This window comes from Plantactinospora alkalitolerans (assembly GCF_015690345.1).
GTDB lineage: Bacteria > Actinomycetota > Actinomycetes > Mycobacteriales > Micromonosporaceae > Plantactinospora > Plantactinospora alkalitolerans.
Genome location: NZ_JADPUN010000168.1, coordinates 1 through 42,610, shown reverse-complemented (window position 1 = coordinate 42,610; position 42,610 = coordinate 1). Strand labels below are relative to the sequence as shown.

Sequence of the window (42,610 nt, the reverse complement as noted above, 5' to 3'; positions counted from 1 at the left end):
GCCCGAGCCCGCCCCGGGCCTCCGGCGCAAATGTCCGGCCACAGGTTTGTGGCCGGACATTTCGGGTACTGCACCCAGCAGCGTCCAAGCGCCTATCGGGAGGCGACCATGATGGAGAGCCGGATCAAGCTACTGGGACACCCGGTGCATCCGATGCTGGTGATGTTCCCGATCGCCCTCTTCGTGGCGGCGGTGATCTTCGACGTCATCGACGTCGCCGGCGGGCCGGGCTTCCTGGGCGAGCTGGCGTACTGGAACATCCTGGTCGGCCTGATCGGCGGCGTACTGGCGGTGGTGGCCGGCGCGGTGGACCTGCTGGCCGTTCCGGCCGGGACCCGGGCGAAGCGGGTCGGCGTCGCGCACGCCGCGACGAACCTCGGCGTCCTGTTGCTCTTCGCCGCGATCTGGGCGGTCCGGATGGCCGCGGACAACCGCGCCGCCGGCGGCGCGCTCGTCGCGATCGAGGTGGTCGCGATCGCCGGCGCCGGGCTCGGTGCCTGGCTGGGCGGGGAACTGGTGGACCGGCTGGGCGTGGGAGTGGATCCGGACGCCGACCTGAACGCCTCCAGTTCGCTGCGCCCCCGGCCCGCCGACCGCCGGTTGGGCGACATCCGTTGACGGGGTCGACGGGACCACAGAACGGTACGAGGTTGACCGCGCCGACGGCACGGTACGAGCAGGAGGGGACACGGAGCCATGGGTGAGCCGGGACGTGGCGGGGGAGACCGTGGCTGGGACCCGATCGGCGAGTTGCAGGCCCTGCGTACGGAGTTGCGCCGGCTGGTCGGCTCCGCGCTGGTGGGCGGTCGGAGCAGTTCGCCCGACGTCGAACTGCACCAGGCCGACGACGGCTGGACCGTGATCGCGCGGCTGCCCGGGGTAGCCCCCGAGGAGGTGGCGCTCGAACTCGACGACCGCGAGCTGTGTGTCCGAGCCCGGTCCGAGGCCGAGGTGAACGCGGACCACGGGATGGCTGGCAGCGGAACGCAGACCCGCGCCTTCGAGCACCGGGTGCACCTGCCGGCGCCGGTCGACCCGGAACGGATCGACGCCGTGATGGACCACGGCCTGCTCACCGTCACGCTGCGGAAGGCGGCCCGGCCCGGCCGCCGCACCATCACCATCGGCACCCGGCGCTACGACCCGGGCCAGCGTTCCAGGAGTACGAGCGGAGCCGGCCTCCGGCCCACCGTCGACCCGGCCGCCGACCGGGAAATGCACCGTCCGGACACCGCCGTGGGCACCCCGGCGCCCCGGTTCACCGGCTGACCGGCCCCGGACACCCGCTTCATGATCGGCAAGGTGCGCGACCTGGTCGGTGATGTCGAGCGGATCGCCGTACTCCGGGCCAACGCGCTCGGCGACTTCATTTTCGCGCTGCCGGCCCTGGACGCGCTACGGGCCAGCTATCCGGATGCCGAACTGGTGCTGCTCGGTGCCCCCTGGCACGAGCGCCTGCTCCGGGACCGGTCCGGACCGGTCGACCGGGTCCTGGTGGTGCCGCCCGCGCACGGCATCCGGGAAGCCGGACCCGACGAGCCGGCGCCGTCGGCGGAGTCGATGAGCCGGTTTCTCGACGCGGCCCGCCGGGAGCGGTTCGACATCGCACTACAGATGCACGGCGGTGGGGCGAACTCCAATCCACTGGTCGCCGGCCTCGGCGCGCGGGTCACCGCCGGGCTGCGCGCCGACGACGCCCCGCCGCTGGACCGCTGGCTCCGGTACGTCTACTACCAGCCGGAGATCGTCCGTTACCTGGAGGTCGCCGGCCTGGTGGGCGCCAGCCCGACCAGTCTGGTGCCCCGGCTGGCCGCGACCGACGCCGACCTGGCCGAGGCGCGGGCGGTGCTCGGCGAGCCGGACCGGCCGAGGGTCGCGCTGCATCCCGGCGCGAGCGACCCGCGCCGTCGCTGGCCGGCGGAACGGTTCGCCGAGGTCGCGGACCAGTTGGTCGCCGACGGGTACGAGGTGCTGGTCACCGGTACGCCGGACGAGCGTGAACTCGCCGAGCGGGTGGTCGCGGCGGCCCAGCTTCCGGTGCGCTCGCTGGCCGGGCAGTTGACGCTGGGCGGTCTGATCGGCTGTTATGCCGGCTGCCAGGTGGTGGTGTCCAACGACACCGGCCCGGTGCACGTCGCCGCCGCGCTGGACATCCCGACGGTGGGCATCTTCTGGGTCGGCAACCTGATCAACTGCGCCGTGCCGTTGCGGGCCCGGCACCGGCCGATCGGCTCGTGGACCCTGCACTGCCCGGTCTGCGGTGCCGACTGCAGTCGGGAACTGTATCCCGCCCGGGGCGGCGGTGCGGCCTGTCCGCACCGGGTCTCGTTCGTCACCGACGTGCCGGTGGTGGAGGTGCTGGAGGCGGTGGCGGATCTGACCCGGCCACCGAGTTAGGTGGAGCGGCTTCAGCCGACCGCGTCCCGACCGGTACGGCGGGGGCGAAGACCGGCGGCGACAGCATTCCGAGCGCGACCGCCAGCGCGAGCTGACGGTGCTGGCCGCTCACGTCCGGCCTCCCGGCTCAGGCGGAGAGTCTGCGGCTGGACGCGGCGAAGTCGGCGACGCCGTGCTCGATGGCGTACCGGGTGAGCGCGGACCGCCGACGCAGTCCGGTCTTGTCCCTGATCCGGTCCAGATAGGACCGCACCGTCCGTACGCTGATCTTCAGGGTCCGGGCGATGTCCTCGTCCCGCTCCCCGGCGGCCAGCCACGACAGCACGTCGATCTCCCGGTCGGACAGTTCGGGCCCGGCGCCGCGCCCCGCGCGGTCGTCGGTCAGCACCGGCGCCAGCGTCGCGGAGGCGTAGCGGTGCCCGGCGGCGACCTGTCGTAGCCCCCGGAGGATCTCGTCGGCGTCGGCACTCTTGGCGAGGTAGCCCGCCGCGCCGGCGGCCATCGCCCCGCGCACCTCGGATCGGCCGGTCTCGGCCGACAGCACCAGCACCCGGTGGCCGAGCCCGGTCACGGCGCGTACCGCCGCCGCGCCCTGTACCCCCGGCAACCTCATGTCCAGCAGCACCAGGCAGTGCGGGCACCGTCGGGTGGTGGCGAACTCGGCGACGGAACCGGCGACCGTGCACACGACGAAATCCGGTGCCGCGTCGAGCAGCCCGGCCAGGGCGACCCGGTAGAGCGGATGATCCTCGACGACTCCGACCGTGATGACTCCTGCTGCCACCCCGCACCCCCTGCCACCTCACGCCCGGGACAGCGCGCCCGTGTGGTCCGAACCTCGGCGGTTCGACCGTATCGGCGGGACGGAAGCGGCGGTGATGGTTGTTCGTCCACCACGTCGGCGGCAGATGTCCGCCCGACCCGTCGCCTCAGAACGCGTCGCCTCAGAACGCGTTGCCTCGGAACGCGTCGCATCGGAACGCGTCGCATCGGAACGCGTTGCCTCGGAACGCGTCGGCTCGGAGTTCGGCGGCTCAGAGCTCGTCGGCCTGGACCAGGCCGTCCTGGATGGCCCGGGCGACCAGCGCGGCCTTCGTCGGCGCCGGACGGCCGACGTTCGCGTACTTGATCCGGGCCCGCTCCAGACAGGCGTTGACCCGGCGTACGGTCAGGTGCAGCCGCTTGGCGACCATCTCCTTCGACTCGCTGCGGAACCATTCGAGCAGCACCTCGGTCTCCCGGGGAGACAGCCTCGGCCGGTCCGGCCGGTTGTCGGTGCCGAACGCGCCGGAGAGCATCGGCGGCAGGTACGGCACGTTCTGCGCGGCGGCCAGGGTGGCGGCGACCAGGTGGTCCTCGCCCTCCGCCTTCGTCAGGTAGGTGAACGCCCCGATGTCCAGGCAGTTCAGTACGGTCTCGCGGTCCGCCCGCATGCTGTAGACGACCACCTGGCGGCCGGCGTCAACCAACCGCTTCAGGTCGCCGTACGCCGGGCCGGTGAGATCGAGCTGCAGGTCGAACACCACCACGTCGGCGCCGTTGCCCGGCGGCAACCAGGCGGTGGCTACCGTCGGGCCGGCATCGAGCACCTGGATCGGCGGGTCGGCGAGCGAACACCAGGCCCGCACCCCCGCGATCACCACGGGATGATCGTCAACGACCACGACCGAGATCATGACTTCCCCTGCCAACTCGACTGGATCCACAGGCGGTCCCCGTCCACTGTGGCGGACGTGTGCACGCCGTCGCCGTCGGGGAACGGGTCGATCTCCGTCGGGCGGCCGGTGACGGCACTGACCGTCACGGTCCCGTCCGAGCCGACCACGGTCAGCCGTACCTTTCCCCGGGCGGTCGCCAGCGCCCAGAGCGGGGCCTCGGTCAGCCTGCGCCGTACTCCGGTGGGAATCGTCGGGCGCTCGCCGAACTCCGCGAACGTCACCGAGACCCCGTTCCGCTCGGCCAGCTCGATGCAGGCCCGCAACTCGTGCAGCAGCGGATCGGGCACGGTGGCGTCCTCGGCGAACAGCCGGCGCATCTTGGCCGCCTCGACCGCGCAGGACCGGCGTACCGACTCGGCTCCGGGATCCAACTCGCCGCTGGCCAGGCCGGACAGCAGCGGCACGGTCGTCTCCGCGAGATCCGCGTAGCGTTCCCGGCGGTCCCGGGCCAGCTGGGCGGCGACCGCCTCGGTGGTCCGCACCTCCTCCTCCGCCCGCGCGACCCGGGCCGAGGAGACGGCGAGCTGGCGCAACACGATCGCGATCATGCCGACCCCGAGCTGGAAGGCCAGGACGATCACGGTCGCGTTCACCGACGCGGCGAACGTGATCGCGGCGTCCGCACCGAGCACCGTCTGGGCGAAGGTCATCAGGTAGTGGCCGGCGAGCACTCCCACGAAGATCAGCGGCCGGGTGTCGAGCAGCAGGAGTACGACCGTCCAGCCCGCGTTCCCCTCCGACCAGTGCGCGTACCCGAGCCGCTGGTCCGGCGGCACCGATTCGGTGGCGACCGCGGACAGCACGAACACCAGGGCCAACAGGGGCCAGCGCCACCTGCCGAGCCCGCGCCGCCGCAGCAGACCGGCGGCGACGACAAGCGTCAGCACCACGAACCCGCCCATCGCCACGTACTGCGCGGCGACCGACCGGTACGCGTCGTGGCTGGCCAGCAGCTTCGGCAGGTCGAGCAGGAGCAGGATGACCAGGTTGATGGCCACGGTCGCCCAGAGCAGGCCGCGCTGGAACCGGGTGGCGATGATCTCGACGTTCCCGTCGTCGGACTCCGGTGCGGTACGGGGGCACTCCATCCGTACCGTGGTGCCCCGGCCGGGGCTGCTGTCGACCGTCGCACGCCCGCCGATCCGGGTCATTCGCTCCACGATGGAACGGGCGACGCCGTACCGGTGCTCGGAGACCTGGTCGGAGGCGAAGCCGCGACCGGAGTCGACGACCTCCACCACCACCGTTTCCGCTTCGCCGCCGACCACCGAGACGGCGACCTCGGCCGAGTCGGTCTCCGCGTGCCGGACCACGTTGGTGAGCGCCTCGCGGGTGCCGTGGGACAACATCACCGCGTCCACCGCGCGCATCGGCACCGCCGCCGGGCCCCGCCAGCGCACCCGCAGCGGCGTGTGCCGGACCACCTCCCGCAACATGCCGACCAGGTCGACCTCGCGTTGGGACACCACCGCCGGGCCACTGATCACCTCGAGGTCCCGGGACGCCTGCTCGGCGAGCCACCGCTCGCCTCCGGCGGCCACCCCGGCCCCGACCATCAGCAGGGTGGCCGAGGACGTGTCGTGCAGCGCGGCCAGGTACTCGCGTTCGTCATCCCGCCGGGCCGCGGCGACCGCGGTGTCCCGCCGGATCCGCTCCCCGCGCGCCACCAGCCGGTCGGCGGCCTGTGCACTGCGCCGTACCAGGCGGTAGAGGCTCCAGGAGAGCGCGACCTCCGCCACCATCCACAACCGGATCGGAATGGACGCCAGCCCCAGGCCCGCGAGCCAGCCGTCCGGATCGGCGATCGCCGCGCCGCCGATGTCCGCCGTCATGACCGCGATCGTCGCGACGGCGAGCGCGCGGGTGCCGAGTTGCCACGGATAGGTCACCAGGGCGATCGCCGCGGCGGCCGACACCCAGTTCGTGCTCCCGGAACCTCCGTCGGTGGGCGCCGGCCAGACCTGGAGCAGGCAGACCGCAGACAGCACCGTCACGTCGGCGGGAACCAGCCAGCGGGGGGCGCCGCGCAGCGTGCGGACGGCGTAGTAGACGTTCCAGGCGTTGATCAGCAGCACCATCGCGGTGGCCGGGACCGGCTCCCGAGCGGTGCCCAGCAGCAGTGCCGCGAGACTCGCGGTGGCGACCACGACGAGCCGGAGCCCGAGCGCGTAGCGCAGCCCCTGCCGCAGCAGCCCCCGCTCGACCGACCCCATCAACGCGGGGTCGTTCTGTTCGCCTCGGCCGGATCGAGCGTCGCTCCGGTCGGGAACATCGCGAGCACCGGGGCCGGCACGCCGTACGGACGCACCCGGCCGTATCCGAGCGACGGGATCACGTCACCGCCCGCGACCGGATACTTCGGCCCGAGCGCGGTGCCGAGCAGTAGTCGCCCGGACGGCGAGACCGGATGGTCCGCGTCGGCCGAAGCCAGGGCGGACACCAGCCGTCGGCGAAGGAACTGGTACGCCTGGATCAGATCCCTCTGCGTCCACACTCGACGACTCCCGTGCGCTGTTGGCGAACGTCAGGCAACGGCGATAATACCGAGTGTTCATCGCTTTCCGTCCTGTCCGGCGAAGTCGTGTGCTTGGCGGGATCCATCGATGTCAGTCACAGCGACTCCGATCCGGCCGGGCGTCGACCAGACCCACCGGGCAACCCGGCGCCTACCAATGGGCGGCGATATTCGTCCGCTACCGCTACCACTACCGCTACCGCTACCGCTACCGCGCCGCCGCCAGCCAGCCGGCCCCGACCGCCGTGCACAGCCTCGCGCTCCGGCTGCTCATGCAGACCCAGACCGATCGGTGGGTGGTCCAGCGCTCGGGCCGTCCGCGAGCACGGCCTCCCAGGCCTCCACGGTCCGCTCGGTGACCGTGGTCGGTGCCTCCAGGTGGTACGCGCCGCTGGGCAGCACCCCGGCTCCGGCGTACCGGCTCATCACCGCGAGTTGGGCGGCCACGTCCTCGCCCTGGTGGCCCGGGTCGAGTCGGTGCCAGAAGTCGAACCCTCCGGAGTCGCGCAGCCGGGACCGGTCGTAGAGCACACATCCGCCGATCCAGGAGACCTTGTACGCCCGCCACTGGCCCGGCGGCAGGCGACGGGACGCGGTGACGTGCAGCAGGTTGGCGGCCGAGTGGATCTGCGCCCGCTCCCACTCGGGCGTGCCGGGGCGGGGTAGTTCCGGTCTCGGCGGGCCCGGCCATTCGGCGTAGTGGCGGTGGGTCTCCGGCCGGACGTCGTCGAGATAGGACAGTCCGTGCACCGCGTTGCCGACGAAGCCGCAGTCCAGCTCCTGGATGGCGGTGAGCAGCCGGTCGACGGTGCCCGGTTCGAGCCAGACGTCGTCGTCGAGGTAGAGCACGTACCGGGCGGCGGAGGCGTCGAGCAGGTACGCGCGGTGTTCGGCCAGGCCGCGCCGGGGAAGCCGCCGAGTGAGCAGGACCGGATGACCCCGGTGCCGGAGTACCCGGACCATCGCCGCCGCCGCCGGTTCGGCCCAGCCGGGGTCGTCGTCGGACTGGTCGCTGACCACCACCCCGAACCCGGTGGTGCCGTCCTGCCGCTGAGCGGCCAGACCGGCGAGGGTGACGGCCAGTTCGGCGGGCCGGTTCCGGGTAGGCACGAGCACGTCCAGCAGTCTCGGTGCCAGGAAGTCGTCCCGGCTGCCCGGGTCGAGGGGCCGGTTCAGCCGGTACTGCGGCCGGTTCACGCCCGGCGGCTCGGTGCCGGCACCGCCTCGGCGTCCGCCGTACTACCGCCGGTGTCGCTGTTGTCGCTGTTGGCGCTGTTGGTGCTGGTGTCGCCGGTGTTGCTGTTGGCGCTGGTGGCGCTGTTGGTGCTGTTGGCGCTGTTGGTGCTGGTGTCGCCGGTGTTGCTGGTGTCGCCGGGAAGCGCGGGGCGCCGGTCGTCGCCGTGTGACCGGATCCGCTCGATGACGGCCGAGGTGGACCGGTCCGGCACGTACCCGAGCGTGCGCACCTCGCCGCCCAGGCGGCGTACCAGGGGTGCCTCCGGAACCATCTCCGGCGGATAGTCGCCGCCCTTGACGTACAGGTCGGGGCGGACGGCCTCGATGAGCGCGGACGGCGAGTCCTCCTCGAAGATCACCACGTGGTCCACGCAGGACAGCGCGGCGAGCACCGCCACCCGGTCCTCCACCGGATTCACCGGCCGGTCCGTGCCCTTGACCCGACGTACGCTGTCGTCGGAGTTGACCGCCACCACCAGCAGGTCGCCGAGGCCGCGTGCCTGGTCGAGATAGCGGACGTGTCCCCGGTGCAGCACGTCGAAGCATCCGTTGGTGAAGACGATGCTGCGTCCCTCGGCCCGGCGCCGGGCGACGAGTTCGATCAGCGCGTCCTGGTCGAGGACGATCCGGGGCCGTTCCTCGTCGACCGGACCCAGCGCGGCGAGCAGGTCCTCGCGCAGGCAGACACAGGTGCCGGTGTCCGAGACCGTGGTCGTCGCGGCCAACTGGGCGAGCTGGGCGGCGGTGGGCAGCGGTGCCTCGGCGGCCAGGGCCAGGGTCATGGCCGCCAGGTACGCGTCACCGGCGCCGACGGCGTAACTGGCCGGCACCGGGGTGGCGTGGCTGCGCCGGGACCGGCCGTCGGCGCCACCCACCACCGCACCCTCGGTGTCCAGGGTGACCGCCACCACGTCGGCGCCGGTACGCTCGCGCAACTCGGCCAGCCGGGCCTGCGCGACGACCGCCCGGCTGACACCTCCGTCGGCGACCGGCCGCCCCCCGGCGGCACTCGACCTCTCGTCGCCGGCCACCACGATGTCGTCGCCGGCCACCCCGATCTCGTCACTGGTCACCGAGATGCCGTCGCCGCCCGGACCACCGTCGGTGCCGGACGTCCCACCGTCGGACACCGCCGGTCCGGTCCGGTCTCCGCCGGGATCGCCGTTCTCGTCGCCGTTTCCGGCGCTGGCGTGGACCTCCCGGCCGCCGATGGAACTGGTCGTGCCGTCTTCGTCGACGCTGATCCGGGTACCGGCGACCGCCGAGGACCGTCGGATCCGGTTGCCGCCCGGATTCGGCCCGCTGAGCAGCCGGGTCGCCTCGGCGAAGCTCGGGGTCACCACCGTCGGGGCAAGACCGCGCCAGTGTGCGAGATCGTGGGCGTCCAGGGCCACCGTCGCGAAGTGGTCGCGATGCTCCACCAACCAGCCGCGTACCGCCTCGGGCAGCGCGCCCAGTCCGTAGTCGCAGACCACCAGCGTCGGCGGTTGACCGTCCTGTTCCGCGCGCAGTTCCTCGGTGGCGTGCGCGAGTGCGCTCAGCATCCGGCGTACGCCGTCCTCGGGCAGGGTCTCGTCGGCGTCGCCCTCGTCCTCCCGCACCAGGATCTGGTCGGCGGCGAGCAACCGCCGTTTCACCGGGGTGGGGCGACCGGGTTGGCTGATGGTCCGGTCCCAGACGCCGGCCCGGTCGAGGCAGTCGTGCAGTTCGTCACCGGCGACGTCGGCGCCGACCGGTGCGACCAGGGTGGCCCGGCCGCCGAGCGCGGTGAGGTTGACGGCGGTGTTCGCGGCGCCGCCGGCCGCGCAGAGCCGGCGGCGCAGGGTCAGCACCGGTGCGGGAGCCTCCCGGCAGAGCCGGTCCGACTCGGCGAACCGCCACTCGTCCAACATCGCGTCGCCGACCACAAGTACGCCGCGTCCGAGCCAGCTCTCCACCACCGCGGCCAGGCGGCGCTGTTCCGCTGCGTCTGTCGCCATGCCGCTGCGGGTCCCCGGTGCCGCGCCGGCCAAACCTGGCCCGCGCTCGCCGGTGACGCGGTGTCCCGGCTGCCGCCGGTCCGGGGTGTTTGGCCCCTGCCGTACCGGGAATGTCAGTTTTCAGGCACCGCCTATCTGGCGTGTCACCGGCATTGGCGTACCCATCCCTGGAGGGAAGGAGAAACTGAGATGACCGCGACGTTGCAGGGCAAGCGCATTGCGTTTCTGGCCACCGACGGCGTGGAGGAGGTCGAGTACACCCGGCCCCGGGAGGCGGTCGAGGCGGCCGGCGGACGGGCCGAGCTGGTCTCCCTCGACTCCGGTTCGATCCAGGCGTTCAACCACCTGGACAAGGCCGGGACGTACGACGTGGACGTCACCACCGCGGCCGCCGACCCCGAGGCGTACGACGGCCTGGTGCTGCCCGGTGGGGTGGCGAACCCGGACGCCCTGCGGGCCGACCCCGACGCCGTACGCTTCGTCCGGGCGTTCTTCGAGGCCGGCAAGCCGGTCGGCGCGATCTGCCACGCCCCGTGGACGCTGATCGACGCCGACGTGGTGAAGGGGCGCACCCTCACCTCGTGGCCGAGCCTGCGTACCGACCTGGCGAACGCCGGGGCGCACTGGGTCGACGAGGAGTGTCACGTCGACAACGGGCTGGTGACCAGCCGCAAGCCGGACGACCTGCCGGCGTTCTGCGCGAAGCTGGTGGAGGAACTCGCCGAGGGCCGGCACTGACGCCCTGACGCCCCCACCCCGGCGGAAACGATCGTCGGCGGCGCCGGACTTCCGAAATCGGAGTTCGGGGCCGCCGCATGAGCGGGGTCACATCCGTCCGGCGCCACCGGTAGGTGCCGATCATGCAGGTCAAGACTGGCGGTAGGTATTTTCTGTGCCAGCAGGGGGAGAAGGCACTATGACCACCGCTGACGACGTGCGGCCGACCCTGAATCGCCGACAGATCCGTCTGCTCATGATCGGTCTGATGACCGGAATGCTGCTGGCCGCGCTGGACCAGACCATCGTCGGGACCGCGCTCCCGACGATCGTGGGTGAACTGGGCGGAATCAACCACTACTCGTGGGTGGTCACCGCGTACCTGCTCGCGTCCACCGCCTCCACGCCGCTCTACGGCAAGATGGCCGACCTGTACGGACGCCGCCCGGTCTTCCTCTTCTCCATCGGCGCCTTCCTGGTCGGCTCGCTGGCCGCCGGGTTCTCCCAGGACATGACCCAGTTGATCATCACGCGGGGAGTCCAGGGGCTCGGTGCCGGTGGTCTGATGACGCTGGCCTTCACGATCATCTCCGACGTGGTGTCGCCCCGGGAGCGCGGTCGCTACCAGGGCCTGTTCGGCGCGGTCTTCGGCATCTCCTCGGTCGCCGGCCCGCTGGTCGGCGGATACTTCGCCGAGCACGACTGGCGATGGATCTTCTTCATCAACGTCCCGCTGGCGATCGTCGCCATCATCGTCTGCTACCACGTGATGCGGCTGATCCCGTTCGAGCGGCGGCAGCACGCGATCGACTGGCTGGGCGCGGGCCTGCTGGTGGCCGGGGTCAGCTCCCTGCTGCTCGCGCTGAGCTGGGGCGGCAACGAGTACGCCTGGGGCTCCGGGACCATCATCGGGCTGTTCGTCGCCGGTGCCGTGCTCTCGGCGCTCTTCCTGCTCCAGGAGTCGCGGGTCGCCGAGCCGATCCTGCCGCTCAAGCTGTTCCGCCGGGCCACCTTCGCGCTGGCCAACACGGCGGGCTTCGTACTCGGTCTGGTGATGTTCGGGTCGATCATCTTCATCCCGCTCTACCTGCAGATCGTCAAGGGCGCCTCGCCGACCGACAGCGGTCTGCTGATGCTGCCGATGATGGCCGGCATCATCGTCACGTCGGTCCTCTCCGGCCGGGCGATCAGCCGGATCGGGCGCTACAAGTGGTTCCCGGTCGCCGGGGCGATCGTGCTGGTGGCGGGGATGCTGCTGTTCACCCAGTTGCAGGTGGACACGCCGCTCTGGGTCTCGTTCATCTATATGGTGATCATTGGTGTCGGGCTCGGCCTGTGCATGCAGTCGCTGATCCTCGCCGTGCAGAACGCGGTCGAGGTCCGGGACCTCGGCGCCGGTACGTCGGCGGCCACCTTCTTCCGGTCCCTCGGCGGCTCGTTCGGAGTGGCGATCCTCGGCGCGGTGCTGTCGGCCCGGCTGGCGAGCGGGCTGGCCGACCGGCTGCCGGGGGCGATCGCCCAGCTACCGCCGGAGCAGCGGGGCCAGTTCGCCAACGCGACCATGGAATTCTCGATCAACGAGCCGTCCCGGATCCTGGCGCTGCCCGAGCCGGTACGGCACGCCATCCAGGAGTCGTTCGTCGGCGCCCTGCACGTCGTCTTCCTGGTGGCCGGGCTGATCGCGATCCTCGCGGTGGCGGTGACCCTGGCGCTGCCGAACCGGGAACTGCGCGGTGGCCCGCCGGCAGCCTCGGGCGAGGGCCTGGCCAGGGACAAGAAGGGCGACGCGGCCGCCGAGATGGAGGCCAACGCCCAGACGCTGCTCTGAGCGGGCGGACGCCGGGGCAAGGGTCGGTCGACGGCGGCCCGCGCCCCGGCTCGTTCCAGGTTGCGGCACCGGGAGATGCGTGACATGCCAGCCGTGGAATCCCGGCTGTCCGGAGGACTAGGTTGCGCGGGGTACGGGACGCTGACTGGCTTGTAACAGAACCAGTCCGGCAATCTGGACGAAGACGTCCCGCTTGTCGATGGCCGCGCCCTCCCGGTCGACGACGTACCCCGTGCCCCAGGCGAACCCGTAATAGGTCGGTCTGGCATCCACCGCGACCACCCGCAGCACGAGCTTCCGGCCTCCGCTGAACTGGACGCTGGCCCCTGTCCCGACACCGATCACGTCCCCCGGTCGCGGAACCCGGTTCACCGGACCCGCACCCAGCGACCGTCCCGCTTTTCGAAGTCCTTCACGTGCCCCTGTCGCGGCTGGCAGTCCTCGCCGCACAGGCAGATCACGCGGTCGTGGAGGGCCGACCACACCGGCCTGTGCCTGGTCCGCCAACTGTGGGACTCGTGTCGGAGCCATCTGATCCAGAACATGGCTGGGTCTCCCGCCGGTCAGGAGCACGGTTGCTGGGCCTTGGTCGACCACCGCATCCACCCTCACCGTTCCACGCATAATTGAAATCCGCAATATGCGGATCGCATTAGGGATGGACGCAATATGCGAACGGCACTCTTCATGGCAAGATGGCGGCATGCCTCAACGCCAGAGCCCGACCGTCAGGCGGCGACGCTTGGCGCTGACCCTGCGGCAACTCCGCGAGCGGGCAGGGATCACGTCGGCCGAAGCCGCGCGGGGTGTCGATCACGACGCGAGCTGGCTCAGCCGGATTGAGACAGCCGAGGTCCGTCCACATCCGAACGACGTGCGGGCGCTTCTGGCGCTCTACGGCGTGAAAGGCGATCAGGCCGAAGCCGTGATCACGGTGGCCCGGCAAGCCAAGCAACGTGGGTGGTGGCAGCGGTACAGCGACGTCCTGCCGGACTGGTTCGCCGCGTACGTCGGGATGGAATCCGAGGCATCGGTCATCCGGACGTACGAGTGCCAGATGGTGCCGGGTCTGTTGCAGACCGAGGAGTATGCACGGGCAGCGTTCGAGGGTGCTCCCGTCCCGATGAGGGATGGCGAGGTGGAACGACAGGTTTCGCTACGGATGGAGCGGCAAGCCATCCTGACGAGCGAAGATCCGCCGATGCTGCGTGTGGTCATTGACGAGGGCGCTGCTCGCCGAATGGTCGGCGGCCCCGGGGTACTACAGCGGCAGCTCAACCGACTGGTCGAAGAGTCAACCCGGAGCAACGTCCAGATCCAGTTGCTGCCTTACTCGGCCGGGGTCGGCTTCGACGGCAGCTTTGTGATCCTCGACTTCCCGCCGATGCCCGAGCCGTACCCGGATGCGGTCGAGGAACGGGTGGTCTACGTTGACACCCTGACAGGGGCGCTGTACCTGGAGCAGCCCGGAGAGGTAGCCGCCTACGCTGCGGCACACGAGCAGCTACAAGCCCTTGCGCTGGCGCCCAACCCCACGCGGGATACGCTGCGTGCGGTCGCGGCAGACCTGAGCACCTAGGAGGGCACGGCATGGACCTGTCTCGCGTCACCTGGCGCAAGAGCACCAGGTCCGGATCAAGCGGCAACTGCATCGAGGTCGCCACACCGCCCCAGGTTGTCTTCGTCCGTGACAGCAAGGACCGGTCCGGCCCGGTGCTGGCGTTCGAACCCGCAGCCTGGCGTGTGTTCATCGCTCGCGTTCTCCGCTGAGGGTCAGTGCTGGTGCATGCCGGCCTAGCCGGGCCGGCAGTAACTCGACTCCACCAGCAGAATAGTTCCGCAATAGCCTTGAGGATCGTCACTCGGTCGTTGGGATCCGCACCACGATTCACCGAGATCGAGACGATGACTCGTAGGGAGCCGGTTTCTAGCCCTCATCAGCGAGCCACAGTCTGATTTCCCTGAGGGAACTTAGTCTCCCGCGAACCATGACGGAGAGGTTGGCGCCGTACGGTCCGGTCACTTCAGGACGACCTGGCCGGTCTGTTCGAACGTGGTCAGGTCGTCCAGGGTCTCCAGCACCGTCGAGGAGACCGGTGCCGGCAGCGCCCGGGCCGGATAGAAGCCGGCGTTGGTCGTCTCGTCGGTGGTGGTGACCAGCTCGCCCTCCCAGGCGTCGACCCGGAAGGCCACCACGAAGAGTTGGTACGTGTCGCCGTACATGTTGGTGAAGGTGCGGTCCGGCCCGGTGTGCATGGCGAACGGGGTGACCGAGGTCGCGGTCAGCCCGGTCTCCTCCCAGACCTCCCGGACGGCGCACTGGGAGATCGACTCGCCGAGCTCCATCGCCCCGGCCGGCAGCGCCCAGAAGCCGTTGTCGGAGCGCTCGATCAGCAGCACCTGGCCCGCCGCGTCCCGGACCACCGCCCGCGATCCCACGAACATCAACGTCCGGTCACCGGCGAGCGCCCGGAGCTGGCCGAGGTACGACTCGGCCCACGGAATACTGGTCATCGGCGTACTCCAAGGGTGGTCAGGTTGTGAGCTGCGACACTAGGTTGTTTGCCATGCGTAGCACGATGATGGACGCGCCCCTGCAGATTTCCCGGATCCTCGAACACGGCAGTACGGTGCACGGCTCCGCCGAGGTGGTCACCTGGGTCGGCGACGGTTCCCGGCGGATGAGCTACGCCGAGGTCGGTGCGGCGGCCGCCCGGCTCGCACACGCGCTCCGCGACGAACTCGGGGTGACCGGCGATCAGCGGGTCGCCACCTTCATGTGGAACAACGCCGAACACCTGATCGCCTACTTCGCGGTGCCGAGCATGGGTGCGGTGCTGCACACGTTGAACATCCGCCTCTTTCCGGACCAGGTGGCGTACATCGCCACCCACGCCGAGGACCGGGTGGTGCTGGTCGACTCGACCCTGATCCCGTTGCTGGCCAGGGCCTTGCCCGAGATGTCCACTGTAGAGCATGTGGTGGTGGCCGGCGACGGTGACCCGGCTCCGCTGCTGGCGGCCGGCGGCGGGCGGGTCGCCGTACATCGGTGGTCGGATCTGGTCCGGGACAGGCCCTCCCGGTACGACTGGCCGGAGGTGGACGAACGGGACGCGGCGGCGCTCTGCTACACCTCGGGCACCACCGGCAACCCGAAGGGCGTCGCGTACTCGCACCGGTCGATCTGGCTGCACTCGGTGCAGATCTGCCTGCCGGAGTCCTTCGGGCTCGGCCCGACCACCCGGGAACTCGCGATCGTGCCGATGTTCCACGCGATGTCCTGGGGCATCCCGTACGCCGCGTTCATGTGCGGAGCCTCGCTGATCATGCCGGACCGGTTCCTCCAGGGCGCCCCGATCGCCGAGATGATCGCGGCCGAGCGGCCGACCCTGGCCGGTGCGGTGCCGACCATCTGGACCGACCTGCTCACCCACCTGGACGCCAACTCCGTCGACACCTCCTCGCTGACCGAGGTGATCGTCGGCGGCGCCGCCTGCCCGCCCGCGCTGATGCATGCCTTCGCCGACCGGCACCGGATCGACGTGATCCACGCCTGGGGGATGACCGAGATGTCGCCGCTCGGCTCGGTGGCCCGGCCGCCGGCCGGCGCGACCGGGGACGACGCCTGGCGCTACCGCTACACCCAGGGGCGGGTGCCGGCCGGGGTGGCGGCCCGGATCGTCGGCCCGCTGGGCGAGCAGTTGCCCGCCGACGGCCGGGCCGTCGGCGAACTGGAGGTTCGGGGACCCTGGGTCACCGCCCGGTACGTCGGGGACGACGAACCCGACCCGGAGAAGTTCCGGGACGGGTGGCTGCGTACCGGTGACGTCGGCACCCTGTCGGCGGACGGCTTCATCACCCTCACCGACCGGGCCAAGGACGTGATCAAGTCGGGCGGCGAGTGGATCTCCTCGGTCGACCTGGAGAACGCGCTGATGGCGCATCCGGGGGTGCTGGAGGCGTGCGTGGTCGGAGTGCCCGACCCGCGCTGGGACGAACGTCCACTCGCGACGGTCGTGCTGCACCAGGGTGCCACCGCGAGCGCCGAGGAGCTGCGCGATTTCCTCGCCGAGCGGGTGGCCCGGTGGCAGTTGCCGGAGCGCTGGGCGTTCATCGAGACGGTGCCGAAGACCTCGGTGGGCAAGTTCGACAAGAAGCAGGTCCGGGCCAGCTTCGGCGCCGGGGCGCTCGACGTCGTCGAACTGGCCGCGGTCACCGTCCCGCCGAACCGCTGACCGCCGCGATGCCGATGCCGGCGCCAGCGCCGATGCCAGCGCCGGTGCCAGCGCCGGTGGTGGACCGGAGCGTCCTGACCGTCCGCCGGCCACGGATGATCCATTCGGCCACGGCGAGGTTGATCACCCAGCCGGCGGCGACCAGCAGCGCCCTGCCCGTCTCGCCGGGCATGCCGAGGAACAGCATCCAGGGCAGGTGGGTCAGCGCCTGGGTCCCCGCGCCCTGACCGATGGCGTAACCCCGGATCATCCAGGCGCGGTGCCGGACGAAGTTCCGGCGGAGTACGGCGGCGAAGCCGAGGACGATGCAGCCGACCATCGCGGAGCCGAACAGGAGCCGGAACCCGGTCAGGAGATCACCGTCGCCGGCCGGTTGCGGGTAGAACAGGGTCATCCAGAGCCCGGAGAGGGCGGCGACGAGCCCGGCCGGCACCAGCAGCCGTCCAGCGGTCCGGTGCCAGCCGCGCCCCCGGCGGCGAAGTCCGGGAACGAACTGGAAGGCCCCCAGGACGCAGAACAGGGTGGCCCCGACGATGTGCAGCAGCACGGGCACGGGAGCGGCGAAGAACCGGGCGTTCTCCGGTGTCACCTCCGCGCCGCTGGTCAGTTCGGCCATCCGGACGGCACCGGCCAGCACCGGAACCGCGGCGAGCGTGATCAGCAGGGTGGGCACGAGCCACGCCGACTTGGCGGAGGAGGTCATGGCGCAGGTTCCCTTCGTCGTTCTGACCGCCCCTGCGTCGGCCGCCGCGCGGCGAGGCGGGGGTACGGGGAACCAAGCTGGCGTGTTCCCCGCCGTCAGAACTCGATGGTGCCGGCCGGGCGGGAGCCACTCATCGGCACATGGGCCCGAGCCTTCCCGGTCGAAGGTCCGGGACGGGCGCCGTACTTTCGGCGTGCGGCGTGTGCGGCGTGGGCGGCGTACGGCGTGGTCGGCCCCGGTCAGCGACGGGCGCTGCCGTCCCGGCCGGACCCGTGGGTGACCCGGTTGGTCTCATAGGCCCACATGGCGATCTCGACGCGGTTACGGGCGCCGAGCTTGGCCATCAGGCTGGCGATGTGGGTCTTGACGGTGCTGAGCGTGATGTACAGCTCGGCGGCGATCTCGCTGTTCGTCCGTCCACGGGCGACGGTCGCGAGGACCTGCTCCTCCCGGTCCGTCAGCGCCTCGATCGGTTGTCTCGGTGGTCCGCTGGGTCCGGCGTCGGCGAACGCCCTGAGCAGCCGGGTGGTGATGCTCGGGGCGATCAGCGCGTCACCGTTCGCGGCGGCGTGGACGGCCTGGGCGAGCAGGTCCGGGCCGGCGTCCTTGAGCAGGAAGCCCCGGGCACCGGCCCGAAGGGCGGCGTAGACGTAGTCGTCGAGGTCGAAGGTGGTGATGACGACGACGGCGAGCGGATCGTCCACGGTCGGACCGGCGAGGGCCCGGGTGGCTTCGATCCCGTCCATGCCGGGCATCCGGATGTCGAACAGGCACACGTCGGGTCGGAGCCGTCGGGCGAGTTCGACCGCACGCCGCCCGTCGGCGGCCTCGCCGATGACCTCGATCTCCGGTTGGGCGTTGAGGATCATCGTCAGCCCGGTGCGGACGATCTCCTGGTCGTCGGCGACGACCACCCGGACGCTCATCCGGCCGACCCGGTGCGGGGCAGTACGGCGGTCACGGTCCAACCCCGACCGGGATTCGGCCCGGCCTCGCAGGTGCCGCCGAGCAGGTCGGCGCGTTCGATCATGCCGAGCAGCCCGTACCCGCGCGACGCGGTCGGACGTACCGACGCGGTGTCGCCGTCGTCGCGCACCCTCAGGTGTACGCAGGTGTCGTCGGTGGCGACCCGCACCTCGATCCGGGTCGCGTGCCGCGCGTGCCGGCGGGCGTTGGTGATCGACTCCTGGGCGAGGCGGTAGATCGCGGTGTCCACCGACGGGGGGAGATCGTCGAGATCTCCGACGAGTTCCACCTCGACGGACGGGCCGGAGAAGGACCGTCCGGCGAGTTGTTCGAGGTCGCAGACGCGCGGATTGGGCGCGAGGTCCGCCGGTTGGTCCCTGCGCAGCACCCGCACCATGGCGCGCATCTCGGTGAGCGCGCGCGACGCCTCGGCCTCGATCACCCGGAGCGCGTCGGTCGCGGCGCCCGGCTGCGATGTCGACGTCGCGAGGCCCGCCTGGGCCCGGATCGCCATCGCCGAGACGTGATGGGCGACGGTGTCGTGCAGGTCCCGGGCCAGCCGTTCGCGTTCGAGCAGCTTCACCTGGTCCAGCTCGCGGCTGCGCGACCTGGCCCGGTACCGGAACGCCGCGCCGACGGCGGTGACCGCGAACAGCACGGCGAATCCGCCGATCGCGTCGGCGAGACTGAGCGAGCCGAGGGCTATCGAGAGACCGATCCTGGCGAGGATGATCGCCGAGCCGAGCACCACGTCGCGCCCGGACCCCCACCGGAACAACGCGTACGCCAGGATCAGCAGGTACGCCATCACGTCGAGCTGGACGTCGGTTCCGACCACGAGTGCGGCCACCCCACAGGTGCCGAAGGCGATCGCGACCATCGGCAGGGGTCTGGTCCGCCGCCACAGCAGCGTGGGCACCAGCCCGACGGCGACGATCACCGACAGGACCCGCCACGGAACGTCCGGCCGCAGCACCCCCTCCAGCACGGCCCCCGGTACGAGCACCGCCACCAGCGCCCAGTCCCGCCACACCCGGTGCGGCGGGTGCGGCGGACGCGGTTCGTCCCACCCGGAGCGGAGGAGGTTGGGCACCAACCAATCGTACGAGCGTGGGTGCCGCGCCAGATCGGCCCAAAGTACGAGGGGGCGGGGTCGGCGTACGTCGCCCGGGCCGTTCCCGATCCGTTGCCGACAACCGGTAGCGGACCCGTTGCCAACCGGATGTGGGCCCGGGAAGGATGTTGACCACGCGGAAGGGGCAAGTGATGCGAGCGGTGGCGGTGACGGCGCTGGGCGGTCCCGGTGTGCTGCGGGTGGTCGAGCAGCCGGACCCGGTTGTCGGCCCGGGAAAGGTGCTGGTCCGGGTCCGCGCGGCGGGGGTGCAGCCCGCCGATGTGGCGGCGCGGACCGGGCTGATCCCCGGTGGCCCGGTCGAACCGCCTTTCGTGCTCGGCTGGGACTTCGCCGGGAACGTGGCGGCGGTCGGCGACGGCGTCACCGAGCACCGGCCGGGCGGCCGGGTCGCGGGAATGGTGCCGTGGCACCTGACCCGGGGCACCGCCGGTGCGTACGCGGAATTCGTCGTGGCCGACCGGGAGTGGCTGGTCGGCGTACCCGACGGGATCGACATGGCGGCGGCGGCGACCATCGCGTTGAACGCGCTGACCGCGCGGCAGGCCCTGGCGTTGCTGCCGCTCGAGCCCGGCTCGACGCTGCTGGTCACCGGCGCGAGTGGCGGAGTCGGCGGCTTCGCGGCCCAGTTGGCGGTCCGGGCCGGGCACCGGGTGGTCGCGGTGGCGAGCCACGACGACGAGGCGTGGGTACGCGGCCTCGGCGTCGCCGAGGTGGTGCCCCGATCGGTCGACCTGGCCGGGCTCGGGCCGGTACCCGCGGTGCTGGACGCGGTGCCGATCGGCGCGGCGGTCGGGGCGGTGCTCGCCGACGGCGGCACGCTGGTGTCGACCCGCCCGGCTCCACCGTTGGATCCGGCCCGGCGGGTACGCCAGCACACGGTGATGGTCCGGCTCGACCGGCCGATGCTTGCCGAGTTGATGGCGGACGTGGCGCAGGGGCGGTTGCGGACCAGAGTGGCGGCCTCGTTGCCGCTGGCGGAGGCGGCCCACGCCCACCGGTTGGTCGAGGCCGGGCGGTTGCGCGGGAAGATCGTCCTCGTTCCTTGACGTTCTTCCCGCCCCGGGGACGGCAGCCCGAGGTGGGCCGGCCCGAGCCGGCAGCCCGAGCCGGCAGCCGCGTTCCGGCGGCGGGTGCCCGGTCGGTGCTTCCCGTGCCGACGTCATGGAAGTCCGCCGATGTTGGGCGGAATCGGCTACCGTCGACGGGTATGAGCGAGCCGTGGCCGGAAGGTCGCGCGGCGTCCGTTGACGACGGCGCCGGCAAGGGGCTCTTCGACGTCGGACCGGCCCGCGCCGGGTCGGCGGCGGACCGCTCACCCCTGCTGGGGGTGGACTACGACTCGGCGGCGGAGTGTCTGTGGCGCTGGGTCGACGCGCCGGCCGACGCGGTGGTGTCGGCGCTCGCGACCAGGTACGCCGGGCTGGATGCCGCCGGCCGCCATGCGCTCCGGTCGAGCCTGTGCCCGGACGACCTCTACACACTGGCGACCTTCGCCCGACGCCGCGCGTTCGCCGCGATCCGCACCGGGGCCGTTGCCGAGGTACGGGCCGCCTTCGACGCGCTCTCGGCGATCGAACTGAGCCGGATCGACTGGCGGGACATCTGGGTCAGCAGCGCACTCGCGTCGTACGCGGCGGAGCGGCTCGCCCTGACCCCGGCCGAGGCGGTACGCGATGCTGCCGGACGCGCCGAACCGGAACTCGCGGCCCTGCTCGGCGAGGTCACGGCGGACAGCGTCGACCTGGTGCAGGAGTGTGGCTACCGGGTGCTGGAGACACCGACGGGCCGGGTACTCGTCGACGACGAGGGCCGGGAGTACGCGCCGGAGGCCGACCTGCCCGCGCTGGCGTTCGAGGCGGCCGCGATGCTGGAACGGGACGACTACCAGGTCGGTCAGGTGTCCGTGGCGGTCGAACTGCCCGGGATGTGGCTCGGCGGTGCCCGGAGCCCGGCCGTGGACGCCGCCCGGCGGCTGACCGGCTGTGCCTGCGTACACGCCGGTGCGGGGAAGGACACGGTCCCCGCCGATCAGCACGTCCTGCTGGTGTTCCTGGCCGAGGCCGCCAGCGCCGGGGACGCGGCGGCGCTCGCCGAGGCGGCGTCGCGGCAGCCGGCAGATCAGGCGGTCGCGTCGGGGGTGGCCGCCGGCCGGCACTGCGCGGTGGTCGTCGCCCGCTCGACAGTGCTCGGCCTGCCCGCGATCGAGACCCGGTCCACTCTCGGCCGGTTCGCCCCACGGCTCGCGGCCATCCTGCACGGTGGCGCCGGGTCGTCGGTCACTGCTCGCTGGTGACCACCAGTACCTTGCCGACCGCCGAGTTCTGCACGGCGGCGTGCGCGTCGGCGGCCTCCGCCAGCGGGTAGTGGTGCAGCGGGAGGCCGGCGTCGATGCCGACCCGGAGGACCCCGGCCGCCGCCCCGGCGGCGACGTCCGTGACCGCGTGCGCCTTGGCGACCGGCGGCAGGGTGTAGACCATGACGAACTGCCACCGCGCGTTCGGGCCCATGAGCGGCCGGACGGGCAGGGTGAGCTTCTCGCCGTCGTCGTCGGCGTAGACCGCCACCGCGCCGTTGGCGCCGATCACCTGACGGTCGATCTCCGCATTCTTGGCGGCGGCCACCTCGACGATCGCGTCCACCCCGTCCGGCACGATCTTCCTGATCTCGGCGACCACGTCCTCGTCACGGTAGTTGATCACGTGTGACGCGCCGGCCGCCACCGCGAGCTGAGCCTTCTCGGCGCTGCTGACCGTGGCGATGACGGTGGCGTCGGCCCACCGGCCGAGTTGGATCGCCGCGTTGCCGACCGCCCCCGCGCCGCCCTGGACCAGCACGGTACGGCCGGTGAGCGCGCCGACGTCGAGGCGGTCGGGCATCGTCTCGCCCACGGTCAGGCAACGGTGGGCGGTCAGGAACGGGATGCCGAGGCTCGCACCGAGGTCGAAGGAGGCGGCACCGAGCCGTACCACCTGCCGGGCCGGTACGACGGTGTACTCCGCGGCCGTCCCCCACTGGCGCTGCCAGGCCGCCTCCCAGATCCAGACCCGCTCACCGACCAGTTTCGCGTCGACGCCGGTGCCGACCGTCTCGATGATTCCCGCGCCGTCCTGGTTCGGGATCTGCCAGCCCTGCCCGGGCGGTGCGCCGGATCCGTCGCCCTGCCGGGCCTTCCAGTCGGTGGGGTTGACTCCGGAGACGGCGACCCGGACCAGGACCTCGCCGGGGCCCGGCTCCGGGACCGGTCGGTCGACCACCTCGAGCACGGACGGATCGCCGGTGCGGTGGTAGACGGCTGCTTTCATGGTCGACTCCTCACCGGGTGCTGATGCGCCCGATCACCTGTTGCCTCGACACGCGGGTTGAGCCTCGCACGCTCCCCGGCCGCTCACCATCTTGCTGCGGGTCGAGGTGGCCCGGCAGGGTTTCCGGCGGCTCGGGGGCGCGGGTGTGGGATGTCACGATCCGGGGCGGCCGGCGCCGGACCGCGCGATGATCATGAAGGTGGCCGCCCGGTGACCGTGGCGTTGTCGGGTGGCCGGTGCCACGAAAGGGTTCACGGTGGCGTGACGACGGACCCGATATGAGCGGTGACCAGGAATCGCTCAGGTTTGTCGGGTAGGACTGATGGGCAAGGTCCGTCTGGCGACGCCGCCTGTCCCGGTCTGCCGGCGGGGTCGGTGGGCGGAGGCCGTACGGGGCACCGTGGCGGGGTGGCCCGGATCGCCCCGGGCCCGACGACGCACGAGTCGCCCATGATCGTTGTCGGGCGGCGTCCGACCGGAGACCTGGAGACACCGATGACGACGTCACCTGACACCGTGGTCACGGCTGTGGCCGTACCCGGGGGATCGGGTGACGCGCCGGACCCGGGCTCGGGAGGGCGGGACCGGTACCTCGACCTGTGGCGTGCGGCGGCCCTCGTCCGGGTGGTGGCGTACCACGTACTCGGCTGGATCTGGCTGACCGTGCTGTTCCCGGCGATGGGGTTGATGTTCGCCCTGGCCGGATCGCTGATGGCCAGCTCGTTGGGGCGTACCGGCAACAGCGCGGTGGGGCGCCGGCTGCGCCGGCTGCTGCCGCCGCTGTGGGGGTTCGCGGCGGTGGCGGTGACGCTGCTGCTGGTCACGGGCTGGCGGACGGCTCCGGCGGCTCCGCTCGGCTGGGGCGAGATGGTGTGGTGGATCTTCCCCGCCCGGACCCCGCCGGTCGGCGGCCAGTCCTGGGCGTGGGCCTACAACGTCGTGCTCTGGTACATCGTCACCTACCTCTGGTTGGTCCTGCTATCGCCGGTCCTGCTCGCCCTCTTCCGTCGCTGGCCGTGGCACAGCCTGGCCCTGGCGATCGCCCTGCCGATCGCCTTCCGGTTCAACGTGGTGAACGTCGGCGGCTACTTCAACGAGCAGGCCACCAACGTCAGCACGTACCTGGCCTGCTGGCTGCTCGGGTTCGCACACCACGACGGGCTGCTGCGCCGGATCCCCGCCCGGCGGTACGCCGTCGCGGTGGCCGCGCTCGCGGTGACCGGCGCCGCCTGGGTGCTGGTGGTGGGCTGGTCGAGCGGCAACTACGACCTGAACCGGGTCGCCGGCGGCAACACGCTGTGGTCGATGGCCTTCGTCGCGACGGTGCTGCGGTTCCGGCCCCGGCTGGACTGGTTGGGGCGGATCCGTCCGCTGGACCGGCTGATCGAGTTGTTGAACGCGCGCGCGGTCACGATCTACCTGTGGCACCTGCCGGTGGGGGTGCTCGCCGGAGCGCTGCTCGCACCGGTCGCGGTGTCCGGCTGGGTGGCGACCGTCGCCGTCCGGCTGGCCGCCGTCTGGGTGCTGATCGCCGTGGCGGTCGCCCTGTTCGGCTGGATCGAGGACCTGGCGGCCCGCCGCCGGCCGGCGCTCGTTCCGGCCCGGGTCAGTCCGGCCCGCACCCGACGACCCCGCACGCCGGCGGCGTCCGGCGCGTCCGGCTCGGTGTCCCGGGTAGCCGGCGCGGCGGCCCGGGTGGCCGTGGCGCCCGGTTCGGGCAGCGGGTGGCATCGGGCGATGGCGTCGGTGGTCGCGGTGCTGGCCGTGGGCCTGGCCGTGATGGCACTCAACCTCTGGCCGGGGGTGACGACCCGCAGCCCGGCCCAGGTGGCCCGGCCGGAGGTCACCTACCGGCTGTCCGACCTGCCCATGCTGGTGGACGGGACGTCGACGCCGTCATCGGCGCTACCGTCATCGACGCCGTCGGCGGTCGCCGCGACGCCCGGCGCCGTGACCGTGCACGGCGAGCTCTATCCGCGCGCGGTGCTCACCGCCGCACCCAGCCGGCTCCGCGTGCAACCGCCGGCCGGCTGTGGGCGGCTGCGGGCCGTCATCGACGTCGGCGCCGACGATGCCGAGGTCACCTTCGCGGTACGGGCCGACGACGTGACCGTGTTCTCCTCGGGCGTACGCAGCCGGGCGGACCGGGCGGAGCAGATCGACGTGGACGTCACCCGGGCCAGCCTCGTCGACCTGGTGACCAGTAGCCCGTCGGGCGGCGCCGTGGGCGTCTGGGCCGATCCGCGTTTCGTCTGCTCCCCGTAGCCCGGGTCACCGGGACCGCAGCACCACGTCCTTGCCGAGGTCGCCCCAACCGCTCTCGCGGGCCCGGGCCAGCGTGTCGCGGAGCTGTGGCTCGTCCACCGGCCGCTCCGTCCCGGCGTACTGGAGGGCGACGGCGAACCGGTCGCAGAGATAACCGAGCAGGTCCTCGTCGGCGTGCAGCACCTCGCAGATCCCGGTGACGCTCCGGTTGTGGAACAGTCCGGCCATTCCCTCCAGCGCGGCCTGCTCGTGACCCTCGACATCGATCTTGAACAGTAGCGAGTCGTCGTCGCGGAGGCGGATCCGTTCGTCCAGCCGGAAGCACTCCACCTCGACACCCCGGTCGTTCGGCACCCGTAGCGACGCGACGCCGGTGTGCTCGTGCAGGTAGAGCCGGGCGGTGGCCGAGTGGTCGCTGGCGGCCCCGGCGTGCAGCACGGTGCCGGGATAGTTTCCGTTGGCCGCCGCGATCGTCTTACGCAGCCAGGGGAGTACGGCGGGGTTCGGCTCGACCAGGTGTAGTTCCCGAAGCCCGTGGTAGGAGGTCGAGAAGGCGACCTCGCCGTAGTTGGCGCCGACGTCGATGGCCACGGTCGGCCGGACCTCGGCCACCAGGCGGCGCCAGGCGGCGACCGCGTTCCGATCGAGGTTGCCCTTGTAGACAGCCAGCTCGGTGCCGCGGATGTCGGTGTGGTCGGCGTGCAGGATCACGCCGATCTCGTTGCGGAAGGCTCCGGCCCGGGTGCGAAGGGCTATCCGGTGGGCGGCTCGACGGACGTGTTGTGCGCCGGACTGATGGAAGGCACGGCGCAGCGTCGATCGAAAAGTTGGCATGCGGTTGACCGTTCTCGCGGATCGTCCGGCGGGGTTTTCGCACGTCGACCGGCCTGCGGGGGCGTCCCACGGCGCCGACGACGATGCCAGCGAAGTCTGTGGCGATGTGGGGCTCCACCGGACCGGCTGGCATATCCGCTCCACGCCTCGCCCTCCAGCGACCTCCTCCAGTAGGGCCTGCTCATCGGGCATGTTACGCAGACAATTACCTAGAGCAACAGCCCTGATACGGAGCGGAGTAATATGCGTAACGGATTCGTATTACCCGAAACGGGAGCAGAACGGCATACGGCAGGCGGGGGTCGGGGCCGGCCCTCCGGCCCGTGGACGCCTTTGCCGGATGGCGTTTCGCGCTCCGCCGGGCACGCCTGGCGCAAAGACGAGGAGCCGGCCGCCGACCCGCGCGCCGACCCGCGCGACGCGAGCCGGTCCGGCTGCCGTGACGGATAGCCGACACCGCCCCGGGCGGCTCAGCCGGCCCGTTCGGGCACCAGCCCGGCCAGGACCCGGTGCAGTCGCAACGCGGTCTCCCGGTCGAACTCCGGCCGGCCCAGATCCACCGGTACGCCCCGCCGGAACGCCGACAGCGGTGCTGCCGGCGGATCGGCAAGCAGCCCGAGCAGCGGTGGGGTGATCTGCTCCACCCGGGCGGCGAACAGCCGGGCCAGCAGCTTGACCAGCGACCGGGTCGGCTGTCGGAACGGCTCGGCCAGTCCGGTGTCGACGAACAACGGGTTGTAGAGCACGTACCGGATCCCGCTGCCGCGATGGCGGGCCGCGAAGGCGACGCCGAGCAGGTCGTTGGCGCGGGCACCCTGCATGGTGGCCCGGAGGCCGCCGTAGCGCCGCCGGAGCTGGAGATCGTCCCAGTGAATCTTTCCGGCCCGGATGCCGCCGGTACCGCAGAGATTCAGGACCACCGGGCGGTCCGCGCGGGACAGTGGCTCGTGCAGCAACTCGGGCAGCAGGAACCGGTTGAGTACGTAGAGCGCGAACGTCCGCTCGAGGCCCTCCCCGGTCTCGCCCCGGCTCGGGTGGTACCGCCCGGCGCAGAGCACCAGGGCGTCGACGGTGTCGTACCGGGCGCGTATCTCGGCGGCGAGTTCGGTGGTCCGGGCGATCGAGCCCAGGTCGACCTGGCGGAAGGCGAGCCGATCGGCGCTGCCCTGCCGGACCGCCTCGGCCTGTAGCGCGGCACCGTTGGCGGCACTGCTGCCGATCGCCACCACCCGGTGGCCCGAGGCCAGCAGTTGCCGGGCCAGACCCGCGCCGATGCCGCTGGTGCCCCCCGTGATCACCACGGTCCTCATCCGGTGTCTCCTCTTTCGGTCGGCGGCCAATGTCCGGCCAGCGGATAATCTGAACCTTTCCGCTGGTGGCGAATGGGCGAAAGAAGGCACATCAATGTCCCCTGGCGACGGCGACGCGCGACCCCGGGTACGGCGGTCGGGATCCGGGTGCCGGTCACGTGTGCAGACCGGGCGGCCTGCTCGGCCTCGGACGTGTTGCACCGGGTCGGTGACAAGTGGAGCGTGCTGGTGCTCTCGCTGCTGAGCCAGCGTGGCTACGGCTTCAACGAGCTGGACCGGGCGGTGCACGGGCTGAGCCGCCGGATGCTGACCCGTACGCTGCGCGGGCTGGTCCGGGACGGGCTGGTCAGTCGTACCCCGGGGCCGGAGGTTGCTGCCCGGGTGGAGTACGCGCTGACCGGCCTGGGACGTTCGCTGCTGCCGCTGGTGGTGGCGCTCGGCGAGTGGGCCGTGGCCAACCAGCCCGTCATCGGCGAGGCCCGCGCCCGGCACGACGCGGGCATCACGTCGTAGCCGGACCCTGTCCCTCGGCACCGGAGATCGGCGACGGTCGGGGCGGGTACGTCGCCGGTCAGCAGGTGGAGTGGAACAGCCCGCCGACCGGCTCCCGGGCGGCGAGCGTGTTGTACAGCTCGACGGCCTCGCCGGTCGGTGCCACGTACGCCTCGATTTCCCGCTCGGCGAGGAACCGCAGCGTCGCCGGGTCCACCCGGAGAACCCCGTCGAAGCCCTCGGACAGGACCACCCGGGTCGCGCCGTTGGCGAGCAGTTCCTCGACGTCCGCCGGCTGGATCCCGGGCTCGTGCCGGGTGCCGGTCTCGGACCAGTCCCAGGGCCGTCCGCCACCGGGGTACAGCTTGAAGTCCTTGGCCTCGCCGAGGCCGTCCACGACCATCCGCCCCCAGGCGACCTCGAGGATCCGTGGCGACCGGGCCGGAGGCACGGTTTCCTCGGTGAGTTCGGTGATCTCCGGGAGGACCAACGCGGCGAGCTGCTCGGCGTCCGGGTCGAGCGGGTACGACGCGTGCGGAACCGCCACCACCCGCATTCCGGCCGCGGCGGCGGAGCGTACCCCGTTGCTGGAGTCCTCGACGGCCACGCAGTGCTCGGCCGGCACGCCGAGCCGGTCGGCGACGGCGAGGTAGACGTCCGGGGCGGGCTTGCCCCGGGGTACCTGTTCGGTGGAGAGCGTCACCCGGAACTGGTCGGTCAGCCCGGTGGCCGCCAGCGCCACCTCGATCAGCCGGGGCGGTGACGAACTGGCCAGCCCGAGCGGCCAGTGCCGGGCGATCCGGCGGACCACCTCGGGGGCGCCGTCGACGACCGGCATCCGGACCTCGTACTCCCGGGCCATCTCCTCGACGACCTCGGCCGCGATCTGGTCGGCCGTGCCGGGTACGCCGAGTTCGCCGAGGTAGCCGGCCCATTCGCCGGTGCTCATGCCCATCAGTCGACGTTGCGTGTCGGGCTGCCACCGGCCGCCGTTGCTGTCGACGTACCGTCGGCGGACCCGTTCCCACACCGGTTCCGAGTCCACGAGTATGCCGTCCAGGTCGAAGATCACCGCATCCACCACGGCTCCATCCTGCCGTAAACGGCGGACCGGGGCCGGATCCGCCGGCTCCGGCGGTGCTCAGGTGCCGAGGACGGCGGGGCGTAGCAGCGCGAAGGCCCGGTCGGTCAGCGCGGCCCGGTCCGCGGTGCCGCCCGAGCGCAGCCATTCCCGGGAGACGGTGTCCAGGGCGGCCGAGGCGGCGTTGGTGAGCAGGTCGGCGGTGAAGGTGTCGAGGGTGGCACCGGCCCGGTCCTGGAGGGCGGCGCTGACCCGGGTACGCCACTGTTCCCGTTTCTCGTGCCGGCGGGCCCGCAGCGACGGGGTCGACTCGATCAGGCGGTGCGCCGCCAGTTCGCGCTCGGAGCCGTGGATCCGTTCCTCCCAGCGACGCAGCACCTGGTGCAGGCACTGCCACGGATCCTCTCCGGCGGGCCGGGCGCGGATCTCCTCTACGACCTGCTCGCCCAGCACGTCGACCCCGCCGAACACCACGTCCTCCTTCGCCGGGAAGTAGCGGAAGAAGCTGCGTTTGGTGAGGCCACCGGCCCTGGCTATCTCGTCGACCGTCGTCTGGTCGAATCCGCGCTCCGCGAACATCGCCAGGGCCAGCGCCGAGAGTTCGGCGCGTACCGCTCGGCGGGTTCGTTCCCGCAGTCCGTCCGCGACGCCGTCGTCGTTCACGCACCGGAGTTTACCTTCGGACACCGGGTGTCAGAGATGACACCTGGTGTCATATGCTCGGCGGGACGGTTCCGACGACCCCGGCGGGACCTCGTAGCCAAGGAGGTCGTCGTGACGACGCTGCACGGCAAGACGGTGCTGGTGACGGGCGGGACGGGCGGGATCGGCAAGGAAACCGCCCGCCGGCTGGCCCGGCTGGACGCCCGCGTGGTGCTGGTGGGACGGGACCCTGGCCGGGCCCGGTCGGCCGTCGAGGAGATCCGACGGGACACCGGCAACCCTGACGTCGCCGCGCTCACCGCCGACCTCACCCGGCAACGGGACGTCCGTCGGCTGGCCGGCGAGCTGACGGACCGGTACGCCGCCCTGCACGTACTGGTCAACAACGCCGGGGTCGTCGCGCCCCGACGCGAACTCACCGAGGACGGTGTCGAGACCGCGTTCGCGGTGAACGTCCTCGCCCCCTTCATGCTCACCCACCTGTTGTTCCCGGTGCTCCGCGCGTCGGCACCGGCCCGGGTGGTCAATGTCGCCGGCGGCATTCCACGAGGGCGGATCGACCTGGACAACCTTCAGGGTGAGAGGTCCTACGTCGGACTGTCCTGCTACAACCAGACCAAGCTGGCGCTGATGGCGATGAGCCACGCCTTCGCCGAGCGGGTGGCCGGGACCGGGGTCACCGTCAACGTGGCCTATCCGGGCCACGCCTACACCTCGATGAACAAGGACCTGGCCAGTACGGCGTACCCGGTGCTGGCCCGTCCGGTCGTGCCGCTGCTGAGGCTGCTTCTGCCGGTGTTCTACGGCGGTCGGGCGGTGGTCGACGCGTCGCGGTCCAGTGCCCACCTCGCGTCGAGCCCGGACCTGGCCGGGATGCACGGCACGTACGTCGACAGCCGGAGCCGGCCCACCCCGTGGCCCGCGTCGGTGCTCGACGAGCGCAACCGTGCCGCCGTCTGGGAGATCTGCCGGCGCTTGGGTCCGGTGGACGACGCGCTGCTGTCGGATCGCGAATGGGGATCGGCAGGGTAGCAAGCGAGCCTGTCGTAGTTGCTGGTCAAGTCGGCTATCGGACCGATATTCCTGACTCTTAACTCAGATTGGAGATGATGTTTCGACATTGACGGGGATCATCGTCTCAGGGGGCGGATATGGAAAGAATGGCCCGGGTACGAGCACTGCTGGCCGCTGTGCTGGGCGTGATCGGGGCATTGGCGCTCGCGCCGCCGGCCCTCGCCCGACCGAACCCGGACGGGGTGGCCACCTCTGCCGTCATCCCCGACACCTGCCCAGCCGGCGGAAACGACTGCGTCGACGGCACCATCGCGAAACTACGCGAACGGTTCGCGTCGCTCGGGCGGTCCTGCGACCACCACAGCACGTTCGCACTGGCCTACCTGCGCACCACCCAGGGCTTCAAATGGGGGCGTGACCAGGAAGGATTCTTCGCGGACAACCGCTGGGTGAACCGCGAGGGCGCCCTGTTCGCCGAGTACTACCACCGGGCGTACGACGACTGGGCCGCCGGGCGCCGCTCCTCGGTGCCGCTGGCCTGGCTGACCGCGCTGGACGCGGCCCGGTCCCGTCGACTGAGCGGCGCCGGTGACCTGATGCTGGGAATGAACGCGCACATCAACCGGGACCTGCCGTACGTCCTCGAACGGGCCGGGCTGACCACACCAGACGGCAGCAGCCGGAAACCCGACCACGACAAGGTCAACAAGATCCTGGCCGAGGTGATGGATCCGCTGCTGGCGGAGCTGTTGACCCGGTTCGACCCGTACGGCTTCGACACCGGAATTCCGAACAGCACCGTGCTCGAAGTGATCATCCGTTGGCGCGAGCAGGCCTGGCGCAACGCCGTACGGCTGGCCAACGCCCGGAACCCGCTGGCCAGGGCCCTGGTGGAGTTCGACATCGAGTCCGGGGCCGCCACCGTCGCGGCCGGACTGGCCACCCTGACCGGCTACGTTCCACCGTTCACCGGGCCGGAGCCCCGGAACACCCACTGCGTCGCCCGGCATGCCGTCGCGCCGCCGCTGGCCTACCCGTTCGGGCTCCCGCCGGCGTACTAGACGGGCGGTCGACACTTCCGCGCCCGTACATCCGTCGCCGCGGGTTTAAGCACCGCGACCCAGGCAATCCGCCAACGGAACGGCGGAGGGGGCGGTCGGGATGAGGATGGCCGGTCGAGGCGGAGGATGATCTTCCGGGCGGTGCTCGTCCTCGTCGGAGTCGGCGGCGTTGCCTTCCTGCTGAGCTGGGCGCTCGGCCGCTCGCTCCGTCCGCTCCTGCGGGGCAGCCGGTTCGAGGGCTTCCTCAGGATGGCGCAGGTGCGCAGCCAGCGGGCGTTCAGCACCCTGGCGGTGGCGCTGTCGACGTACTACGCGCTGCCGGTGACGGGACTGCCGCCGAGGACGCTCAGCCATCTGCGGCACTGGGACCTGCTGGTGGCGATCGGCGCCACAGGCTGGCTGGTCACCAGGGTGCTGCACGCCTGCGAGTCGTGGATCTTCCGGCGCTATCCCCGCAGCCCCACGGACGAACGCATCCGCCGGACCCGTACCCAGGTCCGGGTGATCCGCCAGACGACCGTGGCGCTCGTCGTCCTGGTGACCCTCGGCGCGATGCTGCTCACCTTCCGGCCGGTCCGGGTCTTCGGAATCTCCCTGCTCGCCTCCGCGGGGGTGTTCGGCCTCGTCGTCGGGGTCTCCGCCCGGCAGGTGCTCTCGGCGGCCATGGCGAGCCTCCAGATGGCCTTCACCAATGCGCTGCACATCGACGACGTCGTCGTGGTGGACGGTCAGTGGGGGCAGGTCAAGGAGGTCCAACTGACCCACGTGGTGATCCGCACCTGGGACCACCGCCAACTGATCATGCCCAACAACTATTTCCTCAACACGCCCTACGAGAACTGGACCCGTTTCGGGGCCGGCGTCGTGGGCGCGGTGGACCTGGTCCTGGACTACACGGCCGACCTCGACGAGTTGCGCGGGGAGATGGGACGCCAACTGGAGAGGTCGTCGGTGTGGGCACGCGGCGACTGGGGGCTCCAAATGATCGACATGGGCGAGCACAGCGTGACGGTACGGATCACCGCCACCGCCCGGGACGGGCCGAGCGCGTGGAACCTGCGATGTGAGGTCCGGGAGGGGATGGTGGCGTACCTCCGGGACCACCACCCGCAGTGGATGTCGCGCCGCCCCCACTACGAGGAATGACCGGCCGCCCTGCCGGCATCGACCCGCACCTGCCGGCGGCCCCGCCCGGCAGGGCCGCTCCGGACGACCCGGAGGGGCCGCTCAGGCGGACTTGCGGGTGGCCTTCTTCGCGGCGGCCTTCTTGGCCGTGCCGGTCTTCTTCGCCTCGGTCGCCTTCGTCGTGCCGGTCTTCTTCGCCCCGGTGGCCTTCTTCGCCCCGGTGGACTTCTCCGCCGCCTTCTTGGCGGCCTTCTTCGCCGCGGGCGCCGCCTTCGTCGAGGCCGCCGCCTTCTGCGCGGACTTCGCCGACGAGATCGGGGTCGGTTTTCCGGCGCCGGCTCCGGCCGGCTCCTCGCCCCGGGCGGCACGGGCCCGGTCCACCGAGGCCCGTAACGCCGCCATCAGGTCGACCGCCGCCGCCGGCGCCTCCTCGACCTCCTCCGGCTGCACCACCTCCCGGCCCTCGACCTTGGCGTCGATGACCTCCTGGAGCGCCGCCCGGTAGTCGTCGGTGAAGACGTCCGGCTCGAACTCCCCGGCCATCGAGTCGATCAGCGAACTCGCCATGGCCAGTTCCGGGGGGCGTACCGAGATGTCCTCGTCCAGGAACCCGAAGTCGGGTCGACGGATCTCGTCGGGCCAGAGCATGGTGTTGAGCAGCAGTACCCCCTCGCGTACCCGCAGGGTGGCGAGCTGTTCCCGCTGGCGCAGCGCCACCTTCACGATGGCCACCCGCTCCGAGTCGGTCAGCGCGTCCCGCAGCAGCACGTACGGCTTCGCCGCCGCGCCGTCCGGCTCCAGGAAGTACGCCTTGTTGTAGAGGATCGGATCGACCTGTTCGGCCGGTACGAACTCCAGCACGTCGATCGCGTGCGAGGTGCTCAGCGGCAGCTCGGCGAAGTCCTCGTCGGTGAGGATCACCATCTCGCCACCGCCGATGTCGTATCCCTTGGCGATGTCGTCGTAGCTGACCTCCTCGCCGTCGATCGAGCAGGTGCGCTTGTACTTGATCCGGCCGCCGTCGGTGCGGTGCACCTGATGGAAGCGGATGTCCTTCTCCTCGGTGGCCGAGTAGACCCGTACCCCGATGGAGACCAGCCCGAACGAGACGGCACCCCGCCAGATAGCCCGCATGATCTGAGCCCTTCCCCCATCCGAGCGGAAATTCACCCGGCCGGGTGAATTGAGCCCCCCTGAGCAGCCGGTACCTCCGCCGATACCGGCGTGGATGACCGGTCTGATCCAGGATCGCATCGGATCGAACCGGACGCGAGGGTTTCGGGGCGGACCTAGAGTGGGGACCGTGCCCGGCACGCCGGTCAAGCCGATGCTCGCGACCACCGGGGAGCTGCCCACAGGCCCCGGCTGGCTGTATGAGTTCAAATGGGACGGGGTACGGGCGGTCGGCGACCTCGCCGCCGACTCCCTGCGGATGTACGCGCGCTCCGGAGTGGAGATCACCGCCGCCTATCCCGAACTCGTCGCGCTCGGTCGGCAACTCGCGGAGCGGGCCGACGACGCGGTACTGGACGGGGAGGTGGTGGTGTTGACCGAGCAGGGGCAGCCGTCGTTCACCGCCCTCGCCGAACGGATGCACGTCCGGGAGCCGGGCCGGGCCGCGCGCCTGGCGGCCAGCCTGCCGGTGACGTACATGATCTTCGACCTGTTGCGGCGGAACGGCGAGGACCTGACCGGATGGCCCTACCTACGCCGCCGGGAGGCGCTGGAGGCCCTCGGCCTCGGCGGGCCGCGTTGGGCGGTGCCGCCGGTCTTCCCGGACGGCCTCGCCACCTACCAGGCGGCCGGCGAGCACGGCCTGGAGGGCGTGGTCGCCAAGCGTGTCGACTCGGTCTACCGGCCCGGGGTCAGATCGCCGGACTGGCTGAAGGTGAAACTGGAGGTCACCGACGACTTCGTGGTCGGCGGCTGGCGCCCCGGGGTACGCCGGATCGGCGGGCTGCTGGTCGGGGTTCCGGCGCCGGACGGCGCAGGACTGGTGTACCGGGGTCGGGTGGGCGGTGGGATCGGCGCGGCGATCGAGCGCGAACTGCTCGCCGTCCTCGAGCCGCTGCGCAGCGCCGGGTCACCGTTCGTCGGCACGGTGCCCCGGGAGGATGCCCGGGGCGCGATCTGGGTAAGACCCGAGATCGTGGTGGAGGTGAAGTACGGCCAGCGCACGCCGGACGGCCGGCTGCGGTTTCCCCGGATACGCCGGCTGCGTACCGACAAGAGCGCGGCGGACGTCGATGCCGGCTGACCGGGGAGCGAGCGTTGTCGGCTGACCAGGAGGGCGAGCATGCCGGCTGAGCGGCGGGTGCGGGTCGAGGTCGAGGGCCGCGAGCTGGAGCTGTCCAACCTGGACAAGGTGCTCTACCCGGCGTCGGGGTTCACCAAGGGCGAGGTGATCGACTACTACACCCGGGTGTCGACCGCGCTGCTGCCGCACCTGCGAAACCGGCCGCTGACCCGGATCCGTTATCCGAACGGCGTCGACGCGTCGTTCTTCTTCGAGAAGAACGCGCCGGCCAGCACCCCGGACTGGGTACGACTCGAACGGTTGCCGTCCCCGGGCTCGTCCAAGGACCGGGAGGTGCTGGACTACGTGGTCTGCGAGGACCTGCCGACGCTGGTCTGGCTGGCGAACCTGGCCGCCCTGGAACTGCACGTCCCGCAGTGGCGGATCGGGGCCGAGCCGGACCTGATGGTGATGGACCTGGACCCGGGCGCACCCGCCGGACTGGCCGAGTGCTGCGGCGTCGCTCTGCTGATCCGGGAGCGGCTCGACGCCGACGGGATCACCAGCTACCCGAAGACGTCGGGCCGCAAGGGCATGCAGTTGAGCTGCCCGATCTCGGGCCGGCAGTCCGCCGAGGTGGTCTCCGGGTACGCCCGCCGGGTGGCCGAGGAACTGGCCCGGGAGGTGCCGAAGTCGGTAACCGCGCAGATGGCCAGGCGACTGCGGCCGGGCAAGGTGTTCATCGACTGGAGCCAGAACAACGCGGCGAAGACGACGGTGGCGCCGTACTCGCTGCGGGCGCAGCCCGTCCCGTCCGCGTCGACGCCGCTGACCTGGGCCGAGGTCGAGGCGGCGGCCGAGGGCGAGCCGGGCGCCGTCCGCCAGTTCCCCGCCGCCGAGGTGCTGTCCCGGATCGAGGAGTACGGCGACCTGATGGTCGACCTGCTCGACGGTGGCCCGGAACTTCCGCTCCGCTGACGTCCCGGCATCGACATCCAGGACAGGTTCCGTGGAACCCGCCGGACGGCTCGCTCCGTGTCTATCCCGACGGAGGGAGCCGGATTCATGGGTCTACACCTGTTCCGCTCGGCTGACGACCGGGACAAGGAGTTCGCCGACTACTACGCGGCGCGCGGCGCCCGGATGCGGACGACGGCGTTTCTGCTCTGCGGTGACTGGTATCTGGCCGAGGACCTGACCCAGATCGCCTTCACCAAGCTGTACCGCGCCTGGCGTGGGATCGACCGGCACGAGGTGCTGGACCAGTACGTCCGCCGGATCCTGCTCCGGGTGTTCCTGGACGAGAAGCGGCGCCCCTGGCGCCGGGAGCACAGCTCGGGACACGAGAGCGCCCAACTGGACCGGCCGGTGGCGGCACCGGACATCGAGAGCCGGCTGGTGCTGCGGGCCGCGTTGGCCGCCCTGCCGCCCCGCCAGCGCGCGGTCCTGGTGCTGCGGTTCTGGGAGGACCTGTCGATCGAGCAGGCGGCCGAGGTGCTCGGCGTACCGGGCGGCACGGTGAAGAGCCAGACGGCGCGCGGTCTGGAACGGCTGCGCGCGCTCGTCGGCCGGGACATCACCGGGGAGAGCCCGGACATCGCCGGCGGAAACCGGTCGACGAGCGGAAACCAGTTCCTGGGAGAGATGCGATGAACGACGTCCGGCAGGTCTTCGACGAACTGCTGACCGGGCCGGTGCCTCCGATGGCGTCGTCCGAGGTGATGCTCGCGGTGGCCCGACGTACCGAACAGCGGCGTCGTCGGGTCGGTCTCACCATCGGGGCCGGTGGACTGGCCGTACTGACGGTCGCCGTCGCGGTGGGAATCGGGTCCTCGGCCGGTCGGCCGTCGCCGGGCCCGGACGCGGTGGCCGACGGAACGGCGACGTCACCCGGCGGCGCTGGTACGCCGACGCGGCCGGCTCCACCCGGCGGCGTCCGGAACAGCGCGGACATCCTCGACGCGATCGCCGCCGCGCTGCCGGCCGACCACACCATCCGGCGGGCTCCGGGGGGCGAGGACGTCAGCACCCGCGACGTACCGGACCTCGACGTGCTGCGGCCGGGACAGGGGCTGCGGGGAGTCCGGCTTCTCGACGCCATGGCCGTCGTGTACGCCGGGGACCGGGCGGGCGAGATCGCGGTCACAGTGCGGGACGCGCGATCGGCGGCGGACCCCGGGCGCCGGACCGGGATGCCCGGCGACGGGGAACTGTGCGTGCTCCGGACCCCGCCGCCGGGACCCTGGCCGTCCACGGCGCCGGAGGGCGGGAACTGCCGGACGGTACTGGTGGGTGATGTCGCGGTGCGGATCACGACGGTCGGCCGGCCGGATGCCACGGCCGCCGGCGACGACGACGCCCCGGTGCCCGGTGGCGGCCGATCCGGGCCCGGTGGCGCCACGACCAATCCGCCCGAGGGCACCTGCACCTCGGCCGTCCGGTTCGCCGAGGGTGTGGAGGTCGGGGTGCGGTGGTGCACCGCCGTCACGTCGTTCGCCCTGGCCGGGTCCCGGGCCCCGCTCGACGGATCGGTCCTCGGTGATCGGCGACTCGCCGAGATGGCCGCCGGCCCGGCCCTCCTACCGGTGCCGGAGGCCGGCCGATGAACCTCCCGGCCCGGTGGCCGCACCGCTGATCGTCCGCGCGCCAGGTGTACTGCCCAGCCAGGACAGTGCGGGACAGCGACGCGGCGCGCTGCTCAGCCGGGGTGCTGGGGAAGCCGGTCGACCGTGGCCCGGACCTGGGCGACGAACTCGGGATGCGCGTCGTGGACGAGCACCGCGTGGCCGTCGTCCGAGGTCCGGGCCCTGGTGATCCGGGCCAGGCTGGCCAGCACGAACGGTGCCGGCGCGGCGATGGCGAGCACGAATCCGCTGATCATCGGGATGCCGAGTACGGCCGACTGTCCGGCCACGATCCGGGCCACGATCGCGCCGAGCAGGAGCGCGAGGCCGCCCCAGAAACAGACGGACGCGACCAGCAGCCACCACCGGCGGGTACGGAGACACCGGGTACACAGCGGCCAGCCGGCGATCCGGGTCACCCGTACCTTGCCCGCGTGCTCGCCGACCCGTCCGGCGGTGGCCAGGACGTTGCCGCCCAGTGCCGGGTTGCTCTCGGTCAGCTTCGGACGGGACTGCAACGCGAAGTCGACCCGTCTGGCGGCGGGCAGCCCGTGCCGGGCGCAGCGGTCCAGCTGCGGCAGCACCGCGTCCAGCGCGCTGACCGGGAGGGCGAAAGAAGTGTCCATATAGAAATCCTGTCGGGATCCGTGAATGTGTATGGTATCCGGGCAGTGGCGTCCGGGCGGCCGGCTCCGGGGGCAAGGGCAATGGAGCACCTGGGGGTAGGACAATTGTCCTTCAAGGCAGACCACACCGGCATCCGTGAATTCGGCACCGCCGTCGGCGACCTGACCGACGACGCCGACGCGGCCGGAAGATACGTACAGCAGCATCTCGGCATCGGCTATGCCGAGGGCCGGATGTTCGCCACCGTCGTCGAGGGTGTCAGCAACGCCCGAGAGCAGTTGCAACAGATCTACAGCCGACTGAACACCCTGACCTCCGCCTCCGCGCGGGAGGTCGACAAGGCTGCGCACTATTACCAGACCACGGACACGGCCGCCGCCGAGCGCCTCGACCGTACCTACTGATCCGCCATCTACTGATCCGCTCCGGGCCACCGGGTGGATGACGGCTGCGTGACCAGGACACCGCGACGCCGCCCACCACACGTCGGACAAGGAAGGGCAGAACAAGCATGGGTTCCCCCTCGGCCGAGTTGACCGCGCCGACCAGCAGTGATCCAATTCCGGACCTCGTCGAGAACATCGTCGGCTTTCCGCAGTACATCAGCCCGTCGTACTGGCTGGGCTGGGCCGCCGAGCAGGTCTGCGGCACCAATCCCTGGCAGTGGGTCGCCGACCAGTACGCCGGGGACTGGGCGGCGGTGCAGAAGGCCGGTGTGGCGGTGAAGAATCTCGCCGAGTTCAACACCGCGTACGCCGGTTCGATCAACTCCGCCGTCGCCACTGTGAAGTACGACTGGCAGGGCAACGCCGCCGACAGCGCCGCCGAGTACTTCAACGGCCTGGTGAAGGTCCTCCAGGACCAGGTCTCCTCGCTCAACTCGCTCGGCGGCCAGTTCAACTCGATGGCCATCGGCATGTACGAGTCGGCCAATGCCATCAAGGGTCTACTGGAGACCCTGACCGATCTGTTGATCGCGATCGGTATCGAGGCGGCGGCCGCCGCGGCGTCCAGTTGGACGGTCATCGGCCCGATACTCGCCGGTGCCGCCGCTGCGGTGACGGTCACCAAGGCGATCGGCGTCTGGGGTCAGGCCATCGAGGTCCACAACCACGTCTGGACCGCGGTGCAGGGCTTCACCGGCGTCGTCGCCGGTCTGCTCGGCGGACTGCAGGGTCTGGACGCGCAGCCGCTGCCGGCCGGCGCCTACGACCACGCGGGAGTCTGAGGTGACCCGGCCGAACGACGAGGAGCCGATGCTCGACGTGGCCCGGGGTGATCCGGCGCTCTCCCAGCATCTGCGCAACTCGCTCAAGCTGCTTCGCGAGCGCAGCGACGACCCGGAGTTCCGGCGACTCGCCGACGACATCATCGCCGGCCGGCGAGGGCTGCGGGACGCGGCGACCTCGCCGGTCTTCAACCGTGCGCTCAATCCTCAGGTGGAGCGCTTCGCGCAGCGCTGGGAGGAGCTCTCCGACGAGGAGAAGGCGGAGTTGGCCGCGCGTGGCGAGGCGGACTTCGCCGCGTCCCGGGAACGGATCGAGCGGGAACGCCGCGAGCGTGAGCGGTGGCGCCGGGACCACCCGGACGAGTAGCCGTCGCCGGGACCATCCGGACGAGTAGCCGGATGTTCCCGGCGCGGGCGCGGACCGGCCCGTCGGACGGGTTCAGTCCACGCTGGGCAGAGACGGGCCGAGCACGTCGTCGGCGTCCACGATGGTGTACGCGTAGCCCTGTTCGGCCAGGAAGCGCTGCCGGTGGGCCGCGTACTCGGTGTCGATGGTGTCCCGGGAGACCACGGTGTAGAAGTGCGCCTGCCGACGGTCGGCCTTCGGCCGCAGCACCCGGCCGAGGCGCTGTGCCTCCTCCTGACGGGAGCCGAACGTGCCGGAGACCTGGATCGCCACCGCCGCCTCGGGCAGGTCGATGGAGAAGTTGCCCACCTTCGAGATGACCAGGGTGGAGATCTCGCCGGCCCGGAACGCGTCGAAGAGCCGCTCGCGCTCCTTGTTGGTGGTCGAGCCCTGCACGATCGGCGCGTCGAGCACCTCGCCCAGCTCGTGCAACTGGTCGATGTAGCCACCGATCACCAGCACCTGGTCGTTGGCGTGCCGTTCGACGAGTGCCTTGACCACCGGCAGCTTGGTCCGGGCCGTCGCCGCCACCCGGTAGCGCTCCTCCGGCTCCGCGACCGCGTACGTCAGCCGCTCGGCCTCGGTCAGCGTCACCCGTACCTCGGTGCAGTCGGCCGGGGCGATCCAGCCCTGCGCCTCGATGTCCTTCCACGGCGCGTCGTAGCGCTTCGGGCCGATCAGCGAGAAGACGTCGCCCTCCCGGCCGTCCTCCCGGACCAGGGTGGCGGTCAGCCCGAGCCGCCGCCGGGCCTGGAGGTCGGCGGTGAACCGGAAGATCGGCGCCGGCAGCAGGTGGACCTCGTCGTAGATCACCAGCCCCCAGTCGCGGGCCCCGAACAGGTCCAGGTGGGTGAAGGCGCCGCCGCGGCGCGCGGTGAGCACCTGGTACGTGGCGATGGTGACCGCCCGGATCTCCTTGCGCTCGCCGGAGTACTCCCCGATCTCCTCCTCGGTCAACGAGGTGCGGGCGATCAGTTCCCGCTTCCACTGCCGGCCGGCGACGGTGTTGGTGACCAGGATCAGGGTGGTCGCCTTCGCCTCCGCCATCGCGGCGGCCCCGACCAGGGTCTTGCCGGCCCCGCAGGGCAGCACCACGACGCCGGACCCGCCGGCCCAGAAGCTCTGCACGGCCTCCCGCTGGTACGACCGCAGGTCCCAGGCCGGTTTCCCGTCGGAGCCGGCGGTGGCCAGTTCGATCGGGTGCGCCTCGCCGTTGACGTACCCGGCCAGGTCCTCGGCGGGCCAGCCCAGCTTCAACAGCGTCTGCTTGAGCCGGCCCCGCTCGGACGGATGGACGATTATGGTGTCGTCGTCCAGTTTCGACCCGAGCATCCCGGCCAACTTCTTGCTCTTGGCCACCTCGATCAGGACCATCCGGTCCAGGGCCCGCAGCACCAGGCCGTGGGTGGGGTGGGCGACCAGTTGGAGCCGGCCGTACCGGTCCATCGTCTCGGCCACGTCCACCAGCAACGCATGCGGCACCGGATAGCGGGAGAAGCGCAGCAGCGCGTCGACCACACCCTCGGCGTCGTGGCCCGCCGCCCGGGCGTTCCACAGGCCCAGCGGGGTCAACCGGTAGGTGTGCACGTGCTCGGGGGAGCGCTCCAACTCGGCGAACGGCGCGATCGCCATCCGACAGGCCAGCGCGTCAGGATGATCGACTTCCAACAGCAGGGTCTTGTCCGACTGCACGATAAGTGGTCCGCCGCTCACGCCCACACCCTCCCGTTCGGGGGTCGGGCGTCCCACGCACCGACACTCCAGTCTTGCACGTTGGATAACGAAGCGAAAAAATCCTTCAATCGGTGCAACCTAACCGGTATTCCCGTGCGTCTAGCTGTCGACGGCTCCTGGGGAGGACCAGATGGTATCCGCGCGTTTCGGCACCCGTCTTGTTGCTCTGGTCGCGGTCACCCTGTTCGGCGCCGGTGCGTGCGCGTTTGATCCGCAGAAAGACCAGTCGGGAGCCGGGGGGCTCGCGCCGGTCGAGGCGGAGAACGCAACGGGGGCGAGCGCGCCGCCCGCGCCGGATCAGGGGAAAACACCCGCACCCACCACCACGAAGCCACGGCCACCGACCACCACCGCGCCGACGAAGAAGCCGACCAGAAGGCCGGTCCGAGCCGGTTCGCCGAAGCCACCGAGCGGCTGCCCGCAGGGCGACCGGCAGCGTGACGTCGAGCGGTACCTGGCCCGGCTGGGCGGGTTCGGCACCGTCACCGTCGACGGCCGGCAGTCGGCCGCCGACTGCGCGGCCATCAAACGGTTCCAGCGCCGGTACGACATCCGGCCGGCCGAGGGCCGCGCCGGACCGACCACCGCCGACGTGGCCCGGCGGCTGGCCAGCACCGACACCGACAAGTGCGCCGACGGCAGCGGTACGACCTTCTGTGTCGACCTGACGTTGCAGACCGTCTGGGCGATGCGCGGCGGAAAGGTGGTGATGGCGCCCACCGTCACCCGTACCGGCATGTCGGGCTTCCGCACCCCGTCCGGCACCTACAAGGTCAACTTCCGGAACACCAAGGAGTGGTCCGACCCGTACGAGGTGTGGCTGCCGTACTGGCAACGCTTCATCGGCGGCATCGGGTTCCACCAGACGACCACCTATCTGCACAACAAGTCGATCGGTTCGCACGGGTGCGTCAACCTGCTCCCGACCGACGCGCGGCGGATGTGGGACCTGGGCAAGGTGGGCACCCGGGTGCACGTTCTCGGCCGGCGCCCCGGCACCTGACCCCCGCCCCGGAGGGGGCCCAGGGTGGCACACCGGGGGCGACTCGGGGTCGCGGAGCCTGTCATATCGGCCGATCGGATGCGAGTCTGGACGTCCGGGCAGCCGCAGGTGGGAGGTTCGCAGATGACGGTCGACGGCGAGGTGAGGCCCGACACGGGCTCTCCGCCCCCACCCGC

General features: G+C 71.5%; 42 protein-coding genes and 1 pseudogene. 23 read left to right on the top strand and 20 right to left on the bottom strand.

Translation table 11 applies throughout. The annotated features are described in order from the left end of the window. Nucleotides 1–111 precede the first annotated feature (111 nt). From I0C86_RS17710 to I0C86_RS17700, 3 genes are all read left to right on the top strand, one after another. Nucleotides 112–618, top strand: a complete 507-nt coding sequence (locus tag I0C86_RS17710) for a DUF2231 domain-containing protein (RefSeq protein WP_196202348.1) — start codon at nt 112–114, stop codon at nt 616–618. 78 nt (nt 619–696) lie between these two features. Next, nucleotides 697–1,269, top strand: a complete 573-nt coding sequence (locus tag I0C86_RS17705; RefSeq protein WP_196202342.1) for an Hsp20/alpha crystallin family protein — start codon at nt 697–699, stop codon at nt 1,267–1,269. 21 nt (nt 1,270–1,290) lie between these two features. Continuing rightward, nucleotides 1,291–2,397: a glycosyltransferase family 9 protein gene (locus I0C86_RS17700; RefSeq protein WP_196202341.1), complete on the top strand. Its 1,107-nt coding sequence runs from the start codon at nt 1,291–1,293 to the stop codon at nt 2,395–2,397. Between the two features lie 127 nt (nt 2,398–2,524). On the opposite strand, the gene I0C86_RS45080 is transcribed toward I0C86_RS17700, so the two are convergent. The 6 genes from I0C86_RS45080 to rfaE2 form a co-directional block, all read right to left on the bottom strand. Continuing rightward, nucleotides 2,525–3,181 (bottom strand): response regulator transcription factor, encoded by a 657-nt coding sequence (locus I0C86_RS45080; RefSeq protein WP_196202340.1) that lies wholly within the window; start codon nt 3,179–3,181, stop codon nt 2,525–2,527. 250 nt (nt 3,182–3,431) lie between these two features. After that, nucleotides 3,432–4,061, bottom strand: a complete 630-nt coding sequence (locus I0C86_RS17690) for a DNA-binding response regulator (RefSeq protein ID WP_323373701.1) — start codon at nt 4,059–4,061, stop codon at nt 3,432–3,434. A gap of 8 nt (nt 4,062–4,069) precedes the next feature. Beyond that, nucleotides 4,070–6,328: a sensor histidine kinase gene (locus tag I0C86_RS17685; protein ID WP_196202338.1), complete on the bottom strand. Its 2,259-nt coding sequence runs from the start codon at nt 6,326–6,328 to the stop codon at nt 4,070–4,072. Further along, entirely contained in the window at nt 6,328–6,609 is a 282-nt protein-coding gene (locus I0C86_RS45075) for a type VII secretion protein EccB (protein WP_196202337.1), read from the bottom strand. The genes I0C86_RS17685 and I0C86_RS45075 overlap by 1 nt, the downstream gene beginning before the upstream one ends. Nucleotides 6,610–6,900: 291 nt before the next feature. After that, nucleotides 6,901–7,806 (bottom strand): glycosyltransferase family 2 protein, encoded by a 906-nt coding sequence (locus I0C86_RS17675; RefSeq protein ID WP_196202347.1) that lies wholly within the window; start codon nt 7,804–7,806, stop codon nt 6,901–6,903. A gap of 17 nt (nt 7,807–7,823) precedes the next feature. Next, nucleotides 7,824–9,845 carry a D-glycero-beta-D-manno-heptose 1-phosphate adenylyltransferase gene (gene rfaE2 / locus I0C86_RS17670; protein WP_230394325.1) on the bottom strand — a complete coding sequence of 674 codons (2,022 nt, stop codon included), beginning with the start codon at nt 9,843–9,845 and terminating at the stop codon, nt 7,824–7,826. Between the two features lie 189 nt (nt 9,846–10,034). On the opposite strand from rfaE2, the gene I0C86_RS17665 reads away from it, so the two are divergent. Together I0C86_RS17665 and I0C86_RS17660 are read left to right on the top strand one after the other, a co-directional pair. Further along, a complete protein-coding gene (locus I0C86_RS17665) occupies nt 10,035–10,583 on the top strand; it encodes a type 1 glutamine amidotransferase domain-containing protein (protein ID WP_196202336.1) in 549 nt (182 codons plus the stop codon). 178 nt (nt 10,584–10,761) lie between these two features. Next, nucleotides 10,762–12,390, top strand: coding sequence for an MDR family MFS transporter (locus tag I0C86_RS17660; RefSeq protein ID WP_196202335.1), 1,629 nt, complete (start codon nt 10,762–10,764; stop codon nt 12,388–12,390). Between the two features lie 117 nt (nt 12,391–12,507). Here the strand turns inward: I0C86_RS17660 and I0C86_RS17655 are convergent, their stop codons facing one another. Further along, a complete protein-coding gene (locus tag I0C86_RS17655) occupies nt 12,508–12,762 on the bottom strand; it encodes a hypothetical protein (RefSeq protein WP_196202334.1) in 255 nt (84 codons plus the stop codon). Nucleotides 12,763–13,132: 370 nt separating this feature from the next. On the opposite strand from I0C86_RS17655, the gene I0C86_RS17650 reads away from it, so the two are divergent. Continuing rightward, entirely contained in the window at nt 13,133–13,969 is an 837-nt protein-coding gene (locus I0C86_RS17650) for a helix-turn-helix domain-containing protein (RefSeq protein WP_230394324.1), read from the top strand. 11 nt (nt 13,970–13,980) lie between these two features. Then, entirely contained in the window at nt 13,981–14,160 is a 180-nt protein-coding gene (locus tag I0C86_RS17645) for a DUF397 domain-containing protein (protein ID WP_196202332.1), read from the top strand. A gap of 249 nt (nt 14,161–14,409) precedes the next feature. On the opposite strand, the gene I0C86_RS17640 is transcribed toward I0C86_RS17645, so the two are convergent. Continuing rightward, nucleotides 14,410–14,904 carry an NUDIX domain-containing protein gene (locus I0C86_RS17640; RefSeq protein ID WP_230394323.1) on the bottom strand — a complete coding sequence of 165 codons (495 nt, stop codon included), beginning with the start codon at nt 14,902–14,904 and terminating at the stop codon, nt 14,410–14,412. Nucleotides 14,905–14,957: 53 nt separating this feature from the next. Here I0C86_RS17640 and I0C86_RS17635 point away from each other — a divergent pair, with 53 nt between their 5' ends. Continuing rightward, nucleotides 14,958–16,625, top strand: coding sequence for a long-chain fatty acid--CoA ligase (locus tag I0C86_RS17635; RefSeq protein WP_196202331.1), 1,668 nt, complete (start codon nt 14,958–14,960; stop codon nt 16,623–16,625). Here the strand turns inward: I0C86_RS17635 and I0C86_RS17630 are convergent. From I0C86_RS17630 to I0C86_RS17620, 3 genes are all read right to left on the bottom strand, one after another. Beyond that, nucleotides 16,603–17,298 (bottom strand): DUF2306 domain-containing protein, encoded by a 696-nt coding sequence (locus I0C86_RS17630; protein ID WP_196202345.1) that lies wholly within the window; start codon nt 17,296–17,298, stop codon nt 16,603–16,605. The genes I0C86_RS17635 and I0C86_RS17630 overlap by 23 nt on opposite strands. Nucleotides 17,299–17,567: 269 nt before the next feature. Beyond that, entirely contained in the window at nt 17,568–18,254 is a 687-nt protein-coding gene (locus I0C86_RS17625; protein ID WP_196202330.1) for a response regulator, read from the bottom strand. Further along, a complete protein-coding gene (locus I0C86_RS17620; protein WP_196202329.1) occupies nt 18,251–19,387 on the bottom strand; it encodes a sensor histidine kinase in 1,137 nt (378 codons plus the stop codon). The genes I0C86_RS17625 and I0C86_RS17620 overlap by 4 nt, the downstream gene beginning before the upstream one ends. Before the next feature lie 173 nt (nt 19,388–19,560). On the opposite strand from I0C86_RS17620, the gene I0C86_RS17615 reads away from it, so the two are divergent. Together I0C86_RS17615 and I0C86_RS17610 are read left to right on the top strand one after the other, a co-directional pair. Then, nucleotides 19,561–20,475, top strand: coding sequence for an NADP-dependent oxidoreductase (locus I0C86_RS17615; RefSeq protein WP_196202328.1), 915 nt, complete (start codon nt 19,561–19,563; stop codon nt 20,473–20,475). Between the two features lie 161 nt (nt 20,476–20,636). Further along, entirely contained in the window at nt 20,637–21,722 is a 1,086-nt protein-coding gene (locus tag I0C86_RS17610; RefSeq protein ID WP_196202327.1) for a hypothetical protein, read from the top strand. Here I0C86_RS17610 and I0C86_RS17605 read toward each other — a convergent pair. Beyond that, nucleotides 21,706–22,731, bottom strand: a complete 1,026-nt coding sequence (locus I0C86_RS17605; protein ID WP_196202326.1) for an NADPH:quinone reductase — start codon at nt 22,729–22,731, stop codon at nt 21,706–21,708. The two genes, I0C86_RS17610 and I0C86_RS17605, sit on opposite strands and share 17 nt — an antisense overlap. Before the next feature lie 495 nt (nt 22,732–23,226). Here I0C86_RS17605 and I0C86_RS17600 point away from each other — a divergent pair, with 495 nt between their 5' ends. After that, entirely contained in the window at nt 23,227–24,996 is a 1,770-nt protein-coding gene (locus I0C86_RS17600) for an acyltransferase family protein (protein WP_196202325.1), read from the top strand. A 6-nt stretch (nt 24,997–25,002) separates the two neighbouring features. Here I0C86_RS17600 and I0C86_RS17595 read toward each other — a convergent pair whose 3' ends face one another. Beyond that, entirely contained in the window at nt 25,003–25,830 is an 828-nt protein-coding gene (locus I0C86_RS17595) for an FkbM family methyltransferase (RefSeq protein ID WP_196202324.1), read from the bottom strand. 470 nt (nt 25,831–26,300) lie between these two features. After that, nucleotides 26,301–27,140 (bottom strand): SDR family NAD(P)-dependent oxidoreductase, encoded by an 840-nt coding sequence (locus I0C86_RS17590; protein WP_196202323.1) that lies wholly within the window; start codon nt 27,138–27,140, stop codon nt 26,301–26,303. A gap of 72 nt (nt 27,141–27,212) precedes the next feature. On the opposite strand from I0C86_RS17590, the gene I0C86_RS17585 reads away from it, so the two are divergent. Then, nucleotides 27,213–27,653 (top strand): winged helix-turn-helix transcriptional regulator, encoded by a 441-nt coding sequence (locus I0C86_RS17585; RefSeq protein ID WP_196202322.1) that lies wholly within the window; start codon nt 27,213–27,215, stop codon nt 27,651–27,653. A gap of 58 nt (nt 27,654–27,711) precedes the next feature. On the opposite strand, the gene I0C86_RS43505 is transcribed toward I0C86_RS17585, so the two are convergent. From I0C86_RS43505 to I0C86_RS17575, 3 genes and pseudogenes are all read right to left on the bottom strand, one after another. Beyond that, entirely contained in the window at nt 27,712–28,083 is a 372-nt protein-coding gene (locus I0C86_RS43505) for an Mth938-like domain-containing protein (protein WP_323373702.1), read from the bottom strand. After that, nucleotides 28,060–28,716 (bottom strand): annotated as a pseudogene (locus I0C86_RS43500) (HAD family hydrolase); the annotation flags it as partial. The gene I0C86_RS43505 and the pseudogene I0C86_RS43500, both read right to left, overlap by 24 nt. Nucleotides 28,717–28,773: 57 nt before the next feature. Continuing rightward, nucleotides 28,774–29,376: a TetR family transcriptional regulator gene (locus I0C86_RS17575; RefSeq protein WP_323373700.1), complete on the bottom strand. Its 603-nt coding sequence runs from the start codon at nt 29,374–29,376 to the stop codon at nt 28,774–28,776. A gap of 111 nt (nt 29,377–29,487) precedes the next feature. On the opposite strand from I0C86_RS17575, the gene I0C86_RS17570 reads away from it, so the two are divergent. The 3 genes from I0C86_RS17570 to I0C86_RS17560 all read left to right on the top strand — a co-directional run bounded on the left by I0C86_RS17570 (nt 29,488) and on the right by I0C86_RS17560 (nt 32,597). After that, nucleotides 29,488–30,408: an SDR family NAD(P)-dependent oxidoreductase gene (locus tag I0C86_RS17570; protein ID WP_323373699.1), complete on the top strand. Its 921-nt coding sequence runs from the start codon at nt 29,488–29,490 to the stop codon at nt 30,406–30,408. Between the two features lie 119 nt (nt 30,409–30,527). Then, nucleotides 30,528–31,451, top strand: a complete 924-nt coding sequence (locus I0C86_RS17565; protein WP_196202320.1) for a DUF5995 family protein — start codon at nt 30,528–30,530, stop codon at nt 31,449–31,451. Between the two features lie 126 nt (nt 31,452–31,577). After that, complete coding sequence (locus tag I0C86_RS17560) at nt 31,578–32,597, top strand: mechanosensitive ion channel family protein (protein WP_196202319.1); 1,020 nt, start codon at nt 31,578–31,580, stop codon at nt 32,595–32,597. 81 nt (nt 32,598–32,678) lie between these two features. Here I0C86_RS17560 and ku read toward each other — a convergent pair whose 3' ends face one another. Then, nucleotides 32,679–33,710 carry a non-homologous end joining protein Ku gene (gene ku, locus I0C86_RS17555; RefSeq protein ID WP_196202318.1) on the bottom strand — a complete coding sequence of 344 codons (1,032 nt, stop codon included), beginning with the start codon at nt 33,708–33,710 and terminating at the stop codon, nt 32,679–32,681. Between the two features lie 169 nt (nt 33,711–33,879). Between ku and ligD (I0C86_RS17550) the strand changes: the two genes are divergently transcribed. The 4 genes from ligD (I0C86_RS17550) to I0C86_RS17535 all read left to right on the top strand — a co-directional run bounded on the left by ligD (I0C86_RS17550) (nt 33,880) and on the right by I0C86_RS17535 (nt 37,418). Next, nucleotides 33,880–34,833 carry a non-homologous end-joining DNA ligase gene (ligD, locus tag I0C86_RS17550; RefSeq protein ID WP_196202317.1) on the top strand — a complete coding sequence of 318 codons (954 nt, stop codon included), beginning with the start codon at nt 33,880–33,882 and terminating at the stop codon, nt 34,831–34,833. Between the two features lie 39 nt (nt 34,834–34,872). Beyond that, nucleotides 34,873–35,790 carry a non-homologous end-joining DNA ligase gene (gene ligD / locus I0C86_RS17545; RefSeq protein ID WP_196202316.1) on the top strand — a complete coding sequence of 306 codons (918 nt, stop codon included), beginning with the start codon at nt 34,873–34,875 and terminating at the stop codon, nt 35,788–35,790. Between the two features lie 87 nt (nt 35,791–35,877). Continuing rightward, nucleotides 35,878–36,465 carry a SigE family RNA polymerase sigma factor gene (locus I0C86_RS17540; protein ID WP_196202315.1) on the top strand — a complete coding sequence of 196 codons (588 nt, stop codon included), beginning with the start codon at nt 35,878–35,880 and terminating at the stop codon, nt 36,463–36,465. Beyond that, a complete protein-coding gene (locus I0C86_RS17535; protein WP_196202314.1) occupies nt 36,462–37,418 on the top strand; it encodes a hypothetical protein in 957 nt (318 codons plus the stop codon). Before I0C86_RS17540 ends, I0C86_RS17535 begins: the two co-directional genes overlap by 4 nt. 92 nt (nt 37,419–37,510) lie before the next feature. Here I0C86_RS17535 and I0C86_RS17530 read toward each other — a convergent pair whose 3' ends face one another. Next, a complete protein-coding gene (locus I0C86_RS17530; RefSeq protein WP_196202313.1) occupies nt 37,511–38,062 on the bottom strand; it encodes a hypothetical protein in 552 nt (183 codons plus the stop codon). A gap of 105 nt (nt 38,063–38,167) precedes the next feature. Between I0C86_RS17530 and I0C86_RS17525 the strand changes: the two genes are divergently transcribed. From I0C86_RS17525 to I0C86_RS17515, 3 genes are all read left to right on the top strand, one after another. Then, the gene (locus tag I0C86_RS17525) at nt 38,168–38,467 is read left to right on the top strand and encodes a type VII secretion target (RefSeq protein ID WP_196202312.1); all 300 of its coding nucleotides are present in this window, start codon (nt 38,168–38,170) and stop codon (nt 38,465–38,467) included. 107 nt (nt 38,468–38,574) lie between these two features. After that, nucleotides 38,575–39,291 carry a hypothetical protein gene (locus tag I0C86_RS17520; RefSeq protein WP_196202311.1) on the top strand — a complete coding sequence of 239 codons (717 nt, stop codon included), beginning with the start codon at nt 38,575–38,577 and terminating at the stop codon, nt 39,289–39,291. 1 nt (nt 39,292) lies between these two features. Beyond that, complete coding sequence (locus I0C86_RS17515; protein ID WP_196202310.1) at nt 39,293–39,658, top strand: hypothetical protein; 366 nt, start codon at nt 39,293–39,295, stop codon at nt 39,656–39,658. A 72-nt stretch (nt 39,659–39,730) separates the two neighbouring features. Here the strand turns inward: I0C86_RS17515 and I0C86_RS17510 are convergent, their stop codons facing one another. Then, a complete protein-coding gene (locus I0C86_RS17510) occupies nt 39,731–41,410 on the bottom strand; it encodes a DNA repair helicase XPB (protein WP_196202309.1) in 1,680 nt (559 codons plus the stop codon). 151 nt (nt 41,411–41,561) lie between these two features. On the opposite strand from I0C86_RS17510, the gene I0C86_RS17505 reads away from it, so the two are divergent. Beyond that, nucleotides 41,562–42,434: a L,D-transpeptidase family protein gene (locus I0C86_RS17505; protein ID WP_196202308.1), complete on the top strand. Its 873-nt coding sequence runs from the start codon at nt 41,562–41,564 to the stop codon at nt 42,432–42,434. The last annotated feature ends 176 nt before the right edge of the window (nt 42,435–42,610 follow it).

Bases quoted from the DNA above. Each gene is read 5' to 3' on its own strand.
- ku (WP_196202318.1), bottom strand. From the start codon at position 33,710: ATGCGGGCTATCTGGCGGGGTGCCGTCTCGTTCGGGCTGGTCTCCATC.
- I0C86_RS17660 (WP_196202335.1), top strand. From the start codon at position 10,762: ATGACCACCGCTGACGACGTGCGGCCGACCCTGAATCGCCGACAGATC.
- I0C86_RS17505 (WP_196202308.1), top strand. From the start codon at position 41,562: ATGGTATCCGCGCGTTTCGGCACCCGTCTTGTTGCTCTGGTCGCGGTC.
- I0C86_RS17520 (WP_196202311.1), top strand. From the start codon at position 38,575: ATGGGTTCCCCCTCGGCCGAGTTGACCGCGCCGACCAGCAGTGATCCA.
- I0C86_RS17685 (WP_196202338.1), bottom strand. From the start codon at position 6,328: ATGGGGTCGGTCGAGCGGGGGCTGCTGCGGCAGGGGCTGCGCTACGCG.
- I0C86_RS17645 (WP_196202332.1), top strand. From the start codon at position 13,981: ATGGACCTGTCTCGCGTCACCTGGCGCAAGAGCACCAGGTCCGGATCA.
- I0C86_RS17615 (WP_196202328.1), top strand. From the start codon at position 19,561: ATGCGAGCGGTGGCGGTGACGGCGCTGGGCGGTCCCGGTGTGCTGCGG.
- I0C86_RS17705 (WP_196202342.1), top strand. From the start codon at position 697: ATGGGTGAGCCGGGACGTGGCGGGGGAGACCGTGGCTGGGACCCGATC.
- I0C86_RS17610 (WP_196202327.1), top strand. From the start codon at position 20,637: ATGAGCGAGCCGTGGCCGGAAGGTCGCGCGGCGTCCGTTGACGACGGC.
- I0C86_RS17640 (WP_230394323.1), bottom strand. From the start codon at position 14,904: ATGACCAGTATTCCGTGGGCCGAGTCGTACCTCGGCCAGCTCCGGGCG.
- I0C86_RS17560 (WP_196202319.1), top strand. From the start codon at position 31,578: ATGATCTTCCGGGCGGTGCTCGTCCTCGTCGGAGTCGGCGGCGTTGCC.
- I0C86_RS17625 (WP_196202330.1), bottom strand. From the start codon at position 18,254: ATGAGCGTCCGGGTGGTCGTCGCCGACGACCAGGAGATCGTCCGCACC.
- rfaE2 (WP_230394325.1), bottom strand. From the start codon at position 9,845: ATGGCGACAGACGCAGCGGAACAGCGCCGCCTGGCCGCGGTGGTGGAG.
- I0C86_RS17595 (WP_196202324.1), bottom strand. From the start codon at position 25,830: ATGCCAACTTTTCGATCGACGCTGCGCCGTGCCTTCCATCAGTCCGGC.
- ligD (WP_196202316.1), top strand. From the start codon at position 34,873: ATGCCGGCTGAGCGGCGGGTGCGGGTCGAGGTCGAGGGCCGCGAGCTG.
- I0C86_RS17530 (WP_196202313.1), bottom strand. From the start codon at position 38,062: ATGGACACTTCTTTCGCCCTCCCGGTCAGCGCGCTGGACGCGGTGCTG.
- I0C86_RS17565 (WP_196202320.1), top strand. From the start codon at position 30,528: ATGGAAAGAATGGCCCGGGTACGAGCACTGCTGGCCGCTGTGCTGGGC.
- I0C86_RS17665 (WP_196202336.1), top strand. From the start codon at position 10,035: ATGACCGCGACGTTGCAGGGCAAGCGCATTGCGTTTCTGGCCACCGAC.
- I0C86_RS17585 (WP_196202322.1), top strand. From the start codon at position 27,213: ATGGGCGAAAGAAGGCACATCAATGTCCCCTGGCGACGGCGACGCGCG.
- I0C86_RS17710 (WP_196202348.1), top strand. From the start codon at position 112: ATGGAGAGCCGGATCAAGCTACTGGGACACCCGGTGCATCCGATGCTG.
- I0C86_RS17635 (WP_196202331.1), top strand. From the start codon at position 14,958: ATGCGTAGCACGATGATGGACGCGCCCCTGCAGATTTCCCGGATCCTC.
- I0C86_RS17605 (WP_196202326.1), bottom strand. From the start codon at position 22,731: ATGAAAGCAGCCGTCTACCACCGCACCGGCGATCCGTCCGTGCTCGAG.
- I0C86_RS17540 (WP_196202315.1), top strand. From the start codon at position 35,878: ATGGGTCTACACCTGTTCCGCTCGGCTGACGACCGGGACAAGGAGTTC.
- I0C86_RS17700 (WP_196202341.1), top strand. From the start codon at position 1,291: ATGATCGGCAAGGTGCGCGACCTGGTCGGTGATGTCGAGCGGATCGCC.
- I0C86_RS17600 (WP_196202325.1), top strand. From the start codon at position 23,227: ATGACGACGTCACCTGACACCGTGGTCACGGCTGTGGCCGTACCCGGG.
- I0C86_RS17535 (WP_196202314.1), top strand. From the start codon at position 36,462: ATGAACGACGTCCGGCAGGTCTTCGACGAACTGCTGACCGGGCCGGTG.
- I0C86_RS17590 (WP_196202323.1), bottom strand. From the start codon at position 27,140: ATGAGGACCGTGGTGATCACGGGGGGCACCAGCGGCATCGGCGCGGGT.